The following is a 56,472-nucleotide window of genomic DNA, read 5'->3' on the forward strand; positions in this document are numbered from 1 at the left end:
CCTGGCGGGCGGCAAAATTTTCATCCCGGTCGCCCAGAACAACAACAGCGGCGGCCAGACGATCACGCTTGAAGAGAAGGAGTTCGGCGTCTCGGTGAAATTCACGCCGACGGTGCTGGACGGCGGCCGGATCAACCTGGCCGTCCGGCCGGAAGTTTCCGAGTTGAACCGCGAGGGAGTCGGCATCACCGCGCCCGGCGTGAGCGGCCTCGCAATCCTGCCGTCCTTCACGACGCGACGCGCGTTCACGACAGTCCAGCTCGAGGATGGCCAGAGCTTTGCAATCGGCGGCCTGATCAAGAACAACGCGACGACCAACATCAAGGCGTTCCCCGTCCTCGGCGAGTTGCCCATCATCGGCGCGCTGTTCCGCAGCACAGAATTCCAGACAGACAAGTCGGAACTTGTGTTCGTGATCACACCGCGCCTCGTCAAGCCCTTGCCGCCGAACTATGCCTTGCCGACCGACAACTATGTCGAGCCGAATCGGGCCGACGTGATCTGGCGCGGCAAACTCGAGGGCGACGCGCCTCCCCCCGCAGAGCGGATGGAAGCACTTCCCCCTGCAAGCGCCCCCGCTCGCGGCGGCTTCGAATCCAAGTAAGGAGGCGGACCATGGACAAGATCGCAAAACTGACCGGCGCCTTGGTGCTTGTGGGTCTGACCGGCTGCGTAGCCACTTCGCCTGACTGGGACGCGAGTTTCGGCGACGCAGTGAGAACCGCCACCGCTCAGCAAGTGATCGCCCCCGACGCATCGCGCAATGCCGACCCTGTCGCCGGCATTGACGGCAAGGCGGCGCAGGGGGCGATGGGCGAATATGCCAAGAGTTATGAGCATCCGCAGCAGCAGACGGGCGTTTTCACGATCGGGGTCGGTTCGCGCTAAGGGCGTGGTCCCCAGGAGAGCGGAAATGGCAAAGCTTCCGACCTTACGTTCTCGCCAGCGCGGTGTCACTGCCATCATGACCGGACTGATGGCGGTGGTGCTGTTCGCGTTCGGCGGTCTGGTGCTGGACCTGGGGCATCTCTACATTGCGAAATCGGAATTGCAGAACGCAGCCGATGCCGCGGCGCTGGCCGGGGCAAAGGAGCTCAACCACACGGCCGCGGGAGTGACTGCCGCCGTTAACAAGGCGATTGCGATCGCGGCCCAGCACCGTTACAACTTCTCAAGTACGCTCAATATCACGATCGCCAACATCCGCGTCGGCTCCTGCCCCAATGCCGGCAACGCGAATGCATTCGGCCGGCCCGGAACGCGCGCACCCACCTGTACTTTCGTTCCTGCGTCCAGCATCACAAGTAACGCGCTCGCGGCAGGCATGAGCTTTCTGGAGGTCGATAGCGGCACACAGAATCTCAATACCTATCTGATGCGCGTCGCTGGTGCTGCGTACAACACCACCGCAACGGCCGGCTATGCCGTCGCCGGCCGCTTCGAAACGATGGTCACGCCGATCGGCGTGTGCGCAGTCGATCCCGCGAACCGCACGAGCCAGTACACCCACTCGAACGGACAAACGGAGCTGGTCGAACTGGGTTTCCGCCGCGGCGTGACCTACAACCTATTCCAGCTCAATCCGCTGGCCAGCGGCCCGTCCGACCCCTACCTGATCAATCCGGTGGACGCATACCCGAACACTTGCGACCCCAACCATTCCAGCGCGAATTTCACCGCGCCCTTCATCTGCACCGGCAGCAGCGTCGTCCTGGGCAGTGGCACCGGCAAGGTCTATACGAATACCGGGATGACCGCTTCGCTCGACAGTTCGCTCAATTCACGCTTCGACGATTTTAAGTCGCCGTCCGTGTGCGACCCCACCAGCGCGCCGCCGGACACCAACATCCGCGAATATCGCTGCCACCCGAACTCCGCCTTGGATCCCGCGTGCACAAACAGCGCCACGGATACGACGCCCACCGACTGGATGGAACCGGGGGCCAGCACCCTGCCCAATCGCGAATTCGTCGAGACCGTCCTGAACAAGCCGACCTACGCGCTACCGCCGGGGCCGACTGGTATTACGTTCGACAAGTACGGCCCGTTGTGGTCCTACGGTCCGGCGTATCACACCGACGGCAGCTCTCCGCCCAAGGCCGGGACCCCGTATTCGACCAGCGACGCGAACGGCAGCAACATGTATCACAACGCGGCGGGCGTCAATTTCTTCGACACGAGCGGCGCGGGCTACCCGGGCTCCGTAGGGACCGGCTTTTCAGGCGGCACGCCGCCGCCCGCCCCCTACAACCAGACCAGCGGTAAGTATTTCAAGGCGCCCAGCGCCAGCCATCCCGGCGTGGTAAACCGCCGCATCCTCCACATCGTCATCGTCGATTGCCGGTCGGCGCCCGTTGGCCCGAATTCGTGCGCCACGATGGACGTGGTCGGCATCGGACGGTTCTTCATGCAGCTCAAGGCCGATTTTTCCGGTGGCCCCAACCGCTACCTCGACGCCGAATTTGCCGGCCTGATCGATCCGGTTCCGCCGTCGGACATCCGGCTTTATCGCTAACGGAAGAATGGGTGCTCAAATGAAACAGCCAGGCGCCTTCAATCACCAACGCGGGGTGGCAGCCGTGGAACTCGCGCTGGTCATCGTCTTCCTGCTGCTGCTGGTCGCGGGCATCGTCGAGTTCGGGCGCGCTTTCTGGTACTACGACGCACTGACCAAGGCGACCCGCGATGGCGCGCGCATGCTGAGTGTCGCCGACAGGGGAACGTTTTCCACGGGAACCTTCATCGACGACGCGAAGAACCGGGTGGTGCAGGCGGCCAACTCGGCGAACATCAAGCCGGCGCTGACCACCGCGCAAGTTTCGGTGACTTGCCTCAATGACACCTTCAGCTCCGTTGGTTGCGCGAGCGGTGTTGGCGCGCCGGCCAACGTACAAGTGGCGATCAGCGGGTACACCATCACCATCGGCGGAATGATTCCCTTCCTGTCACCGACGGGGGGCGCGTCGAAGGTGTACTCGGGCGTCGCACTGGCCCCCCAGACCACGATGCGCTACATGAACTGAGGCCAAGCCATGAGGACCATATCTCATTGCAGCAGCAGGGGCCGGCGCGAAAGGGGCGCCACAGCGGTCGAGTTCGCGATCGTCGCGATGCTCTTCTTCACGATCGTCCTTGGCATCATGGAGTTTGGCCGCATTCTGTACCTGTGGAATACCGTCCAGGAAGTAACGCGCCGCGCTGCACGAGAAGCGGTGGTCCGCAGCTTTGCCGATGCGGACAAGATCCAGCGGGCTGCCGTTTTCGGCTCGGAAAGCGGTACCGACACCGCCTATTTACCAGCCGGTCTGGAAATTAACAATCTCAACGTCAAGATCAACTACCTCAACGGCGCTTTGGCCGTAGCCAGTCCGATGCCCGCCGACCCGACGGACAACATCTCGGCCTGCAACGACGCCACCCGCACCGCCAGCTGCGTCCGTTTTGTCGAAGCCTGTGTGGCGATGAGCGGCAATTGCACCGGGTCGGTCCAATACGCGCCGATGGCGGGCCTCTTTCCTTTCCTGGCAATCAGCATCCCCGTTTCCAGCGTGATCATGCCGACCGAAAGCCTTGGCTACAGCTATTCGCCATAACCCCATTCGGCATACCAGTTCAGAGGTAACTGAAATGAGCAAGACCACAATTACCGTTGTTTCGTCGGACGCCTACCATCTGAATCAGATCACCCACATCCTCGAACAGGATTCCAACCTGGGAGAGGTCCGGGCGATCCAGGGGGGTACGCTCGAACTCGAAACGATGAAAGACGTGCCGGACGTGTTGATCGTCAACGGCGGCCTTCCCGAAAACGGCGGGCTGGATAGTCTGGAACGTCTGCGGCAGAGGCATCCGGACGCAGCCTTTATCATTGTCAGTGACAACCAGTCGCCCGATTTCCTGCTTCGTGCGATGCGCGCCGGGGTGCGCGAAGTGCTGCCGACTCCGACGGCCGGAATACAGCTGCATGCCGCGATCGGTCGAATTGCGCCAAAGCGCAAAGTGCAAGAGGGTGCCGCCGGCAAGATTCTCGCGATGACCTCGTGCAAGGGGGGCAGCGGCGCGACCTTTCTGGCGACTAACCTAGCGTGGGTATTGGCATCAGCGCATGGCAAGCGCGTTGCACTGATCGACCTGAACCTGCAATTTGGTGACGCCGCAATGTACGTCAGCAATCAGACACCGGCGAGCAATCTCGCGCAGGTATGCCAGCAGATTCATCGTCTGGATGCGCCTTTTCTCGACTCGGCGATGATCGAGGTCGCACCCGACTTCCGCCTGCTCGCGGCTCCGGACGATCCGGCCCACGCCGCCGACGTCAAGGCCGAGCATGTCGAGGCGATTCTAAAGGTGGCACGGGCGAACTACGACTTCGTCATCGTCGACGTCGGCCGCTCGCTCGACGGTGTGAGCCTGCAGCCTTTCGATATGGCCGACATGATATTCCCCGTGGTGCAACTGACCCTGCCCTTCATCCGCGAGGCAAAGCGCCTGGTCCAAGTATTTTTGTCGCTCGGCTATCCGATGTCGAAAGTCGGGCTCATCGTGAATCGCCATCAGAAGAACAGCGACATCGGACTGCAGGATCTGGAGCGCACGGTGAATGCGAAGGTATTCAAGGCGGTGCCGAATTGCTATGACGAGGTCGCCGCATCGGTCAATCAGGGCGAACCGATTGCACGGCTGGCCAAGAACAGTCCGGTGACAAAGGCCTTGCGGGAAATTGCTGCATCGCTCGACACCGTCCAGGAAAAGAACGGCAAGGGCTGGCTCTCACGCCTGTTCGCCAGCCATTGAGGCTCCCGGGCCACCACTTCCTGAGGGGAATATGAAATGAGTCTGCGCCAGCGCCTCGAATCGGTCTCGCCTGAAAACGCCCTGCGCCCGCAGGTCGCGCCCGAAACCGGTGCCACCAAGGCTTACCAGAGCTTGAAGATGCGCATCCATCAGCTGCTACTGTCGCGCATCGACCTGGAGGCGATGGAGAATCTCGCGCCCGAGCGTCTGCGCGAAGAATTGCGCCTGATGGTCGAGCGCTTGCTCGCCGAGGAAAACGTCGTCGTCAATGCCAACGAACGGCGCGATCTCGTCCGCGACATCCAGTACGAAATGCTCGGGCTCGGGCCGATCGAGCCACTTCTCGCCGACCCCACGGTCTCGGACATCCTGATCAACGGATCCCAGCAGATCTACGTCGAACGCCACGGCAAGATCGAGCTGACCAACGTCACGTTCAGTGACGACTCGCATCTGATGAAGATCATCGACAAGATCGTGTCGCGGGTCGGACGGCGTGTCGATGAGTCGAGTCCGATGGTCGATGCACGCCTGCCTGACGGCTCGCGCGTAAACGCAATCATTCCGCCGCTGGCGCTCGACGGTCCGGTGGTGTCGATCCGTCGCTTCGCCGCGATTCCGCTGACAATCGAGAAGCTGATCGAGTTCAAGGCCCTCACTCCGGGAATGGCCGAACTGCTGGCCGGCCTCGTGCGGTCGAAGATCAATATCCTGATTTCCGGGGGGACCGGCAGCGGCAAGACGACGCTGCTGAACATCCTGTCGCACAACATCCCCGGAGACGAACGCATCGTGACGATCGAGGATGCGGCTGAGCTGCAGCTCCAGCAGCCCCACGTGGTGCGACTCGAAACCCGTCCGCCGAACATCGAGGGCAAGGGCGAAGTGACCCAGCGTTCACTGGTTCGCAACGCGCTGCGCATGCGCCCTGACCGCATCATCCTCGGCGAGACGCGGGGCGCCGAGGCGTTCGACGTACTGCAGGCGATGAACACCGGCCACGAGGGCTCGATGACGACAGTGCACGCGAACACCCCGCGTGATGCCCTCGGCCGCATGGAGAACATGATCGGCATGTCGGGCGCGAACCTGCCGCCCAAGGTCGCCCGGGCCCAGATCGCCAGCGCGATCGGCGTCATCGTGCAGGCGAGCCGGCTCACCGACGGCAAGCGCAAGCTGGTGAGCATCCAGGAGATCACCGGCATGGAGGGCGACATGATCACGATGCAGGAGATCTTCACCTTCCGCCAGCAGGGCATCTCGGACACTGGCGCGGTACAGGGGCAATTCGCCGCAACCGGCGTTCGCCCCCATTTCGCCGACCGCTTGCGTTCTTTCGGCATCCGCTTGCCGGAGGACATGTTCGACCCGACCCGGCGCTTCGAGTGAGGCTGACATGGACATCCTGACCCTGCTCTTTGCCCTGGCGACTTTCATCGCCGTGGTGCTGTTCCTCGAAGGCGGCTACCTGTGGTGGGCGTCGACGCATAGCGCGGAAGTGAAGCGCCTCAACCGCCGCCTGGAAGAGGTGTCCACCGGCGCGCAGAGCGCACGCACCGCCTCTCTATACAAGGAGCTGAATACCACAGGCTCGGCGGCAGGCGACCGTCTGCTCGCGGCAATCACGCGCCTGGACGGCGTCAATCGGATGATCGTCCAGTCGCGCCTGCCGCTGACGCTCACACAGTTCCTCGCGTGGACTGTGGCACTCGCCGCTCTCGGTTTTGCGGTGCCGGTGGTCCTGAGCCGCCCCATGATCGTGGGCCTGATCTTCGGCGGCGTGTTGGCGGCATTACCGACGATTTATGTATTGCGGGCGCGCACCAAGCACATGCAACGCTTCGAGCAGCAATTGCCCGAAGCTCTCGACCTGATGGGGCGGGCGATGCGCGCGGGTCACGCCTTTCCGACCGCGATCAAGATGGTGGCGGAGGAAATGAAGGACCCGATTGGCGGGGAGTACCGCATCCTGTTCGACGAGATGAACTACGGCGTGCCGCAACAGACGGCGTTGCTGAATCTCGCCTCGCGCACCGACAGCACCGACCTGAGCTATTTCGTGATCGCGGTGCTGATCCAGCGCGACTCCGGCGGCAATCTCGCGGAGCTGCTCGACAACATCAGCGCGATCATCCGTGCCCGCCTCAAGCTGTATGGGGAGATCCGCACGTTGTCGGCCGAAGGACGGCTGTCGGCGTGGATTCTCGGCAGCCTGCCGTTCGCGACGGCGGCGATGATCAACATCGTGAATCCTGGCTTCATGAAGGTGCTGTGGGAGGACCCCGCGGGCATCAATTTCATATACGGCGCGCTCGGAATGATGGTGCTCGGCGTACTGTGGATGCGCAAGATCATCCACATCCGGGTCTAGCGACGATGGCGATGAGGAGAAAGCAGACATGAACTATACGCAAATGGCTTTTCTCGGCCTGTTGTTCGTCGCTGTTTCTGCCGGCGCGTTCTTCGTGATGAGCCTGTTCTCGCGCTCGCCGAGCGTCGAACGACTGAACGCGATAGGAGGGGGGAAGGGAACGGCGGCCCCCTCGGCCGATACCTGGATCGAACGCACCGTAAAGCTCACCCGCCCATTCGCGAAGCTTTCCACTCCCGAGGACAGCGAGGATGCCTCTGCGCTGCGCACGCGATTCATGCATGCGGGTATCCGACATGCGTCCGCCCCGCTCGCCTTCTTCGGTATCAAGACGGTGTTGGCGCTCGGGTTGCCGCTGCTGGCGTATTTCACGGTCCTTGTTTCGAAGCCCGAACTGCAATTTCAGGGCACCCTGCTCGTCGTGCTGTTTGCGGCGACCGTAGGCTATTACCTGCCGAACACGGTCCTGAATCGGATGATTTTCGTCCGCCAGCGCGAGATCTTCGAAACCTTTCCGGATGCGCTCGACCTGATGACCGTCTGTGTAGAGGCCGGCCTGGGCGTCGAGGCAGCGCTCGTTCGTGTCGCTGACGAGATGCAGCACAAGAGCGAGGCGCTCGCAGAGGAATTGCACCTCGTAACATTGGAGTTGAGGGCTGGGCTGGAACGCGCACGCGCGCTGCGCAACCTGGCCAACCGCACCGGCGTCGAGGAGGTCGAAGGTTTCGTCGCGATGATCATCCAGGCCGAGCGCTTCGGCACCAGCATTGCCGCGTCGCTGCGCGTGCACTCCGACATGCTCCGCACCCGCCGTCGCCAGCGCGCCGAGGAAGCCGCGGCGAAGATCGCGTTGAAGCTGCTGTTCCCACTGATCTTCTTCATCTTCCCGTCACTGATGCTGGTGCTGCTTGGACCGGCGATGATCCAGATCTACCGCATCCTGCTACCGACGATGGCGGGCAGCAGTGGCGGATGAAAATAGCGAGGAGAAACAGCAATGAAAAAGCTGGTACTCACACTGAAGCCCGTGCTCGCAGCGCTCGTACTGGGCGCCTGCAGCACCGGTCCGACGATGCCCGAGCGGGCGTGGAAGATTTCGCCCGTGCAGACCGTCAATCACAGCGGCTCCAACGCCGCAGGCTATTTCGCACTCGGGCGCGTCAAGGAAGGCCAGGGGATCACCGATCAGGCGCTCACCGCGTACCGCAAGGCGCTCGATGCCGACCCCGGCTACGCGGCGGCGTGGAACGCGCTCGGGGCGCTGCTGGTGCAGCAGGGCCAGTTCGACGAGGGGCTGGCGGCGCTGGAGCGCGCCATCAGTCTCTCGCCGACCGCGAGCTACCTGCATAACAACCTGGGCTATGCGCAGCTGCTTGCCGGTCGCGACGAAGCCGCCACGGCCTCGCTGCGCCGGGCCGTCGACCTCGACGCGAACAATCGCCGTGCGTGGAGTAACCTCGCGACGGCCTACCGGCGGCTCGGCGCGAACGAGCGGGCGGAGTTCGCCGAAGCTCGGGCGAGCAACACCTGGGCCGCGATGCAGCCCGCTGCCGCCCCCGCCCAGCCGACGGTCGAAACAGCCGCCGCGCAGCCCGTACCGCCCGCTGCCGTGCCCGTGCCGACACCCGCCGCGGCCCTCGCGGCAACCGTCTCAGCCAGTACCGCGACCGTCACAGCCCCAGTCACACAGACCGCTCCAGCCGTTGAGGTCGCGTCCGCGCCACGGACCACGCTCGTCAAGGTGGCCGAGAACGTCTTCGAACTGCGCAATGCGCCGCCGCCCCGCACCGTGGCGGTCGCCGAAGCCGCCGCGATCATCGCCGCAGCCACCCGACCCGCAGCGACGCCTGCGACGCCGGAACCGCTGCCCGCAGCCGCTCGGCCGGTTGCCCCCTTCGTCGCGACGCCGGCCGCAGCACCTGTCCCGACCGATGCGGCGCCGACACGCCCCGCCCGCTTTGAAATCACCAACGGCCACGGCGGCGAAGGGCTCGCGCGACGGCTTGCCGCGCTGCTCGGCCAGCAGGGCGTCGCGCGCCCGCGGCTGACGAACGAGCGCCCCTTCACCCAGCCCGCGACCTTCGTCGAATATCGCGACGGCTACCGTGACGCGGCCGAGGCGTTCGCCGCACAGCTGCCGTTCCGGCCTGCGGTTCAGCCTGCCGCCGCGGGCAAGCTGTTGGTCGACGTCCGACTGATGCTCGGCCATGACCTGACGACCAGCGACGCCTGTTCCGTGCTCGGTGTCTGCACCCATGTCGCACGCTCGGCGCCGGCACGCGCCGAACCAGCGCGCGTCGCGGTTGCACCGGTACGTGCCCCGTCCGGCGACTGACTCCCGACCAATAAACGACAACCCCCGCCTGGCCTGCGCCGGGCGGGGGTTGTTGCGTGCCGCAACCGTTGGTGCGGCACCTGTTACCTCAAGACTTAGTGCGACGCGGCCGTCGCTGCACCGACACCGGTCTGGGCGCGCACGTACTGATCGTCGAAGGCTTCGACTTCCTTCTGCGCCGCGTGGCTCGTGTCGAGCTTCGACACGATGATCGCGAGCAGGAAGGCGATCGGCATCGAGAACAACGCGGGCTGGGTGTAGGGGAAGATCGCCGCGGCGTTGTGCAGCACGTCGACCCACACCGACTTCGACAGCACGACGAAGGTCACCGCGCTCGCCAGACCCGAGTAGCCGCCGAAGAGCGCGCCGCGGGTCGTCAGGCCCTTCCAGTACATCGACAGGATCAGCACCGGGAAGTTGGCCGAAGCGGCGACACCGAAGGCGAGTGCCACCATGAACGCGATGTTCATCTTCTCGAAGGCCATGCCGAGCAGCACGGCGACGATGCCGAGGCCGATGGTCGCGATCTTCGAGACCTTCAGCTCGGTGGTCTCCGACGCCTTGCCCTTCATGATGACGCGCGAGTAGATGTCATGGGAGATCGCCGACGCGCCGGCCAGTGCCAGGCCCGCCACCACCGCGAGGATGGTCGCGAACGCCACCGCCGACAGGAAGCCCAGCAGCAGGTTGCCGCCGACCGCCTTGGCGAGGTGCATCGCAATCATGTTGCCGCCACCGATCACCTTGCCGCCGAGCACGCCACCTTCGAAGAACTCGGTGTTCTGGCCGACGATCAGGATCGCGCACAGGCCCATGATGGCGATGACGTTGAAGAAGTACGCGACGATACCCGAAGCGAACAGCACCGACTTGCGCGCTTCCTTCGCGTCGGTCACGGTGAAGAAGCGCATCAGGATGTGCGGCAGACCGGCCGTACCGAACATCAGGCCGAGGCCCAGCGAGATCGCGGTGACCGGATCGGCCAGCAGACTGCCCGGGGCGAGCAGCTTGCCGCCGAGCTTATGCACTTCCATCGCGCGGGTCGTCAACTCGTCGAAGCTGAAGCCGAACTGGCTGAAGGCGAGCAGCATCACGGTGGTACCGCCGATCAGCAGCATGCCCGCCTTGATGATCTGCACCCAGGTCGTCGCGACCATGCCGCCGAAGGTCACATACACCATCATCAGCGCACCCACCACGAACAGCGCGATGTTGTAGTCGAGACCGAACAACAGTTTGATCAGCTGGCCGGCGCCGACCATCTGCGCGACGAGGTAGAAGCACACCACGGTCAGCGAGCTGACGGCGGCCATCGTGCGCACCTTGCCCTGGTCGAGGCGATAGGCGGTGATGTCGGCGAAGGTGAACTTGCCGAGGTTGCGCAGGCGCTCCGCCATCAGGAACAAGATGATCGGCCAGCCGACGAAGAACGCGATCATATAGATGTAGGCATCGACGCCCTGGGTGTACATCATCGCCGTCAGACCGAGCAGCGTCGCGGCCGACATGTAGTCGCCGGCGATCGCGAGGCCGTTCTGCCAGCCGGTGATGCCGCCACCCGCGGTGTAGAAGTCGGACGTCGACTTCGTGCGGCTCGCGGCCCAGTAGGTGATGCCGAGCGTCATCAGCACGAAGACGAAGAACATGCCGATGGCGTGGAGATTGAGACCCTGCTTTTCAGTCTGGGAAATGGCGTCACCGGCGACCGCCGAGGCGGCAACCGACAGCGCGAACAGGCCCGAGGCAAGGCGCGACAGGAAAGACTTGTTCATTATTTTTCGTCCTTCCATGCGGCATGCACGATTTCGTTGTTGATGTTGTCGAATTCGCCGTTGGCGCGACGCACGTAGAGCAGCGTGAGCACCCAGAAGAACACGAACTGGAACAATCCGGCGGCGACACCGAAGGTCAGATTGCTGCCTTCGGACAGGCGTTTCGCGATCAGCTCGGGCGCGAAGGCCACCAGCATCACGAAACCGTAGAACAGCGTGAGCACGACGACCGACAGGATCATCGCGAACCGCGTCCGCTTGGCGACCAACTCCGCGAAACGCGGATTGCGCCGGATATGGGCGTACATCGAACTAGACATTTTTCCTTCCTCCTCGAGAAAACAACGTGAAAACACGCCGTCGCCTCCACACTCCCAACGGAACCGGCCCGACCGTCTATGCAGCGGTGCCGACTGATATATCATCTATATGAGTCCATACCGCACAGTATGGAGTGGTTTTTTGCGCAGTGCAACATATTGGTGCAAAACCAAAAGCCCGAAAAATTCAAACACTTGGGAAGAGCAGCCATGACAGGCCAGATCACCGTTTCGACCGATGGGGGCATCTCCACGCTGACCCTTTCGAACCCCGACAAGCTCAACGCGATCGACTCGGCGATGTGGGTCGCACTGCACGCGGCGATGGACGAAATCGCCGCGCGCGACGACCTGCGTTGCGTGATCCTGCGCGGCGCGGGCGACAAGGCTTTCGCCGCCGGCGGCGACATCGAGGAATTCCTGACGGTGAGGGCGACGGTCGATGACGCGCTGCACTACCACGACACCCTGGTCGCGACCGCGCTCGACGCGATCCGCGCGTGCCCGATCCCGACCGTCGCCGCAATCCAGGGCGCCTGCGTCGGCGGAGGGCTGGAAATCGCCGGCTGCTGCGACCTGCGCATCGCGGGCGAATCGGCCCGCTTCGGCGCACCGATCAACCGCCTGGGATTTTCGATGTATCCGGGGGAGATGGCGGGACTGCTCGAGCTCGTCGGCCCCGCCGCGCTGCTGGAGATCCTGCTGGAAGGGCGCATCCTCGATGCGCGCGAAGCCTTGCAGAAGGGGTTGCTGACACGGGTCGTCGACGACGAGAAGGTGATCGACGAAGCGCTCGCGGCGGCGAACCGCATCGCCGCCGGCGCCCCGCTCGTCGCCCGCTGGCACAAGCAGTGGGTACATCGGCTGATGGACGGCCGGCCGCTGAGCGTCGAGGAAAAACGCGCCGCGTTCGATTTCCTCGCGACGGACGACTACCGCGAAGGGCTGGACGCCTTCTTCGCAAAGCGCAAGCCGCGCTTCAGCGGCAGGTGAGACTCAGGCGAGCCACGCCTCCGGCAACACCGTGGACAGGTCGAGATGCTCTGCGATGCTGTCCGCGAGCCGGTCGAGATCGGCTTCGCGCCGCGCCGCAAGGTCGACCGCATCGAGGCCCTCCGCACCCGCCCAGGCGAGCAGTGCCGACAAGGCCGCGGGATGGTCGAAGAGGCCGTGCAGGTAGGTGCCGAGGATCTGACCGTCCTCGGACATTGCGCCGTCGGTCTTCCCATCCGCGAAGCGCACCGCAGGATTCGCGAGCGCCGCGCCGCGGCTCACGCCCATGTGGATCTCGTAGCCGGCAACGGCGGGAGCGCCCGGCAGGCACAATGCACCGGCGGCGTTCTCGAGGCGCTTCTCGGCTTCGAGTACGGTCTCCATCTCCAACAGGCCGAGACCCGGAACCGTCGTCGGCGCCCCCTCGATGCCGAGCGGGTCCGCGAGGGTCGCTCCGAGCATCTGAAAGCCGCCGCAGATCCCGACGACTTTGCCGCCGTAACGCAGATGGCGCCGGATCGGTTCCTCCCAGCCCTGCGCACGCAGCCACGCGAGGTCGGACTGCACGCTCTTCGAACCCGGCAGCACGATCAGGTCCGCGGGCGGCATCGCCTGGCCGGGACCGACCCAGCTGAAGTCGATCTGCGGATGCAGGCGCAGCACGTCGAGGTCGGTGTGATTCGAGATGCGGGGATAGACCGGGGCGACGACCCGCAGCCGGGTCTCGCGTTTGTCGACGCTCGCCTTGCCAAGCGCATCTTCGGCGTCGAGGAAGAGGCCGTGGAGATAAGGCAGCACACCGAGCACCGGCTTGCCGGTGCGTTCCTCAAGCCAGTCCAGTCCCGACTGCAGCAGGCCGATGTCGCCGCGGAAGCGGTTGATCACGAAGCCCTTCACGCGCGCCCGCTCGGACGGCGACAGCAGTTCCAGCGTCCCGACGAGATGCGCGAAGACGCCGCCGCGGTCGATGTCGGCGACGAGGATCACCGGCACATCGGCCGCCTCGGCGAATCCCATGTTGGCGATGTCGCGATCGCGCAGGTTGATCTCGGCGGGGCTGCCGGCCCCCTCGACCAGCACGCATTCGTAGGCGCTCGTCAGGCGATCCCAGGACTGCATGACGGCTGCCATCGCGCGCGGTTTGTACGCGTGGTAGTCGCGTGCAGACAGGTTGGCAACGGCACGACCGTGGATAATGACCTGCGCACCGACGTCCGTTGAAGGCTTCAGCAGGATCGGGTTGAAGTCGGTGTGCGGAGGCACACCGGCCGCAAGCGCCTGCAAGGCCTGCGCGCGGCCGATCTCGCCGCCGTCGACGGTCACCGCCGAATTGAGTGCCATGTTCTGCGGCTTGAACGGCGCGATGTGCACGCCGCGGCGCGCGAGCATGCGGGCAAGTCCCGCGACGACAGTGCTCTTACCCGCATCGGAGGTCGTTCCCTGCACCATCAGGGTGATTGCTTGTGGCATCGCGTAAAATCCCGACTCTTTTCAACAGCGGCGGATTATCGCCGAAACCCCGTCAACGATGATTTCCCTGTGCGTCAAACTCGTATCCGGCATCGTCATCGACCGGCTGCTCGGCGAACCGCGCCGCTACCATCCCCTGATCGGTTTCGGGCGCTGGGCAATCTGGCTTGAAGGCCAGCTGCATGGGCGCGTGCCCGGTCGCGTGGGCGGCGTGCTCGCGTGGTCGCTTGCGGTGCTGCCCTGGGTCGGACTCGTGCTCGCGGCGCGCGCTGTGCATCCGGCCATCCAGTGGATCGCCGACGTCGTGCTGCTCTATTTCGCACTCGGCGCGCAAAGCCTCGCGCAACACGCCGAAGCGATCGCGAAGCCGCTCGCGGCCGGTGATCTCGACGCGGCACGGACGCGGGTCGGCTGGATCGTCAGCCGCGACACGCGCGCGCTCGATGCGACGGGCGTCGCCCGCGCCGGCACCGAGTCCGTGCTGGAGAATGGCAACGACGCGGTCTTCGGCGCGCTGTTCTGGTTCTGCATTGGCGGAGGCGCCGGCGTACTGCTCTTCCGTCTCGCGAACACCCTCGACGCGATGTGGGGCTACCGCAACGAGCGCTATCTAGACTTCGGCTGGGCCGCGGCGCGCATCGACGACGTGCTCAACTGGCTGCCCGCACGGCTCACGGCGCTGACCTACGCGCTCCTCGGACGCACCCGCCATGCGCTCGCCTGTTGGCGCGCTCAGGCGCCCGCGTGGGACAGCCCCAACGCCGGCCCTGTGATGGCCGCAGGCGCCGGCGCGCTGGGCGTGAGCCTCGGCGGCCCGGCGATCTACCACGGGCGCGAAGAGCATCGTCCCCCGCTCGGAGGCGGTGCGGCACCGGACGCAACGAGCCTGCGCTCGGCGATCGCGCTGGTCCGCCGCGGCATGCTGCTCTGGCTCGCCGTCGTCGCCCTCGCCGCGATCGCCGTCACCTTCCTCGGAGCGGCGCAGCGCTGACGCCCTGATCATGCAGCTCGACCACTACGTCAACACGATCGGCCGCCACCTGCGCGGCCGCTTCGGCGAGCGCGTGCACAAGCTGCCGCTGCACGCGCGCTTCACCTGCCCGAACCGCGACGGCACGCTCGGCCGCGGCGGCTGCACCTTCTGCAACGTGCGCTCCTTCAGCGACGCCTCCGACGCCCCGATCGCGCAGCAACTCGCCGAGGGCCGCACGAAGATGGACCGTGCGCGTCGCTATCTCGCCTATTTCCAGGCCTACACGAGCACCTACGCAGAGGTCGAAACGCTGCAGCGCCTCTACGCCGAGGCGCTGGAAGCCGCCGACATTGTCGGCCTGTGCGTGGGCACGCGGCCCGACTGCGTGCCCGATGCGGTGCTCGATCTGCTCGCCGGCTACCGTGACCAGGGCTACGAGGTGTGGCTCGAACTCGGCCTGCAGAGCGCCTTCGACGAGACCCTCGCCCGCGTGAACCGCGGCCACGGCTTCGCCGCCTACGCCGACGCCGTCTCCCGTGCCCATGCGCGCGGCGTGCCGGTGTGTACCCACCTCATTGTCGGCCTGCCGGGCGAGCCCCTCGAACGCAGTCTCGACACGCTGGAGCGCGTGCTCGAACTCGGCGTCACGGGGCTCAAGCTGCACCCGTTGATGATCGTCAAAGGCAGTCGCATGGCTGCGGCCTGGCGCCGCGGCGAGATCGCACCGGCGGAGCTCGACGCCTATGCCGATGTCGCCGCCGAGATGATCCGTCGCACCCCGGCGTCCGTCGTCTATCACCGCGTATCGGCCACGGCGAACGCCCCGACGCTGCTCGCGCCGGCATGGTGCGCGAGCCGCTTCGAAGGCATCCAGGCAATCGCCCGTCGCCTGGCGGAATCCGGCGCCCAAGGCAGCCTGACGGACGCCCCGCTCGCCCCGCCCGCGGCGCCGGGCACATCGGCGCACTACCTCCCCCACGCTACGCCCGTTACTCCCGATCCCCCATGCGCCCCCACCTGCTGAACCGTCTTGCCGCCGCCCTCGCCGCCTCAATGTGCCTCGCCCCGTCCGCGTACGCCGACGTCGAGCTGCAGGACGACGCGGGACAGCGCATCCGCCTCGCGCAACCGGCGCGGCGCATCGTCAGCCTCGCCCCGCACGTGACCGAACTGCTGTTCGCGGCCGGGGCTGGAGATCGCGTCGTCGGCGCCGTCGACTACAGCGACTACCCGCCCGCCGCGCGCAAGCTGCCGCGCGTCGGGGGCTACAGCAACATCGACATGGAGGCGGTCGCCGCCCTGAAACCCGACCTTGTGATCGCGTGGAAGAGCGGCAACCGCGATGCGCACCTCGATCGCCTCTCAGCGCTCGGCATTCCCGTCTTCATCAGCGAGCCGCACAGCCTCGACGACGTCGCCCGCAGCCTCGAAAACCTCGGGAAGGCGGCCGGCAGCGATCGGGAGGGGCGCGCCGCGGCGGATGCCTTCCGGCAACGCAAGAGGGAGCTCGCGCGACGCTACGCCGACCGCCCACCCGTGAGGATGTTCTACGAAATCTGGGACAAGCCGCTGATGACCGTAAACGACGAGCACTTGATCTCGGACGTGATGCGGCTGTGCGGCGGCGTGAACGTGTTCGGCAAACTCGATCAGCTGGCGCCGACGATCGGCGTGGAAGGCGTGCTCGCGGCGAATCCGGAAGTGATCGTCGCGAGCGGCATGGGCGAAGCCCGGCCGGATTGGCTCGATATGTGGAAGCGCTGGCCCAGGCTCGCCGCAGTCACGAGCGACAATCTCTATTTCGTGCCGCCCGAACTGATCCAGCGGCACACGCCGCGCATTCTGGAGGGTGCGTCGATGCTGTGCGAACAGCTCGACACGGCACGGCGCAAGCGTCGCAGTGGCGGCTGATCAGGCGCAGCGCGCGCTGCGGTAGCGCTGACGCCAGTCGCGGCGCGAATCCTCCCACCAGGCACGGTCGAAGATCCACGACAGCGTCGGCAGCAAGGGGCCGAGGCAGACGTTGGCGAGCGTGTTGGCGCCGGCGCGCGGCACGACCGCCGCGACCCGGAGCGCACGCAGGCGCTCGTTGAGCGTCGGATGGAAGTCGGAAGCCGAGGCCTGCTGGCCGTAGACGTGGCGGATATCGACGCTGCCCGGCATCGGTCGGCGGAACCCGGCCATCACGCCGAGCCCCATCTCGCGGAAGGGCCGGATCACCGGCCGCGGCTCGAAACTGCTCTGCTCCATGATCTTGCGCCAGTAATCCTCGCTGAGGAAACGCTCCTTCAACGCGACCTCGACCAGAGCCTCGCCGACCAGCGGTGCGCCGACAACCTGTGCGGCGAGCGCATCGGCTTCGAACTCCTCCAGCCGCGACAGGCGCATCGCGTCGCGCAGATCGTTGGCCGACCAGCGCTCCAGCATGCCGCCCAGCCATGTTGCGTCCTCGACGCAGCGGTCGAGCGCGCGGAACCACCAAGCGCGCAGATGCCCCCACCACGCCTGCACGCCGTGCCGCTGCAACACCAGATGCGCGAACTCGTGCGCGAGAATCGCGCTGAACTGGCGCCGCGAAACGCTGTGCGCGAGCGACAGACCGATCAGCAGGTGGGTTTCCATCGGACCGCCCCAGCCCCAGCGGGGCCGCTGCAGGATGGCCGCGTTCATGTCGTCGACGATCCAGACCGCGTCAATGCGCGCGCCGCCGAAACGGCGACTCATGCGCTCGATCAGACGGTGCAGCGGTTCCGCGGCTTCCCGCGGCAAGCGTACGCCGTCGGGGCGGGCGGCGGGAGCAAACAACCATCCGGCCGCCACGGCCCCCATTGCGACCGCCACCATGAACGTGGCCGCGGCGAGAAGCGCATCGACGACATGCCCCGCAACCAACGCCTCCCAGGTTCCGGCCACCAGCGACGCGGCGATCGCGAAGAATCCCAGGGCGATCGACGCCAGCAGGAACAGCCCTCCGGCGGCGCGAAGGCCGAGGCGCCGGGCGAGTCGCGAGCGGATGCGGGACAGGTGGTTCGATTGTGTTGCCATGGGTAACACTCCGTAAAACCATGATGGCGACACGGACTATAGCGGCCCCGATTTTGGGTGAAAATTGGACTTTAGTAATAGGGCACCCAACAATTTGCATGAAAATCAAGGCATAAGGCCCGCCGGCAGTGGAAAGTCGCGCCGGAAAACTTTTTTTGCAACGCGAAAAAAAAACGTACAATGGGCGCACGCCGCGTGCCTGGCCAATCGGTCGCGGCCTTTTCCTTCAGGACTATACCGGTCCCTTTCCCCGCCTGCCTCGATTGGTGGCGCTCCGCGAGAGCGTCAGGCCGTCGCTGGAGCATCTTTTTGAACACACCCGAAGTTTCTTTCGCCAGTCTTGGACTGGCAGAACCGCTGCTGCGCGCCATTTCCGAATCCGGCTACACCCGCCCGACGCCGATCCAGGCCCAAGCGATTCCCCTCGTGCTCGCCGGCGGCGACCTGCTCGCCGCAGCGCAGACCGGCACCGGCAAGACCGCCGGCTTCACGCTGCCGCTACTGCACCTCCTTTCCGCCAAGCCCGCCGCCGTCCCGAAAGCCGGACGCCCGCGCTGCCTGATCCTGACCCCGACGCGCGAACTCGCCGCGCAGGTCGAGGAATCGGTGCAGACCTATGGCAAGCACCTGCCGCTAACCTCGATGGTCATGTTCGGCGGCGTCAACATCAATCCGCAGATCGCCGCGCTGAAGAAGCGCGTCGATATCCTCGTCGCGACCCCCGGCCGTCTGCTGGACCATGCTGGCCAGAAGACGGTCGATCTGTCGGGCGTCGAGATCCTCGTCCTTGACGAAGCCGACCGCATGCTGGACATGGGCTTCATCCGCGACATCCGCAAGGTGCTCGCGATGCTGCCGAAGCAGCGCCAGAACCTGTTGTTCTCGGCGACCTTCTCGGACGAGATCCGGTCGCTCGCCAACGGCCTGCTGAACAACCCGGGCTGCGTCGAAGTGGCTCGCCGCAATACGACCACCGAACTGGTCGAGCAGTCCGTGTATTTCGTGCCGCAGAAGCAGAAGCGCGACCTGCTGGTGCATCTGGTCAAGGAGCACGACTGGCACCAGGTGCTGGTCTTCACCCGCACCAAGCACGGCGCGAACCGGCTGGCCGAATACCTCGGCAAACACGGCATCCCGGCCGCGGCGATCCACGGCAACAAGAGCCAGTCGGCGCGCACCAAGGCGTTGTCGCAATTCAAGGACAACTCGCTGCCGGTGCTCGTCGCGACCGACATCGCGGCGCGCGGGCTGGACATCGACCAACTACCGCAGGTCGTGAACTTCGAGCTGCCGAACGTGCCGGAAGACTACGTGCACCGCATCGGCCGCACCGGTCGTGCCGGTTCCAGCGGCAAGGCGATCTCCTTCGTCGACAGCGAGGAGAAGTCCTATCTGACGTCGATCGAGCGCCTGATCAAGCGCAGCATCGAGCGCACGCCAGTGCCGGAATTCGTGACGCACGCGCCCGATCCGGGCGACGACGCCTCGCGCCCGGCACGCGATCCGCGCCAATCGGGTCGTCGCAACGACAGCCGCACGCCGCGCCAGCCGCAGACGGAACGTCCGGCCCCGCGCGCGCAAAGCCACGGCGCGAACCGCCAGCCGGCACGGCAGGGCGGACAGGCCGAGGGTGGCAATGCTGCGAACCGTCCGGCCCGCAATGGCGAAGCCCAAGGTAATCGCAATGCGCGCAACGGCCAGACGAACGGCAACCACGCGCCGCGCCAGCAGGAAGCCGGCGCCAACCGGGCCCCGCGTTCGGCCGAGGCACCGCGTCAGCAGCAGCCCCGCTCGGACGCCGGACGCCGTCCGGCACCCCGCCCAGCGCTCTTCAACGCGAAGCCGGGTTCGCGCAGCGAATAAGCCTTCGTGTCACGGTGCGGCTCAACCGCGCCGCACCCCCACGAGCTTCTGATAAAGACCACCGAACAAGGTGGTCTTTTTCCATTCGAAGTCGCCCGAATGCGCAGACAGTGCCGGGATGTCCGTGTCGAGCAAGGAATCGGCGAAAGGCTCGAGCCAGCGGAACACCTGGGCCATGATCGGCCGCAGCGGATGCCAGGGATGCGTGCGGTGGTAGTCCACAAAGACGATCTTGCCGCCCGGCCGCACCGCGCCCAGCAGGTTGTGCACGATGCATGCACGCTCGATGGGAGGCACTTCGTGCAGCAGGAAGAAGCAGCACACGGCATCGTAGGCCGCGGCGTCGACGGTATCGGGCGCGGCGAGATCGCCTTGCCGCGCCTGCGCCTGAGGCAGGCCGTCGAGCTTGCGGCGCACATTGGCAACCTGAATCGGCGCGACGTCGATGACTTCGAGGTCGCCTTCACCGCCGACTTGTTCGGCCAGCATGCGCGAGAACGGCCCGTAGACGCAGGCCGCCTGCAGCAGCCGCTGGCCGGCCTGGAACTCCTCCGCTGCCGCCTGCATCAGGCGCCCCGCATTGCCCCACAGGATCGCCGAAACGACGAGCGAACGGTCTAGCCAGGGCAGCGTCCGGCGGTCAAGATAGGCCCAATGATAGGTGCGCGACAGATAAAGAGGTACTGCACTGACTCGAGGCACTGTTGGCATTAATGACATCCCGGTATGAGCAGTCTTCATCGTTGCCAGCATAACCGTAGATTCGGCGCCATGGAACGCCTTCTGCATACGCCACCCAGTGTGCACTGCAGCAATCTGTCCGAGGCGAAGTAAGACCTTGAAGACCTTCCGTAAGGGCAGCTTGCGTTGCGGAAAGGTGATCGCTATGCTCACAGCTGTTTCGATCCGGGTTCCCCGCCATGCGACCGCGTGGAGGGGTGAAACGGGAAGTCCGGTGACGTTCGGGGACACGCTCCCCCGACCAGTCCGGCGCAGCCCCCGCTGCTGTAAGCCTGACGGATCCACCACACGCCACTGAGCCTTGCGCTCGGGAAGGCGGCGGAGTCCGGGAGAAGGCAAGCCAGAAGACCGGCCCGATCGAGTATGCAGTTTCGTGTGCCCCGGGGTGTGGGCTTGCCGACTGGAATCCGATCGCGTCCGCCACGGGCTCAGGCCCGCCCGCTTCGCCTCATCGACCCAGCCACAAGTTTCCGACCGGACCGTGTCGCTCGCGACCCGTCCGTCGTCTCCACTCTCCGGAGCGCGTTTGTCACGCACTCGTGGGGAGTCGTTATGCATTCCGAACGTGCGCCCGGAACCGTCTGGTTCGTCGGCGCCGGTCCGGGCGATCCGGACCTCATCACCGTTAAAGGCCGCCGCCTGCTCGAACAGGCGGGCGGCATCCTGTTCGCGGGCTCGCTCGTCGACCAGGCGGCGACCCTCTACGCGCCGGAAGGCTGCGCGATCCGCGACTCGAAGGACATGACGCTCGAGGAAATGAGCGCTTGGCTGATCGATGCCGCATCGCGCTGCGAGACCGTCGTGCGCCTGCAGACCGGCGATCCGGGCCTCTATGGGGCTCTGGTCGAGATGACGCGGCTGCTCGATGCGGCGGGCGTGCCGTGGAAGGTCGTGCCGGGCGTGTCCTCCGCACTGGCCTCGGCCGCGGCGGCCGGTGAAACGCTGACGCTTCCCGAAGTGACGCAAACCGTGATCCTGACCCGCGTCGCCGGCCGCACGCCGATGCCCGCGGGCGAAGAGCTCGACGCGCTCGCGGCGCACCGCACGACGCTGTGCATCTTCCTGTCGATCACGCTGCTGCACGAGGTGCAGGACGCGCTGCGCCGCGCCGGCTGGCCGGAGGATGCGCCGCTCCTCGTCGTGCAGAAGGCGAGCTGGCCGGGCGAGGAGAAGATCGTCCGCGGCACGCTCGCCGACATCAAGAAGAAGTGCCAGGCGGAGAAGATCGCCTCGCAGGCCATGATCATCGCGAGCCCGGCGCTGGGCGCGCGCGACTGGCCCGAGATCGCCCGTTCCAAACTCTACGACCCGAGCTTCAGCCACCGCTTCCGCCGGGCCACCGTCACGGAAAACGCATCATGAAGAACGACACCACGATCCTGCTGGTCGGCCACGGCTCGCGCAACCGCGCGGGCAACGACGAGATCGAGCGCTTTGCCGCCGAGTGGCGCGCGCGCCGCCCGCAGTGGCGCATCGAGGCCTGCTTCATCGAGTACGCCGACGTGCTGCTCGACGGCGGGCTCGATCGCGCGGCCGCGGGGGCGAAGCGCGTGATCGTGATCCCCTTCATTCTGAATGCGGCAGGCCACGTGAAGATGGAGATCCCGGCCGCGATCGAGCACGCGCGCGAACGTCATCCCGCCGTCGCGTTCGAATGCACTCGCCACCTCGGCATGGGACGCGAGATCTTCGACGTGCTGATGGGCCGACTCGACGGCCTGATGCACGAGCTGCATGTGCCCGATCCCTGCACGACGGGCGTGATCCTGCTGGGCCGCGGGTCGTCGGATGCCGGCGCGAACGGCGAGCTTGCGAAGATGGCGCGCTGGGTGTTCGAGGCCACGGACCACGAGCTGGTCGACCTCGCCTTCACCGGCGTGACCTGGCCGCGGATCGAGACGGCCGTGCAACGGCAGGTGCGCCTCGGCATGACACAGATCGCGGTCGTTCCGGTGTATCTCTTCACCGGCGTGCTGATCGAGCGGATCGACGCACAGCTCGCGCGGCTGCGTGCGCAGTATCCGCAGATCGCCTTCGCGCTCGGCACGCATTTCGGCTTCGACAAAGGCATTTTCGAATTGGTGGAAGCACGCGTCGCCGATGCGGAAGCGGGTGATGCGCCACTGCTCGAATGCGACGGCTGCAAGTACCGCCTCGCCGCCGAAGCCGAGCATCTGCACGACCACAGTCATACCGCAGGCCATCATGACCACGACCACCACCACGCTCACAGCCATGAGCATCACGGTCACGACCTTGGCCACGGCTGCTCCCACAACCACGCGCCCCACGCCGGCTGCGCTCACCACACTCACGCCTGAATCATGAACAGCAACGTCGTCACCGAACAGCTCACCGCCGCCGGACGCGCGATCGAGCACGATTCCTTCGCGATCATCGACGCCGAGGTCGGCAGTCACGATTACCGGCCGGAACAGTGGCCGGTCGTGCGCCGCATGATCCACGCGAATGCCGATTTCGAATTCAATGGTCTGACCGACTTTCATCCGCTCGCGGTCGCAGCGGGGCTCGAATCGATCCTCTCCGGCGGCACGCGCATCGTCGCCGACGTCGAGATGATCTGCGTCGGCCTGTCGGCGTCGCGCCTCGCGCACTTCGGCATGAGCACGCACCAGTTCATCTCGGACGCCGACGTGATCGAGCAGGCGAAGGCCGAGGAGACCACGCGCGCCGTGCAGGCGATGCGCAAGGCGCACCGCAAGGGGCTGCTCGATGGCGCGATCGTCGGGATCGGCAACGCCCCGACGGCGCTGATCGAGGTCGTGCGCCTGATCCGCGAGGAAGGCGCACGGCCGGCGCTCGTGATCGGCATGCCGGTCGGCTTTGTGTCGGCGGCCGAATCGAAGGACCTGATGGCCGACGTGCTGGCGGTGCCGTGGATCGTGATCCGCGGCCGCAAGGGCGGCTCGACGCTGGTTGTCGCAGCGATCCATGCGCTGCTGGGGCTGGCTGAAGCGCGCCAGCGCGAACAACAGGCGCTGACGGCCTAAGCGGAGACGCGATCGATGGCAGCAGGGCACGTCTTGCCGGAGAAGGTGCGCAAGGGCGACGCGAAACGCGAGCGCGGCAACCGCACGGGCTTCACGACCGGCGCGAACTCGGCCGCCGCAGCGACTGCGGCGACGCTCGGCCTCGTGCACGGTGAAGTCCCGGCCGAGATCGAGTGCGTGCTGCCGAACACCCAGCACGTCGTCTTCCGCATCACCGGGGGCCGCATCGACGGCGACTGTGCGCACGCGGTGAGCATCAAGGATGCGGGCGACGACCCGGACGCGACCGACAAGGCGCATCTGACCGCCGACGTGCGGCGCATCCGCGACGGCGGCGGCGAGGTGATCCTGAAGGGAGGCCCCGGCGTCGGCGTCGTCACGAAGCCCGGACTCGGGCTCGAAGTCGGCGGCCCGGCGATCAACCCGGTGCCGCGCAAGAACATCTGCGAGAACGTCGCGCGCGCGGGCGCCGCGATCCTTGCCGCGGGCGACACCCTCGAAGTGACGATCTCGGTGCCAGGTGGCGAGGAGATGGCGAAGAAGACGCTCAATGCGCGCCTGGGCATCCTCGGCGGCATCTCGATCCTCGGCACGACGGGCATCGTGCGCCCCTACTCGACCGCGGCTTTCCGCGCGAGCGTGATCCAGGCGGTCGACGTCGCGGCGAACCAGGGCCAGACGGCGGTCGTGTTCACGACCGGCGGGCGCACCGAGAAATGCGCGATGCGCGAGTTCCCGGAGCTCGACGAGGCCTGCTTCGTGCAGATGGGCGACTTCGTCAAGGCGGCGTTCTCGACGGCGGTGAAGCATGGGATGCAGCGCATCATCGTCGGCGCGATGGTCGGCAAGCTGACGAAGATCGCGCAGGGCCTGTCGGTGACGCATGCGTGGCGCGAAGAGATCGACCGCCAGCTGATCGCCGACGCCGCGACCGAGGTCGGCGCGCCGGCCGAGGTCGTCGAGCAGATCCGCGCCGCGGAGACCGCACGCTTCGCCGCCGAAAGCCTCGCCGAACTGGGACTCACCGTGCCCTTCCATCGCGCGCTCGCGATGCGGGCGATCCGCAGCCTGCGCGAACGCTATCCGGGCCCGCACCGACTCAGCGTGCTCGCCTGCAATTTCGAGGGCGTGCCCATCGTCACCGTGGAGGAATCCGAATGTCTGACCATCGCTGCCTGATCCTGGGCATCCTCGACGACGGCTGGGACGGCCTCTCGGCCGCGGGCCGCGAGCGGCTCGCGGCAAGTCGCGTCGTGATCGGCGCGCGCCGCACGCTGGACCTCGTCGCGCCGCATCTCGGCGCCGAGGTCGAACTGCGCGATATGGACGGCGCGCTCGGCAAGACGCCCGAATGGGTGCGTACCGCGCTCGGCGACCACCTGCCCGTCACCGTGCTCGCGACCGGGGACCCGCTGTGCCACGGGATCGCGCGCCTCCTGATCGAAAAGATCGGCGCGGCGAGCGTGGAAGTGCTGCCGGCGCCGTCGACGATCGCGCTCGCGTGCTCGCGGCTCAACAAGACTTGGCAGGACGCCGCGATCCGCTCCTGCCACGGCGCCGACGCCGGCGAATGGTTCGACGGCGCGACGCCCGGCCACGGCCTGTACGGCATCGTGCGCGCAGTCGCGGAACACGCCCGCGTTGCCGCCTTCACGAGCCCGGCGAACAGCCCGGACCGCGTCGCGCGCGCCTTGCTTGCCGCGGGCTACGGCGACGACGTACGCATCTCGGTCGCGGCGAGGTTGTGCCTGCCCGACGAAGCCGTTTTCGCCGACCTGATGCTCGCGGAAGCCGCCGCACGTGAATTCCCCGATCCCAATATCGTCGTCATCGACCGCGTCGCCGCACCGGCGCCGCGTGCCGTGTTCGGCTTCGAGGACGGCGACTTCGTGCAGCGCCAGCCCGAGAAGGGGCTCATCACCAAGCTCGAAGCGCGTGCAGTGTCGCTCGCGAAGCTGGGCCTGCGCGCCGACAGCCTCGTCTGGGACATCGGCGCAGGCTCCGGCTCGGTCGGTCTGGAGGCCTCGCGCATCGCCCGCCTCGGCCACGTCTGGGCGATCGAGAAGAACACCGGCGACGCCGCGAACGCGCGCGAGAACGCCAAGCGCCTGCAGGCGACGAACTACACGCTGGTCGAAGGTAAGGCGCCGGAGGGCCTCGACGCGTGGCCCGATCCGGACGCGGTCTTCATTGGCGGCTCGGGCGGCGAGCTCGCCCAGCTGATCGAGCTGAGCCTCGCGCGGCTGCGTCCCGCCGGACGACTCGTGATGAACTTCGTCACGCTCGAAAACCTCGCGACGGCGACTGGAGCGCTCGCGGCCGCTGGCGCCGACTGGGAGGTGACGATGCTGTCGGCCGCGCGCAGCCAGCCGATCCTCGACATGCACCGCCTCGCCGCGCAGAACCCGGTGTGGATCATCACCGCCCGCAAGGGCTCCCCCGCAGAAACAGAGAACAACAATGAATGACAAACTCCCCACCCCCCGCTACGGCCGCCTGATCGGCGTGTCGCTCGGGCCCGGTGATCCCGACCTGATCACGCGTCGCGGCTGGACCGCGTTGCAGTCGGACGCCCGCTGGACCTACCCCGTGAAGAAGGCCGAGGAACGCTCCTACGCGCTCGACATCGTCGTGCGTGGCGGCCTAGCCGTGCCGGCCGACGCGGTCGAACTGGTGTTCCCGATGACGCGCGACGCCGTCGCGCTCGCGAAAGCCTGGGCGCGCGCTGCCGCCCGCACGGCCGAACTCCTCGCCGAAGGGCGCGACGTCGCCTTCCTCGTCGAGGGCGATGCCTCGACCTACTCGACTTTCCGCCACCTCGCCCGCGCCGTGCGCGAGCTCGCGCCCGAGATCGAGGTCGAGACGATTCCCGGCGTCAGCTCCTTCGCAGCGGCAGCCGCCTGCGCCGACGTTGCACTCGCCGAGGAAGACGAAACCGTCGCGGTGATCCCGGCGGCCTATGGCGTGTCGGTGATCGATCACCTGCTCGACGAATTCGACACGCTGGTGCTGATGAAGGTGAAGCCGTTGATGGACGAGATCCTCGACCTCCTCGAAGCGCGCGACCTCCTCGCGACGAGCTGCTTCATCGAAAAGGTCGGCTCGCCCGAGGAGCGCGTCGTCAAGGACGTCGCGAGCCTGCGCGGCGAGAAGGTCAATTACCTGTCGCTGCTGCTGGTGCAGAACCCCAAGCGTGCGCGCGGCGAGCTGCGTCGCGGCTGCCGCAAGCGTGCCGCGGCGGCGGACATTGGAACGATCGTGACGATCGCGGAGGACGCGGCATGAGCGTGCATCTGCCCTTCCCCAACGAGCGCGTCGCGGTCGTGTCGATCACCAAGCACGGCATCGCCCTCGCCGGTAAGGTCGTTTCCGCGATCCCCGGCGCACAGCTCTTCGCGCCCGAGAAATTCCGCGCCGAAGCCGAAGCCGCCGCGCCCGGCGCCGCGGCCTGCTACACCGGCAAGACCGGCGACCAGATCCCGGCGCTCTTCGCGGGCTTCGACGGCATCGTCGCGATCGTCTCGCTCGGCGCCCTCGTACGCCTGATCGCGCCGCACCTGAAGGCCAAGGAGCAGGACCCGGGCATCGTCGTGCTCGACGAAGGCGGCCGCTACGCGATCCCGATGCTCTCCGGGCACCTCGGCGGCGCCAATGCGCTCGCCGGCGTGCTGGCCGCGGCGCTCGGCGCGCAACCGGTGCTGACCACTGCGTCGGATGCGCGCGAGACGCTCGCCGTCGACCTGCTCGGTCGCGAACTCGGCTGGACCTTCGATGCGAGCCACGACGAGATCGTGCGCGCGAGCGCCGCGGTCGTGAACGACGAACCGGTGGCGCTTGTGCAGGAAGCCGGCAGCCGCGACTGGTGGGCCCGCCACGCGAACGGCCGCAGCGGTCCGCTGCCGGCGAACCTAAAGCGCTTCGACCGCTTGGAGGACATCGACCCGCAGGCTTTCGGCGCGGTGTTGTGGATCAGCGACCGCGAACTGCCTGCCGGCTGGGCCGAACGCCTCGCCGGCCGCCGCGTGATCTACCGTCCGCCGCAGGAGGCGGCGTGAGCGCCTCAGTTAACTCCTCCCCCGGCCCCGTGGCACTCGGCCTCGGCTGCGACCGCGGCACGCCCGCGGAGACGATCGCCCGCGCGATCGACGAAGCGCTCGCCCAGGCCGGCGCAAGCCTCGCCGACGTGCGCGCGGTCGCGAGCATCGACCTCAAGGCCGACGAGGCGGGGCTGCTCGAACTCGCCGCGCGCCACGGGTGGGTGCTGACCTTCCACCCGCCCGCCGAGCTCGCGGCGGTCGAAGTACCCAACCCGTCCGAAACAGTGCGCCGCTACACCGGCACGCCGTCCGTATCGGAGGCCGCCGCGCTGCTCGCTGCCGGCACGGATCTGACGCAACTCGTCGTCGAGAAGCACAAGCTGCGCGGCCCTGACGGCCGCAATGCCACGGTGTCGGTCGCCCGCATGCCGGCACCGAACTGATTTTCAAACGCTGTCACACCATCAAAGAAGGAGAACCACCATGCAACAGCAAGCCGTCCTGCAAATCGCCCGCCCGAAGAGCGCCCTGCTGGCGATCGCGATGCCCGTCCTGACCGCCGCGCTGCTCGGCGCCGTGATCGTCTACGGCGTCGGCTTCAGCCACATCGCCGCGGCTCACAACGCCGCGCACGACACGCGCCACTCCAACGTCTTCCCCTGCCACTGAGCACGGAGCCGGACATGCTGTTCCGCCGTATCGTCCTCTGCGCCCTGCTGGTCGGGGCGCTGTCCGGCCTGCTCGTGAGTGCCGTCCAGCACTGGCAGGTCATCCCGATCATCGCCGCCGCGGAAATCTTCGAAGGCGCAGCCGAAGCTGCCGAAGCCCCCGAACCCGCTGCCGCGATGGCCCATGATCACGACGACGCCCATGGCGCCACCCACGTTCATGAGGAAGCCGCCTGGGAGCCCAAAGACGGCACCGAACGACATGTCTGGACCGTGATTGCCAACGTGATGACCGCGATCGGCTTCAGCCTGGTGCTGATCGCCGCGATCACGGCTTGGGAACACCTGCACGGACACCGCGTGGCCTCGGCCCCCAGCGGTCTGCTGTGGGGCGCCGCCGGGTGGCTGTGCGTCTTCGCCGCCCCCTCGCTCGGCCTGCCGCCGGAGATCCCCGGCACCGCCGCCGCGGCGCTCGAAGCGCGCCAGACGTGGTGGCTGCTCGCCGTCGCCTGCTCCGCGACCGGCCTCGGACTGCTCGCCTTCGTCCCGAGCCGCATGCGCTGGCTGGGCCTCGCGCTGCTGGCCCTGCCCTATGCGATCGGCGCTCCGCACATCGATGGCGCCTTCGCCGCCTACAGCGACGAGGTCGCGCGCCAGATGGAAGCGCTGACCGGCCAGTTCGCCATCGCGACGGCGATCTCCAGCGCAATCGAATGGCTCGCGCTCGGCGGTCTCGCCGGCTGGGCGGTCGCCCGCTGGGTGCGTCCGGCGCTGGCGACGCTCGAATCCCCGGCAATCGCCCGCGCGTAACGCGGAAGAACGAAGTCCCACACCGTCGAAACAGAGAGAACAGCACCATGAGCACAGGCAAGATCATGCTGGTCGGCCTCGGGCCCGGCAGCGTCGAGCACATGAGCGGCCGCGCGCGCGCCGCGATCGCCGAAGCCGACACCATCATCGGCTACGTCACCTACATCCGGCTCGTCGCCGACCTCGTCGAAGGCAAGGAGGTCGTCAAGAAGTCGATGACCGAGGAGCTCGATCGCGCGATCGAAGCGCTCGACCGTGCCAAGCAGGGCAAGAAGGTCGCGCTGATCTCGTCGGGCGACGCCGGCGTCTACGGCATGGCCGGGCCGACCTTCGAGGTGCTGTTCCAGGCCGGCTGGACGCCCCCCACGGGTCAACCCGGCGACATCGAGGTCGAGATCATCCCCGGCGCCTCGGCGCTCAACACCTGCGCGGCACTGGTCGGCGCGCCGCTAACGCACGACTTCTGCGCGATCTCGCTGTCCGACCTGCTGACGCCCTGGCCGACGATCGCCCGCCGCCTGAACGCCGCGGCCGCTGCGGACTTCGTCGTCGCGCTCTACAACCCCAAAAGCGGCCGCCGTGCGCGCCAGATCGTCGAAGCGCAGCGCCTCTTCCTCGCGCACCGCCGCCCCGACACGCCGGTCGCGATCGTGAAGTCCGCCTACCGGCCGAAGCAACGCATCGAATTCACGAGGCTCGACAAGATGACCGACTGCGACATCGGCATGCTCAGCACCGTGCTGATCGGCAACTCGAACACCTTCGTGCGCGACGGCCTGATGGTCACGCCGCGCGGCTATGCGAACAAGTACGACGTCGAATCCGGCGAAACGCGCGACGGCGAAAAGGCGGGCCGCTCGCTGTCGACCGGCCTGCTCGGCTGGCTCGAAGACCTGCGCGAGAGCGGCGACAGCGCGGAAACACTCGCACGCCGCTACGCACTGCCGGTCGACTACATCGCCGCCGCGCTCGTCGACGAAGCGGTCGAGGACGACGCGCCCGCGGAAGGAGAGGCGGTGGCATGAGCGCCGCCGAAAAGCCGAAGCTCGGAACCTACCGTCGCCACCTGCTGGTGTGCACCGGCCCGCGCTGCACGCAGAACGGCGAATCGCAGGCCCTCTTCGACAGCCTCGGCGACACCTTCAAGACCGCCGGGCTTGACAAGGGCGAGCTGCGCGTCAAGCGCACGCGCGTGTCCTGCTTCGCCGCCTGCAAGGGCGGCCCGGTCGTGTGTGTGCAGCCTGACGGCGTCTGGTACTACAACGCCACGCTCGAGAACATGCAGCGCATCGTCGACCAGCACCTCGTCGGCGGCGAACCGGTCGAGGACCTGATCTTCCACCGCGGGCCGTCCACGGCCTGCTGACCGCGCCAGCGCACTCCCTTCCGCCTTACTCCGCAGGCCTCCGCTCCCCAAACCGGGGAACGGAGGCCGTCCCCATACGCAAGCGTATGTTTACCATACGCATAAGTATGGTTATGGGTATAATCGCGCCGCAAGAAATTGGCAAAGACAGGCAAGGAAACGGAGAGAGAGACACCATGAACGCACACACCCTGTACCAGCAAAAGCGCATGAGCGCCGCCGATGCCGCAGCCCTCGTGAAATCGGGCGATACGATCGTCGTTCCGACGGGCGTGGGCGAACCGCCGAGCCTGCTTGAAGCGCTGTCTGAACGGCGTCATGGCCTCGAGAACGTCACCGTCAGCCAAATCCTGCCGCTGCGCAAATACGGCTACTTCGACCCCGAAACCGTCCGCAACATCCGCCACAGCGCCTACTTCTTCGGCGGCGCTTCACGCCCGGGCGGCCAGGCGGGCTGGGTCGACTTCGTGCCGAACTACTTCTCGGAACTGCCGCAACTCATCGACCGCGGCCTCACGCCGGCGGACGTCGTCTTCTCGATGGCGTCCCCGATGGACGAGCACGGCTACTTCTCGCTCTCGCTCGCCCCGGATTACACGATGGCCGCGGTCAAGAAAGCGCGCGCGATCATCCTCGAAGTAAACCCGAACGTCCCCTTTGCCTACGGCGACTGCCACGTGCATGTGTCCCAAGTCGCAGCGATCGTCACCAGCGACGGACCGCTGACCGAAGTCGGCCTCCCGGCGATCGGCCCCGTGCAGGAAGCGATCGGCAAGTACGTCGCCGACCTGATCGACGACGGCTCCACGCTGCAGATCGGCTACGGCGGCATCCCCGACGCCGTCGTGATGCAGCTGAAGCATAAGCACGACCTCGGCATCCACACCGAGATGATCGGCGACGGCATCCTCACCCTGATCGAATCGGGCGCCGTCACCAACCGCAAGAAGACCCACAAGCCCGGCAAGATGCTGGCGACCTTCGCGCTCGGCTCGAACAAGCTCTACCAGTACATGCACCGCAATCCGTCGCTCGAAATGCACCCGGTCGACGTCACCAACGACCCCTACCTGGCCGCCCAGAACGACAAGCTGATCGCGATCAACGCGACCATGCAGGTCGACTTCCTCGGCCAGTGCGGCTCGGAAAGCCTCGGCTTCGCGCCCTACTCCGGCACCGGCGGCCAGGCCGACTTCGTGCGCGCCGCGAACCGTTCCAAGGACGGCAAGGCCTTCATCGTGCTGCCCTCCACCGCCAAGGACGGCAGCATCTCGCGCATCGTGCCGACACTTACTCCGGGCACCCACGTCACCACGAGCAAGAACGACATCAACTACGTCGTCACCGAATACGGCGTCGCCCAGCTGCGCGGCAAGAGCGCCAAGCAGCGCTGCGAAGCCCTGATCGGAATCGCCCACCCCGACTTCCGCGGCGAACTGCGCGAAGCCGCGAAGCGGATAAACCTGCTGTAAGGCTCGCACAAGCGGTCCCGGCGGAGAGGCGGGTTCGTCCGTGGGGCTGTCGTGAGCGCCGACGTGTTCAGGGGCACGGGGGAAACAAGGCGACGCATGTCTGAGCCCGAAGGGCGAGTTTGCGTCGCCGCCCCCGGGCACCTGAACACGTCGGGCAGCCGAAGGCCGCGAGCGTCTGCCCCACGGACGAATCCGCCTCTCTGCCCCCCATGCGCGTCCAGATGGCCCAAAATAAGGCCTGGACTCCCATGATGCCCACGCCGAGTAAGCCCCTCCCGATGACGCCCGCGACACGCCTGCTATGGCTGCTCGCGGGCCTCGTCCTGCTCGTCTGCAATGCGCACGCAGCCCCCTTCGAGCATGGCCTGCTGTGGGAAATCAGCCGTCCCGGCATCGCGCCGAGCTACCTCTTCGGCACCATGCACATCGCCGATCCCCGCGTGCTGAAGCTGCCGCCCGCAGTCTCCAAGGCCTTCTCCAACTCGCGCACCTTCGCGCTCGAGCTCTACCCGGACGAAGCCGTCGCACAACGCTTCAACGAAGCCAGCCAGCTCGAAAACGGCGCCCGCCTGTCGCGACTGCTCTCGCCATCCGCCTACGCCGCGCTCGAATCCCGGCTCGTCCAGCGCGGACTCAGCCAAGAGCGCCTCGACCGCCTCAAGCCTTGGGCGGCCCTGCTGCTTGCCACCGCCGCCGCGATCGACGGCGGCGAAAGCCTCGACATCTCGCTCTACGTCCGCGCCCGTTACGCCAACATGCGCATCGAAGAACTCGACAGCGTCGAAGAACAGATCGCCGTCTTCGACGACCTGCCCGAAGACACCCAACTCGCACTGCTCACAGTCGCCCTCGAACGCTACGACGCGCTGCACGACGAACTCGAAGACAGCATCCGCGCCTACCTCCGCCGCAATCTCGCCGAACTGACGACGCTCGCGCGCCGCAACGCTGGCACAAGCACCGAAGAACGGCGCCACTTCGCCGTCTTCGAAAAAAAGATCATCGAGGACCGCAGCGTCACAATGGCCTACCGCCTGCAGGCCCACCTGCGCCGCGGCCACACCTTCGCCGCTGTGGGCGCCCTGCACCTCTATGGCGAAAAAGGCATGCTCAAGCTACTGCAGGACGACGGCTGGCAGGTCCGCCGCCTCTACTGACCCGCCCCATGCAACGCCGCATCGCCCACCTCGACATGGACGCCTTCTACGCGTCCGTCGAACTGCTGCGCTACCCGCAACTCACCGGCCAGCCCGTCGTCGTCGGCGGCCGGCGCGGAATGCTGTCGCCGGAAGAAGGCTTCCCCCACCTGCGCGACTACGTCGGCCGCGGCGTCGCGACGACCGCGAGCTACGCCGCACGGGCGCTCGGCGTGCATTCCGGCATGGGCCTGATGAAGGCTGCCGCGCTCGCCCCCGACGCGATCCTGCTACCGGCGAACTTCGACGACTACATCCGCTACTCCCGCCTCTTCAAGGCCGCCGTCGCCGAGATCGCGCCCCACATCGAAGACCGCGGCATCGACGAGATCTACATCGATCTGACCGAAGTCGCCGGCGAAACCGTCGAGCTCGCACAACGCATCAAGGACGCGGTGCGCACCGCGACCGGGCTCTCCTGCTCGATCGGCATCACGCCGAACAAACTGCTGTCGAAGATCGCCTCCGACCTGCAGAAGCCCGACGGCCTCACCGTCATCGATGAGGCCGACATCCCCACCCGCATCTGGCCGCTGCCCGCGCGCAAGATCAACGGCATCGGCCCGCGTGCAAACGAACGCCTCGAGGCGCTCGGCATCCACACCATTGGCGAACTCGCCGCGGCCGCGCCCGACTTCCTGGTCGGCGAATTCGGTCAGCACTACGGCCGCTGGCTGCACGAGGCCGCGCATGGGCGCGACGAGCGCCCGGTCGTCACCGAACGCGAACCGAAGTCCATCAGCCGCGAAACGACTTTCGAGCGCGACCTCGATGTGCGCGCCAACCGCGATGAATTGACGGCGATCCTCGTCAAGCTGTGCGAGCGCGTCGCGGGCGACCTCACGCGCAAGGGCTACGCCGGCCGCACGATCGGGGTCAAGTTGCGCTATGCGGACTTCCGCACAGTCACCCGCGACGTGACGCTCGATGCGGCCACCGACGATGCGGCCGCGATCCTCGCCGCGGTGCGAAGCTGCCTCAAGCGCATCCGCTTCGAGCAACGCCTGCGGCTGCTGGGCGTACGCGTCGGCTCGCTGTTGCGTCCGGGAGAGCCCGGCTCGGCGGACGGCAACTCCCCCGACGTGGGCGTCAATCTCCGTCTCTTCGACTGAACCCGCCCTCCCGTTTCATTAAAAAGAATTAATTTGACGGGTATCAAACTGAAACGGATTCCTCGTTGAATGCCATGCTGCAGGGCAACATAATACGAACGCTTCGTATTTATGCTAAAGGAGTGTTCACATGCAGTCTGCCAAGCGTCTTGCCTTGCTTCTATCCCTATCCGCCGCATCGTGCGCGTTCGCCGGCGACGCCGGTCATGCCGGCCATGCCTCCCACTGGACCTACGAGGGTCATTCGGGTCCCGAACACTGGGGCGAACTCGAACCTCATTTCGCGATGTGCGCCGACGGCAAGAACCAGTCGCCGATCAATGTGGATTCGACGATCAAGGCCGAACTCGCTCCGATCGCCTTCTCCTACACGCTCGAAAGCCGCGAAATCCTCAACAACGGCCACACGGTGCAGGTCAATTTCGCGCCGGGGAGCAGCATCGACGTGGCCGGACGCCATTACGAACTGAAGCAGGTGCATTTCCACACACCGAGCGAAAACCTGATCGCCGGCCGCAGCTTTGCCGCCGAAGCGCACTTCGTGCACGCGGACAGCAACGGCAACCTGGCCGTGGTGGCGGTGATGCTCGAGGAAGGCGCGAAGAACGATGCCATCGCCTTGCTGCAGGACAAGGCACCGAGGGCCGCGGGCGAGCACACCGCATTCGGCGACGGCCCGGCGCTCAAGTCGCTGCTGCCGCAGAATCGCGACTACTTCACCTACAGCGGCTCGCTGACCACGCCGCCCTGCAGCGAAGGCGTCACCTGGCTCGTGATGAAGCAACCGCTGACGATCGCCCGCAGCCAGGTCGAAGCGCTGACCCAGGCGATGAACGGTCCGAACAACCGCCCCGTCCAGCAGCTGAACGCGCGTCTCGTCCTGAAATAAGTCCGGGATGAGCCCGGGTGGCCTCGCGGACCGCCCGGGCTATCGGCGCATCAGCGCGCCGGAGCCAGGCTGCCGGACTGCGCGTGCGCCGCGCCGTCGCTTCCAGCCGCCGCACCGAGTGCGAAGGGATTGACCGGCTTGCCGTTGATCTTCAGCTCGCCGCCGCGGAATTCCAGTGCCGTCTTGACGAAGCCCTGCTCGCGCTGCACCAGGCCCTGCGCGGCATAGCCGGCGAGCTGCAGGTCAACGCGGCGCGCGGCTTCCTCGGCCGATACGGCCTCATCCTTCTGCATGTCGGCAATCAGACCCTCGGGCAGCGAAGCGTTGCCGCTCACATCGAGTTTGCCGATCAGCACGAAGGGATTCTGCAGGTCGTCCGGCGAAAGCTGGTTCGTGCGCACGCGCAAGGCCATCGTCGCGTCGCCGTGCGGACTGCGGAAGCTGATGCGGTCGATGCTGATCTCCGGGTCGTGCGCGAGCAACTCGCGCGCGGGCTCGGCGAGCGCGGCCAGCGCGAACGCGGTCTGGCCTTGCCGCGCCTGCCGCAGCGCCTCGTCCGAATACATGCTCATCACCGCGCGCGACAGCTTGGCGACGGTGCGGGCATGCAGGTGGTTCAGGCTCAGGTCATAGTGCGCCGGTCCGTAGTCCTGCGCGCCGACCTGCACGGTCTCGGCACCAAGCTTGGCGCTGATGTCGACGAACTCGCCCTTCGCGGGGGAGCTCACGTCATACGCCACCTGCTTCAGCAGCAGCGCTTCCGGCTTCTCGCCTCCTTCGCCGGCCGCGGCCGCCGCGCGCGGCGTCATGCGGACTTCATCGATCACGATCTTCTGGCTGCCGGCGTAGAGCAAGGGCTCGTCCTCGAAGACCCGCGACTGATCGCCACTCATGCGAATGCCGGTCACGACGAGATGCGAAGCGCCATCCTCGATCTCGAGGCCGGGCGCCTCGCCCTGCATCGAGTAGCGCTGCATGTGGCGCGTGAAATCGACCGTAAACTTCAGGCCCTGCCAGCTGACATGGCGCTCGCCGCCATCCTTCGCGGGCACCGAGGTCTTGAAGGCCGGACTCGTCAGCGTCGTGCTGCCGCCTCCCGAGAATCCATACACCGTCTTGAGTTGCACCGGCGCAGCATCGCCGAACATCTTCGCCATCTGCGCCTTCGCGGCCTCGTCGAGCACGAGACCGGCTTCCGCGGTCGCCGCCCCGATCGTCCGCAGCCCGGGCAGCGGACCATGCGCGATCTCCGAGCGCACCGTGAAGCGTACCGGCTCCAGCGGAGCCTCCGTGGCCGCCGCCCCGTCCTCACCCGCGCGGGCAAGCGCGCTCAACAGCTCGCCATTGAGTTCGAAGGTCACGACTTCGGTCGAATGGAAGACGCCGCGCTCGAAGGTGCGCTCCACGACCTTGACGTAGGGCTGCTCGGTCAGCTGCTGGTATTGGGCATCGAGGGCGCTTTCGACCTGCTTGCCCAGCAGCCAGGCGCTTGCCGGATACGCGATACCGAGCGCCACGGCGACGGCGGTGGCGATCTTGGCGGGTTTGTTCATGTCGGGAGGGTTCCTGATATCGGGAGGTGCGCGGAAGTGACCATGGTATATGCAATCGGCAGGCGCGCGAAAGCCCGCCGCTTCACGCCACTTGGCTTTCCGCGCCCCGGTCCTTACATCGGCTCGCCGCGCAGTGCGCGCAGATGCCAGTCAAACACTTCCTCGAGCAGGTGGGGCGTCTGCCGTCCGGGCGAGCGCTCGAGCGCCCGCTTGTAGTAGTCGCGCAGCGCAGGGCGGAAGTCGGGATGCGCGCAGTTCTCGATCACGACGCGCGCACGCTGCTTCGGCGACAGGCCACGCAGGTCGGCGAGGCCTTGCTCGGTGACGATGACCTGCACGTCGTGCTCGGTGTGATCCACATGCGAGGCCATCGGCACAATGCACGACACGGCGCCGTTCTTTGCCTGCGAGGGCGTCATGAAGATCGACAGGTAGGCGTTGCGCGCAAAGTCGCCCGAGCCGCCGATGCCGTTCATGATCTTGCTGCCCATCACGTGCGTCGAATTGACGTTGCCGTAGATGTCGGCTTCGATCATGCCGTTCATCGCGATCACGCCGAGGCGGCGGATCACTTCGGGGTGATTGCTGATCTCCTGCGGGCGCAGGATGATGCGCTCGCGGTAACGACCGAGGTCGGCATTGAGCCGCGCGAGCGCGTCGTTGCTGAGCGAGAACGCGGTCGCCGACGCGCAGGCGAGCTTGCCCGAGCGGACCATGTCGAGCATGCCGTCCTGCAGCACCTCGGTGTAGGCCGTCATGTTCTCGAACGGACCGTCGTTGAGGCCGGCCATCACCGCGTTCGCGATATTGCCGACGCCGGACTGCAGCGGCAGCAGGTCCTTCGGCAGGCGGCCCTTGCGAACTTCGTGCTGGAAGAATTCGAGGATGTGGCCGGCGATCAGGCGCGAGTTCTCGTCGGGCGCCGAGAACGCCGAATTGCGGTCCGGGCTATGGGTCTCGACGATCGCGATGACCTTGTCGAGATCGCAGCGCAGGTATGGCTCGCCGATGCGGTCGGCCGGCGTCACGATCGGGATCGGCTTGCGGTGCGGCGGCAGCTGCGTGCCGTAATAGATGTCGTGCATCCCTTCGAGGTGGGCGCTCTGCCAGGAATTCACCTCGAGGATGATGCGGTCGGCCTGATCCAGCCAGGTCTTGTTGTTGCCGACCGATGACGAGGGTATCAGCCGCCCGTCCTCCAGGATGCCGGCGACCTCGACCACTGCGATGTCGAGCTTGCCCAGGAAGCCAGACCACACGAACTGCGCGACATGCGACAGGTGGATGTCGATGTACTCCATCTCGCCGGCGTTGATGCGCTTGCGGCAGGTCGGGTCGGACTGGTAGGGCAGCCGCATCTCGATGCCATCGACCATCGCAAGCGCGCCGTCGAGCTCGGGAGCGGTCGATGCGCCCGTCCATACGCCGATCTTGAAATGCTTGCCATTCACGTTGGCGTCCATGATGCGCTTGGCGAGCGCGGACGGCACGGCCTTCGGGTAGCCCGCGCCGGTGAAGCCGCTCATGCCGACATTGACGCCGGAGGGGATCAGAGCCGCGGCCTCCTCGGCCGACATGACCCGGTTGCGAAGCGCGGCGCAATGGATGCGGTTTTCTCTGCTCATGGAAAGCACGACCTCACGACAAAAAGACGCCCGCTGGCGCGGGCGCAATAGCACGACACCAACGTGCAGGAGACATGGATGCTGCATCCGGGAAATCGGAAACTGCGCGCCACCGGCAGGCCGATGACGCGCACTCCGATCGATCGAAGACCCCGGCGGCGACAGGAGGGAGGAGGCCGCCGGCACCCGTATCGGATGCGCTGCGCAGTCTATTCGGGGCTTTACGGAGCGACAAACGACGATTTATGATCCAACGAATTAGCCCTGCTTAATCATGAGGCCATGCGTTACCGCCTCCCCCACCTTCCGCTGCTGCGCACCTTCGAGGCCGCCGCACGCCACCTGAGCTTCAAGAAAGCCGCCGCCGAACTGTGCGTGACGCCGGCTGCCGTCAGCCAGCAGATCAAGGCGCTCGAAGTCGAGCTGGGCGTCCCCCTCTTCCACCGCATGACGCGCGCGCTGGCGCTGACCGAGCAGGGCCGAAACATGCTGCCGAAGATCCGCGAAGGCTTCGACTGCCTCGCCGCGGCAATCGAAGGTGCACGGCAGGCACCGGCAGACCGCCAGCTCACCGTCACCGCGCCCCCATCCTTCGCCGGGCACTGGCTGCTGCCGCGCCTGCCCGATTTCACGCATCGGCATCCGGAAGTGGCGCTACGCCTGTCGAGCACGCCGGATACCGTCGACCGCCGCGGCGAGGCCGCGATGCTCAAGCGCCTCGATGCCGACCTGCGCGCCGGCCGCAGCGAAGTCGCGATTCTCTATGGTCGCGGCGACTACGCCGGCTACGTCGTCGACCGGCTGTTCTCGCCCGACTACGTGCCGGTCTGCGCTCCCGCGCTGATCACCGACGGGACGCCCTTGCGGCGGCCGGCCGATCTCGCCCGCCACGTGCTGATCCACGACGAGACGCTCGACGAGGGCAGCCGCGGACAGGTCAATGCGGGCTGGACGCAGTGGCTGGCGCGAGCCGGAACCGTCGGCGTCGACCCGCAGCGCGGCCTGCGCTTCGCGAACGCGGCGCTGTCGCTGGAAGCCGCGCTGGCGGGGCACGGCGTCGCCCTCGCGCCGCGGCCGCTGGTCGAAACGCGGGTCGCCGCGGGCAGCCTCGTGATCCCCTTCGACGTATCGTTGCCCTCGCCCTTCGCCTATTATCTCGTCATGCACGAGGCGATCGCGCGGCAGGCGGCCGTCACGGCCTTCCGCTCCTGGCTCGCCGCCGAAGCCGCCGCCCCGCCCCACCCCTCCGGAGAATCCGATCGATGAAGGCCATCGTCACCGGCCACAGCCGCGGCCTCGGCGCAGCCATCGCCGACGAACTGCTCGCGCGCGACATTCCTGTCCTTGCCCTGGCGCGCAGCGCAAACCCCGTCCTCGCACAACGCTACGGCGCCCGATGCGTCCAGGTGGAAGTCGACCTCGCCGACAGCACGGCCTTCGCCGCCTGGCTCGCCACCGGACGGCTGCGCGAATTTCTCACCGACAGCGACGAGGTCCTGCTCGTCAACAACGCCGGCACGCTGCGGCCGACCGGCGCGCTCGCGGCACACGACGTCGCCGACATCGCCCGCGCGGTGTCGCTGAACGTCGCAGCCCCCCTGATGCTCGCCGCGGCGGTCGTCGCCGCCAGCCCGGCCGCCATCGAACGGCGCATCATGCACATCTCGAGCGGCGCCGCGCGCAGCGCCTACGCGGGCTGGAGCGTGTATTGCGCATCGAAAGCCGCACTCGACCAACACGCCCGCGCGGTCGCGCTCGACCGCAGCCCCGGCATACGGATCTGCAGTCTCGCGCCGGGCGTCATCGACACCGCGATGCAGGCGGAAATCCGAGCGATACCCCAAGACGACTTCCCGCTGCGTGCCCGCTTCGAGGCCCTGAAACGCGACGGCGCGCTACAGAGGCCCGAAGACTGCGCGCGCCGCGTCGTCGACTACCTGCTCGGCATCCAGTTCGGCGAGCATCCCGTCGCCGACCTGCGCGAACTGGGCACCTAGACTTCCGATCAAGACCACGGAGACTCGCCATGCTGATGACCACCACCCCGACCGTCGAAGGCCGACGAATCCGCAGCTACCACGGCGTCGTCACCGGCGAAGCGATCATCGGGGCGAACTTCCTCAAGGACATGTTCGCCGCGGTGCGCGATTTCGTCGGCGGACGCGCGGGTGCCTACGAGAAGACGCTGCGCTCCGCGCGCGAGACCGCCTTTGCCGAACTCGCGGATGCCGCGGGCAAGCTCGGCGCCAACGCGGTCGTTGCGATCGACATCGACTACGAGGTGCTGGGCGAGACCAACGGGATGCTGATGGTCGCCGTCAGCGGCACCGCTGTGACGCTGGAGTGAACGTCCATGTCGCATTTGTGGTCTTGACGCATCTGTCGTCAGCCACGACAATCGCCATCGAAGCAGCAATGACGATCGCCTTACCTGCGATCGTCGGAACACGGTGAGAGCTCTGCTCGATTCCGTGGCGGGCCCGCCGCTGTAACCGGGGACGGCTGTCGCAGGGATGACGCGAATTCGCGCATCCGGCCACTGACGGGGACCACTCTGTCGGGAAGGCGCGACGGACCGGCTGATCCGGGAGCCAGAAGACCTGCTGCCTCGAACGAAAAATGTGCCGGACCCATGGCAAGGGTTCCGCTGTCCATGCTGGAAGCATGGCGGCGGAGCCCTTTTTGTTTTTCTGCGATTGCAAACGAGGAGATTCACATGAGCAAGACCATCGCCCCCCAAGCCGTCCCCGCCGCCGCCCAGGCCGCCCAATCCGCCGCCGACACCGCCAAGCCCGCGATCATCGCCACCCGCCGCCGCTGCGAAGCCGACGGCGTGGGCCTGTCGCACTACATCCTGATGGATCGCAAGGCAAAGTGATGAGCGCCGCAGTCATCGAGAAACCCCTGGCGCCCTCCGCGGGCCGCTACGCGAACTCGGGCTGCGGCCCGAGTCTCGTGCCGCTGGACATCGGTCACGCCGACTATATGGCGGTGACCGATCCGGCGACCGCCTTCTGGGCGCTCGTGCGCAAGGATCAGCTCGCCGCGAGCCTCGGCGACGGCGAGCTGCTTCGCAGCTACCGCGAACGCGCCAACGACTTCGCACGCGAACTGCACGCGCTGCGCTTCGAGCTGAAGCCTTCGGCCGTGTACGTAAATCCGACCGAGCGCTGCAACCTCAACTGCACCTACTGCTACATCCCCGAAGGCATGCGCCGCTCGGGCCAGCATATGGCCACCGACCGCCTCGTCGATGCGCTCGCGCGCCTGAAGGACTACTTCGCGACCGTGATGCCCGCGGATCGCAAGCCGCGCATCATCTTCCACGGCGCCGAGCCGCTGATGAACCAGTCGGCGCTTTTCGAGGCGATCGACCAGTTCAAGGACGATTACGTCTTCGGCGTGCAGACCAACGCGACGCTGCTCGACGACAAGGCGATCCGCTTCCTCGCCGAGCGCAACGTCAGCATCGGCCTGTCGCTCGACGGCCCGCTCGCGCAGACGACCGACGCGACACGGCTGACCTTCAGCGGCAGCAGCGTGCACGACAAGGTGCTGCGCGCGATGGACGCGCTGCAGGGCTATGCGTCGTGGAGCGTGATCGCGACCTGTACCGAGAAGAATCTCGACCAGCTCGTGCCGCTCGTGGAGCTTTTCCACGCCCGCGGCGTGCCGACCTGCATGTTGAATGCCGTGCGCTGCACGCTGCCCGGTGCGCGCACGGTGCGACCGGACGACGACGCGCTGGCGAAGAGCTTCATCGCGGCGATCGAGCGCACGCACGAGCTCTACCGGGAAACCGGCCGCAAGATGGTGGTCGCGAACTTCGCCAACATCCTGCTCGCGATCCTCGCGCCGACCGCGCGCCGGCTGATGTGCGACATCTCGCCCTGCGGCGGCGGTCGGGCCTTCTTCGCGCTGGCGCCGGACGGCGGGCTCTTCCCGTGCAGCGAGTTCATCGGCCTGGATCACTTCCGTGGCGGCAACCTCTTCACCGACCGCATCGAGGACGTGCTGCAGACGCCGGCCTTCCGCACCGTCACCGAACGCAACGTGGACCGCTTCGCGCCGTGCGACACCTGCACGATCCGCCATTTCTGCGGTTCGCCCTGTCCGGCCGAGGCGCACGAGATGAACGGCGGCATGGACAAGGTCGGCGCCTTCTGCGGCTTCTATGAGGAACAGACGCGCTACGCCTTCCGCCTCATCGCGGACGGCAAGGCGAACGACTTCCTGTGGGACGGCTGGGACGACGGCGTCGAGACGGTGTTCGATCTGGCGCTGTAGCCGGGCGCAATCAGCCGAAGACCGCCTGCAGCTCCTTGGTGCAGGCGGTCACTTCGTCCTGCATCGAAGCGTAGGGCTCGCCGAGTTCGGCCTTCTTGACGTCAGCGGCGTCGAAGTCCTTGTTGAGCCATTCGAAATGGCCGCCGGCCATCAGGTTGCCGACGAAGACGACATCGGCCAGCGTGCGGGGCGCTTCCGGAATCGGCCGCGGATGGTCGTGGTCGCGGGACGCGGCCGCGATCTCCTCCGGCAGACCGAGCGCATGCAGCAGCGACTCGCCGATGCTCTCGTGCCACTTCCAGATCAGGTAGCGCGCGGTTTCCGGACGCGCGCGCAACTCGTCGTACTGCGAGGCGCGATAGAGCATATAGCTCGCGCCGAGGTCGTGGACGAGCCCCGCCAGCATCGCCTCATCTTCCTTGAAGCGCTTGAAATGACGCGCGATGACGGTGCAGGCCGCAGCGCTGCCGATCGAATGCTGCCATAGCCGTTGGCTGAGGTCGCCGAAGTCGGCGACCTCCTTGGCGAGCAGCAACTGCTTCATCGCGACGCCAAACGCGGTGGAGCGCACGACCCTCATGCCGAGCCGCTGAATCGCGCCCTTCACGTCGCGCACCGGAGGACCACCGCGGTCATAGAGGGCGGAGTTGGCGACGCTGATCAACTTGCTCGAAATGAGCGGTTCGACGCTGACGGCGGCGGAAATCTGCTGGACCGAGGCGTCGCTGTCGCGCAACAGGTCGCGCAGGCGCAGCGTGATGTCGAAGTGGGTCGGGAAGATCAGGTCCCCGGACAGTTCCTTCGCAATGTCCTCCAGCATCTGGAAACGCTGGGTGTTCAGTGCCTGTCCGGTCTTGTCGTCACTCAGTGCGGCATTCATGTCGGTATCTGCGAGGCATCGGGTAAAGCGTCCGGCATTCTATGCCGGTTTGGCGTTTCGCGTTCGAAGGGATCGCAACCGGTCAGCAATACCGCTCGATCGCCTGCAACGAAAGTGTGTAGGTGTGGCGAAGCTGGTCTTCATCATAACGGTGACGGGCGCCGACCGGACAGGCGACACGCGCCAGACAGGTCTCCCGGCATGCCGAGGACGGCTGGCGGCGATAGGCGACGCACTTGTCGAGCGAGAATCCGTCGGGTGACACGGCGCCGGCCGGGCAGGCCGAGACGCAGGCGCGGTCGGAGCAGCTTGCACAGGGCGATGGGGCCGTCAGCGCGGGCGACGGGGCGAGGTCGGTATCGGCGAGCATCACGACGCGGTAGGCGAACCAGGTGCCCCAGTCCTGCTGGATGCCGATCATGAAGGGCGACGGGTGGTGCCAGCCGGCGAGCCGGCCCAGCGCCAGCAGGTCGATCACAGTGTCGCCGGGATAGATCAGGCGCTTGTCGCGGCCAGGGCAGGCCTCGGCGAACCATCGCTCGACGGCGGCGACGCTGTAGTCGTCGACCGGATCGAGGGAGTCGCCGCGGGTCGCCCTGACGTGCTCCCACATCCTGCGGCCGGCGTGGCCGACAAGGATCAGTTGGGGGTAGCGCGCCTCGGGGTCGAAGCGGCTGCGTAGCTTGTCGCGGATGTCGGCGGGGAGCTCAGCCACGTCGAAGACCGCCTGCAGAGTGAGTCCGGCATCGTCCAGGACGCGGAAATCGGTCCGCGTCATGCCGCCGCTTCCAGGCGTGCGAGCGCCGCGGCGACGTCGGAGCGTCCGCCCGGTCGTACGACGCGTTCGATCTCTCGGCCTTGCCGCAGGAAGATCAGCGTCGGCCAAAGCTTGACGCGGAACGAGCGGCCAAGCGCCCGCCCCGGACCGTCCTCGACGCGGATGTGGCGCACCTCCGGATGATCCGCGAGCGCGTCCTCGATCGCCGGCCGCGCACCGCGGCAGATGCCGCACCAGTCGGTGCCAAAGTCGATCACCGCCAGCCCGTCGAGCGCATCGATCTCGGCGCGCGAGGGCTGGGTTCCCGCATATCCGCGCGGGCTCTTCGATTCAATCACTTTCCTGCCTCGTTTCCTTGGGTTCGCCCCCGAATCTGCCATCGGTCAGTGTGCGGACGCAATGACTTTGCGGCTTCCGTGCGGACGACATCACGTGCATCCGGTGCGACAAGGCGTATTGTGTGCACTTGTGACGACATGCGTTCCGCCTGACGTGACATCGGCCTATTCACGGGATGACCGGATCGGCCGGCCCCGGGTTCCCCGTCCGCCAACCGAAACGCAGCGCCTTTCCGCACGAGGAGACGGCCATGAAGATCGGTGTGCCCAAGGAAATCAAGGTTCATGAATACCGCGTCGGCCTGACGCCCTCGTCGGTGCGCGAGGTCGTGGCGCACGGACACGCGGTGGTCGTTCAGAGCGGCGCCGGTACCGGGATCGGGGTGAGCGACGCGGATTACCGCGCGGTCGGCGCGACCGTCGTCGACACCGCGGCGGAGATCTTCGCGAGCGCCGACATGATCGTGAAGGTCAAGGAGCCGCAGGCCGCCGAGCGCGCGATGCTGCGCGACGGGCAGATCCTCTTCACCTATCTCCATCTCGCGCCGGATCCGGCGCAGTGCGCGGACCTCGTCGCGAGCGGCGCGGTGTGCATCGCCTACGAGACCGTGACGCAGCCGGGCGGCGGCCTGCCTTTGCTCGCGCCGATGTCCGAGGTCGCCGGACGCATGGCGGTGCAGGCCGGCGCGCATTGCCTGGAGAAGGAACAGGGCGGGCTGGGCATCCTGCTTGGCGGCGTGGCGGGCGTCGAACCGGCGCGGATCGTGATCCTCGGCGCCGGCGTGGTCGGCTCGAACGCGGCGCAGATCGCGGTGGGCACGGGCGCCCAGGTCGTCGTCATCGACCGCAAGCTCGACGCGCTGCGACGCCTCGACGCCCAGCTCGGGGCCCGCGTGATGACCGTCTTCTCGAACCGCGACAACATCGAGCGCCACGTGCTCGGGGCGGATCTCGTGATCGGCGGCATCCTGATCCCGGGGGCAGCGGCGCCGAAGCTCGTGACCGCTGCGATGGTGAAGGCGATGAAGCCCGGAGCGGTGATCGTCGACGTCGCGATCGACCAGGGCGGCTGCTGCGAGACGGCGCGACCAACGACGCATGCGGAGCCGACCTACTTGGTCGGGCACGTGCTGCACTACTGCGTCGCGAACATGCCGGGAGCCGTCCCCAGGACATCGACGCACGCGCTGAACAACGCGACCCTGCCCTTCGTGTTGCAGCTCGCGAACAAGGGCTGGAAGGAGGCACTCGCCGCCAACCCGCATCTCGCGAACGGCCTCAATGTCGCGTTCGGAAAAGTCACTTGCAAGGAAGTGGCCGAGACACTGGGCTACGAGCACCACGACCCCGCGACCCTGCTCGAATGACGATGATTGTTGCGGGGCGTTACCGCGCTGCAACTCGAAAGCGCGGGCGACTATGATTAATCATAAGAAAATGTCGATGCTGTGCCCCGGCAGGAGCAGGAGGCCGAGCAAAATCCATGACGAACGAACACGCTCACCAGTCGCTTGAGAAGGCTGAGGAAGAGTCCAGCCTTCATCGCTTGATGCTCGAAATCCTCGATGCGGCGGGCATCCATCTGAATGGCAACAGGCCGTGGGACCTGCGCCTGCTCGACGACCGGGTGCCGGAACGCGTTTTCACGCTCGGCAGCCTCGGACTCGGCGAAGCCTATCTCGACGGCCACTGGGAGGCCGAGCGGCTCGACCAGTTCTTCGAGCGCCTGCTGCGCGCGCATATCGACCAGCGCGTAAGACCGCTGCGGCTGGCCTTCCATGCCTTGCGCACGCGCCTGTTGAACCGGCAGAGCCTGCGGCGGGCGTGGAAGGTCGGAGAAGCGCATTACGATCTCGGCAACGATTTCTACGAAGCCATGCTCGACCCGCGCATGACCTATACCTGCGGTTATTGGTCGGGCGGCGCACAGACCCTCGCCGAAGCGCAAGAAGCGAAACTCGACATGATCTGCCGCAAGATCGGCCTGGAGCGCGGCATGCGCGTGCTCGACATCGGCTGCGGCTGGGGCAGTTTCATGGGCTTCGCCGCCGAGCGCTATGGCGTGAGCTGCGTCGGCGTGACGATCTCGCGCGAGCAGGTCGAGTGGGCGCAGCAGCGCTACGCCGGGCTGCCGCTGGAGTTCCGCCTGCAGGACTATCGCACCGTCGACGAGCGCTTCGACCGCGTGGTCAGCGTCGGCATGTTCGAGCACGTCGGCCGCAAGAACCACCGCGTTTTCATGGAGGTGGCACACCGCTGCCTCGCGAATGGCGGCCTATTACTGCTGCACACGATCGGCAAGAACCGCCGCGACATGACTCCTGACCCGTGGGTCGACAAGTACATCTTCCCGAACGGCGACCTGCCCTCGGTCGGCCAGATCGGCGACGCCGCCGATGGGCTCTTCGTCATCGAGGATCTGCACAATTTCGGCGTCGATTACGACAAGACGCTGATGGCCTGGCACGCGAACTTCGAGGCCGCGTGGCCGCGCTTCCGCGAACGGCTGGGCGAACGCTTCCACCGCATGTGGCGCTACTACCTGCTGTCCTGCGCAGGCGCATTCAGGGCGCGCGACATCCAGCTGTGGCAATGGGTGATGTCGCGCGAAGGGCTGCCCGGGGGGTATCGTCGGCCGCTCTGATTCCAGACGCGCCGGCTGAAATGCGAAAAAGGCCAGATCCCGGTACCGCTCGGGCTTCTGGCCTTTTTCAGAATTCTGGTGCCTTGGGCGAGACTCGAACTCGCACGTCTTTCGACACTACCCCCTCAAGATAGCGTGTCTACCAATTTCACCACCAAGGCTTCGTCGCATTCGCGCCCTTGAGCGCAGCAGGCGAAGGGCGCGAATACTAGCTGGCAGACCGCAGCCCGTCAAGCGGGGGACGTCAAGCCGGGCACGGAGTCGACGCCGGCCGCGGGTGCGGGCTGCATCGACGGACGGCCGGGGCGCGAGGCGCGGCTGAGCCACAGTGCCGCGCAGTGCGGCAGCGCCATGACGACGAGCGCCGTAGCCCAGCACAGCGGCTCGGGTCCGCCGAAGCCGTTCTGGATCAGCGTGGCGACGGCGGCGGCGAGCAGCGCGACGGCCCATTTGGTTTCGGGCGGCAGCGGCTGGCGGCCGGTGCGCGTGCCAGCCTTCGCGGTAACAATGAAGCGCGCGTGACGGCCGAGGAGGCCCGCCCAGACGCCGGAGGCGACGGCGTAGTTGAGCGCCATCGCGGCGATGGCCGCTTCGAAGGATTCGCGCCAGGTGCAGCGCACGCGGGTGGCGTAGACGGCCGCGCCGATGGCGGCGCGCGCGAGGACGATGGCGAGCATCAGCGCCAGCGTGCCGGGGATCGGCGGCTCGACGTAGCGCGGCGCGATGAGCATGCCGGCCGTCCAGGCGACGCACATCAGCACCACGCCGACCTGCAGCGCTTCCTGCAGCCAGGGCAGCCAGCCGGCGATGAAGTGGTAGCGCTGGCCCCAGCTGAGCGGGCTGCGGCCGAACAAGGCGCCGACGTGGCCCTTGAGGATCTGCATCGCGCCGAGCGCCCAGCGGCGGCGCTGGCTGCGCAGCGCGGCGAAGTTCTCCGGCGTCAGGCCGCGGCCGTAGACGCGGTCGACGTAGCGCAGCTCGCAGCCGCGCGTCATCAGGCGCAGGCCGAGCTCGGCGTCCTCGCAGATCGTCCATTGCGCCCATCCGCCCGCTTCGCGCAAGGCGGCGGCACGCACGAGGCACATCGTGCCGTGCTGGATGATGGCGTTGCGCTCGTTGCGGTGGTGCATGCCGGCGCGGAAGAAGCCTTCGAATTCCCAATTGGCGCTGCGCGCGAGGAGATCGGCTTCGAAATCGCGGTGCGCCTGTGGCGCCTGCACGACGGCGACCTGCGGCGCCGTGAAGTGGCCCATCAGGTCACGCAGCCAATCGGGCTCGACCCGGTAGTCGGCGTCGATGACGCCGAGCACCTCGGCACGCGGGTCCGTCTGCGACAGCGCGAAATTGAGCGCGCCGGCCTTGAAGCCTTCGCACACGGGCAGGCTCCAGAAGCGGAAACGCTCCGGACGTTCGGCAATCCAGGCCGCGACGGGGCGCCACAGGCGGTCGTCGCGGGTGTTGTTGTCGACGACGAGCACTTCGAGCGCTGGCCAGTCGAGGCGTTCGAGGCTCTCCAGCGTCGCGATGACCATCTCGGGCGGCTCGTTGCAGATCGCGACGTGCAGGCTCACGAGCGGCAGGGGCTTCTCCGCGGGCCATGGGCTCGCGCCAAAGGCGCGCCGCCAGCGATGAGTGCCGAGCACGTCGAGCGCCTCGACGAGCTGCACCGTGAAGACCAGCAGCGACACGCCGAGCAGACCGTTCAGCACCAGCTCGATGAAGGGGGACTGGATCGGCGCATAGCTGCCGGCATCGGCGAGGCTGCGCCAGACGACGAAGCTCGCGCCGGCTGCCAGCGCAAGGACCGCGAGCAGGCGCGCCCACCAGCGCCAATGCGCGAAGACCCAGTTCCACAGCGTGCCGAGGAGCAGCGCGACGACGAGCGCCGGCACGACGCGGTCCTGCCAGCCCTGGTCGACCCACAGCGTGCCTTCCAGCGGGATCTTCCAATCGCGGAAGGCGTCGAAGAGGCCCCAGTACGGGCCCGGCCGCCCTTCCTCGTCCCGCTTCCACTGGCCGTCGAAGGCTTCGATGACGTAGTAGTCGATGCCGAGCGCGCGTGCCCGCGGGATGAATTCGCGCAGGTAGCGGGCCTGCGCCTGCGGCGTCGGACGGGCTTCGCTCTGGACGTTCCCGCGGCTCGGCCAGCCGGTTTCGGTGATCACGATCGGCTTGTTCGGGTAGGCCGCCTGCACGCGCTGCAGTTGCGCCAACGTATAGGCGACGGCCTCTTCGATCGCCACGCCTTCCCAGTAAGGCAGGACGTGGATGGCGATGAAATCGACGTGGGCGGCGAGCTTCGGATGCTCCAGCCAGATGCCCCAGGGGTCGGCTGTCGACACCGGCTGGCGGGTCTGGCGGCGCACGCGGTCGAGGTAGGCGATCATCTGCGCCTCGGTCAGCTCCTCGCGCAGCATCACCTCGTTGCCGACGATCAGGCGCGAGACGTTGGCGTTCTCGCGCGCCTGCCTGATCAGCGCCTTCACTTCGCGTTCGTTGGCTGCCTTGTCCTTGCCGAGCCAGGCGCCGGCCATCACGTCCAGCCCGTAGCGCGCGGCGAGTGCGGGCACGTCCGGGCCTTCCGTCGCAGTGTAGGTGCGGATGCGGTGGGTGTGCGGCGCGAGGAGCGCCATGTCCTGCGCGATTTCGTCCGGGCTCGGGTAGCGGTGCTGCGCGGGCCCCTGGCCGGGGCGGTAGCCGCTGTAGGTGAGGCCGGAGAGCTGTCCGTCCCACTCTGGCGGGGTGAAGGGACGCTCGAGCACGTGCCAGGCGCCCCACACCGCGGCGCACGCGACAAGAGCCAGGACGAAGGCCGACAGCAGCCGTTCGAATGCGATGAAGCCGGTCCCAGTGCGCAAGACGTCCTCGCTGCAAATTGACGATCGGACAATATGCGACGCGAAGATGACAGCGGTAAGACGCTTCGATGACATCGCGCGCGGACGCCGCCGGAGCGCCCGGGGAATCCTGCGATGCGCTCAGCGCCGGTCGAGCCAGTCGCGGATGCGGCCTGCGACCCACGGCCCGTCGTCGAGCGGCAGGTCGTGGCCGGCGGTCGGATGCCGGACCAATGGAAGGTCCCAGCGCTCGGCCAGGTCGGCCGAACAGCTCGGCGAGACGAGTGCGTCGGCCGCCCCGGACAGGAGCAGTGTCGGCACCGTGGGCCGGCGATCCGGCGGCCGAAAGCGGGCCGCGGCCACGAGCTGGCGCAGGGCGTTCATCCGGGAGACGTGATGACACCGGCGCAGGGCGACCCAGTCGTCGAGTACCGCGACGGGAGCGCTGCGGCTCGTCAGTCGCAGGATGCCCGCCTCGACCTGGCGGGCATCGCCACTCGACAGCACCGCGAGGAGCGTCGGATAACTCGACGGCCGGAGCCGGCGGTAGAACGGACTGACACCGCGCACGCTGGTGTTGATCAGCACGCACCCGGCGACCTCCGCCGGATGGGCCTCGGCCCATGCCAGCGCGACCATTGCACCGAGCGACATCGCCACCATCAGATATGGCGACGTCACACCGAGTTCCCGTAACTCTTTGCGACAGGGTTCGACCATGTCCGGCACGCGCGAAGGGCTGCGCTCGCGGTGTCGCCCGCCATTGCCGGGCAAGTCGAGGGTGACGATGCGGGCCGACGGCAGCTGCGCCGCGAGCTGCTGCGGAAAGGCGCCCCAGTGGCCGCCTTCGCGCGTCAGGCCGCGCAGCAGCACGCAGGTGTTCATGAGGCGCCGTACCAGCGTTGCATCGCGAGCTGGCGATGGCGTTCGCGCTCGGCACCCACCGGCCGCCAGCCCTGATGGCCGCAGGCGGCGCGCCCGACGAAATCGAGCCACGTGACGTGGCGGCGCAGCACGCGCGCCTGGCGGTGGGCGATCAGCGGATTGAAAAGCCCCTGCGGCGACAGCATCTGGCGCGGATTCTTCTTCACCCACAGCCACGAGCCCATCTCCAGGGTCAGCGGCAGGTGGGTGCACTCCGGATCGCTGCAGGCGCGCTGGTAGAGGTGGTCCCACAGATCGCCGTGCGTGAGGTACTGGCGGCTCTGCGGCTCGAAGACGTAGCGGTGGTGCAGCTGCGTCTGGTCGAGGATTTCGGACAGCGCGTGCATCTCGGGCAGATGCGCGATCGGCGCGCGCGTGAAGGCGTACGGGAACCAGATGCGGTCGTTCAGGCCGAAGCCGGAATGGCAATCGACGGTGATGCTGAATTGATGGCTGAGGAGTTCGCCCTCGACGACACGGCACAGCGCCTCGCTCTCGGCCTGCATCGGTGCGTTGGGCTTGCCCCGATACCAGGGCAGGTGCGAACTCAGGCGCTGCCCGCCGACGAGGAAGGGGACGTGCTCGACGGCCTCGACCGGCGCATTGCGCATCAGGTCCACGCCCTGCGGGTTGGAGCGCGTGCCGCGCCACAGCCCGCCGGGGTTGACGACCGGCATGAAGACCATGCGCATCAGCTCGAGCTGGCGCTGCAGCGCCGCGTCCCAGCGCAGCCGCATCAGCACGCTCCGCAGGTAGGCGAGCACGACCGCGGCGCCGATGCGCTCCAGCCCGTGCACACCGCCGAAATAGCCGACCGCGGGCGCCGTCGGCGAGGGGTTGCCGATCGCCATCGCGTAGACCGGCAGGCGGCGGGCGCCGACTTCGACCTGGCACAGCACGCGCGTTTCCACCCCGCTGCCAAGGCGATCGACCAGGCGTTCGAGTTCGACGAGTTCGGTCGGTTCTGCGGACTGTGCCATGCGAGCCTCCCTTCGACGGACAGCGGAAAATCAACCGTATCACGTAGGAACGGCGCCGCCGGCGTGAGTTCCGCCATATCGGGGCGCAAAAAGTCGGCACGGGAGTCGCCGCGGTCTATATAGATAATCATGGAGCGTGGCGACGCACTTTCTGAGGTCGATGTACCGGCGGGGAGACGTGGCTTGGACAAGATGCGCGAACAGCTCGCGGCAGACAGCAGCGTTCTGGTGGTCGACGACCAGCCGCAATACCAGATGGTCCTGAAACGCCTGCTCGGTCGGCAGGGCTACCGAGTGCATGTGGCCGGCGACGGCGAGACGGCCCTTGCGGTCGCGCGCAGCGAACGCCCGGATCTCGTGCTGCTCGACGTGATGATGCCGGGCATGAGCGGCTATGAGACCTGCCTCCGCCTCAAGGCGGAGGCGGCCGACCGCTACATCCCTGTGATCTTCATCAGCGGCGAAGGCGACGTCGGCGCGAAGGTCCAGGCCTTCGAATGCGGCGGCGTCGACTACATCACCAAGCCGTTCTACGACGGCGAGGTGTTGATGCGGGTGGCGACCCATCTCACGGTGCATGCATTGCAGCGCAGCCTCGAAAAGCGCGTGGCCTCGCGCACGGCCGAGTTGGCGGTCGCCAATGCGCAGTTGCAGCGCGAGATCACCGAGCGCCGGCAGGCCGAGGACAAGTTCCGCGGCGTGCTCGAATCGGCGCCCGAGGCGATGGTGATCGTGAACGCGCAGCGCGAGATCGCGCTCGTCAATTCGCGCGCCGAGGAGATGTTCGGCTACGCGCGCGAGGAACTTCTCGGGCAAGCGGTCGAGGTGCTGGTGCCCGAGCGCGCGCGCGACGGGCACGCGCGGGACGGCGCCGCCTACATCGCCGCGCCGAGAACGCGCGCGATGGGCGAGGATCTGGCCCTCTTCGGCCGGCGGCGGGACGGCCGGGAATTTCCTGTCGCGGTGTCGTTGAGCCCGCTGCAGACGCCCGAAGGCCTGCTCGTGATCAGCACGATCCGCGACATCAGCGCGCGCAAGGAGGCGGAAGCCGCGCTGCGCGAGCTCGCGGCGCACCGTGACGCCGTGCGCGAGGACGAGCGCAAGCGCATCGCGGGCGAGATCCACGACGAGCTCGGCTCGCTGCTGACGGCGCTGAAAATGGACGTCTCGCTGCTGCGCATGGAGCTGCCGACGGATAGCCCGGCGCAGGAGCGGATCGGCGAGATGCGCGAGTTGATCGAGCGCACGATCCGCATGGTGCGCCAGGTCGCGACCCAGCTCAGGCCGGCGGCGCTGAACCTGGGACTGGTACCGGCGCTCGAGTGGCTGGTCGACGACTTCGGCCGGCGCACCGGCCTCGACTGCAGCTTCGAGGCCGAAACCGAGGTCGCGATGGACGATGCGCAGGCGACGGCCGCCTTCCGCATCGTGCAGGAATCGCTCACCAACGTCGCGCGGCACGCCGAGGCGCGCAACGTGCACGTGACGCTGAACAGCAGCGGCGACGCGATGGAGCTCACGGTCGCCGACGACGGGCGCGGCTTCGACACGGCGGAGGTCGGCGGCGGGGCCTTCGGGCTGTTCGGCATCCGCGAGCGGGCGCGCAATCTCGGGGGGCGGGCGAGCGTGGTCTCAGGGCCGGGGCGCGGCACGCAGGTGCGCATCTGGCTGCCGCTCGCGGGAGGCGGACGATGATCCGGCTCCTCATCGCCGACGACCACGCGATCGTGCGCAGCGGTCTGCGGCAGATCATCGCGACCACCTCCGACCTGCAGGTGGTCGCCGAGGCGGGCGACGGCGCGGCGGTGCTCACGGCGGTGCGCGGGGGCGGCTGCGACCTGCTGGTGATGGACATGACGATGCCGGGCCTGTCGGGCGTCGATCTGATCCGCCGCGTCCGCACCGAGCGCCCGACGCTGCCGATCCTGGTGCTGTCGATGCACAACGAGGGACAGGTCGTGTCGCGCGCGCTGAAGGCGGGCGCCGCGGGCTACGTCGCGAAGGATTGCGACCCGGACGTCCTGCTCTCGGCGATGCGCAAGGTCGCCGGCGGCGGCCGCTTCCTCGACCCGGCACTGGTCGACGCGATGGTCTTCGACAGCGGCCCCGCCGACATCGACACGCCGCCGCTCGACATCCTCTCCGACCGGGAATACCAGGTGCTGCAGTTGGTGGCGAGCGGGCAGAGCCTCAACGACATCGGCGAGCGGCTCAATGTCAGCGCGAAGACGGTGAGCACGCACAAGGCGCGGCTGATGCAGAAGCTCGGTATCGACAACAACGCCGAGCTCGTCCGCTACGCGATGCGCCACGGCCTGCTCGATCAGTAGCGCCCGCTTTTGCTTCCGTTGTAGGGATTTCCTGACCCCGTAAACAGCCTTCCCCTACGCGCTTATCCGCCTTTCCCGACGGCGGCCCGGACGCGCGTGAGGCTTAATGCCATCCAGCGCCGCTTCGCCGGCAGGCATCGATGGGGAAGGCAAAATCCATGCACAGGCTACAGAATCGCCGCATCCTGGTGATCGACGACACACCCGCGATCCATGAGGATTTCCGCAAGATCCTCGCGGATACGCCGGGCGACTCGGAACTGGACGAAGTCGAAGCGGCGCTGTTCGGCGCGCCGGTGCGCAAGCCCGAGCTGGCCTTCGAGCTCGACTCCGCCTATCAGGGCCACGAAGGCTTCGCGAAGGTCAGCCAGGCGCTGGGTGCCGGCCGGCCCTACGCGATGGCCTTCGTCGACATGCGCATGCCGCCGGGGTGGGACGGCGTCGAGACCATCGAGCGGCTGTGGCAGGCCGACCCAAGGCTGCAGATCGTGATCTGCACCGCCTATTCCGACTACGCGTGGGACGAGGTGCTGAACCGGCTCGACGTGGGCGACCGGCTGCTGATCCTGAAGAAGCCCTTCGACACGATCGAGGTGCGCCAGCTCGCCGACGCGCTGACCGCGAAGTGGCAGATGACCGAGCGGGCGGCGCTCAAGATGGCCGATCTCGATGCCGTGATCCAGCGCCGCACCGACGACCTGAAGCGCGCCAACGACGCCCTGAAGGCCGAGATCGACGAGCACGCCCGCGCCGAGGCGGCGCTCAAGCTCGCCGCCAGCGTCTTCGACAACACGATGGACGGCGTGCTGATCACCGACACGGCCGGCACCATCCTGTCCGTGAATCCGGCCTTCACCGCGATCACCGGCTATGTGGCCGAGGAAGCGATCGGCCGCAGCCCGAGCCTGTTGCGCTCGGATCGCCACGATCCGGAGTTCTACCGCGAGCTGTGGGAGACGCTGCTGCGCGAGGGCCGCTGGGAAGGCGAGATCTGGAACCGCAGAAAGAGCGGCGAGGCCTACCTCGAATGGCTCAGCATCGGCATGGTGGCCGGCGAGGACGGCCGGCCGCTGCGCTACGTCGGCGTCTTCAACGACATCACCGAGCTGCGCAGGAAGGACGAGCACATCCGCCACCTGGCCTTCCACGATCCGCTGACCGGCCTGCCCAACCGCGCGCTGCTGCTCGACCGCCTTGAACACAGCCTCGCCGGCGCGCGGCGGACGGGGGAGCGCCTCGGCCTGATGTTCATCGACCTGGACCGCTTCAAGCACATCAACGACTCGCTCGGCCACGACACCGGCGACGCGCTGTTGCAGGAGGTCGCGCGGCGCCTGCGCGAGAGCGTGCGCCAGTCGGACACCGTCGCGCGGATGGGCGGGGACGAGTTCGTCATCCTGCTGGAACAGGTCGGCGAACCGGAAGTCTGCGCCGGACTCGCGAAGAAGCTCCTCACGCGGCTCAATGCGCCGATGGAGCTCGACGGCCACACCTTGCAGGTCTGCGCCTCGATCGGCATCGCGTGCTTTCCGGACGACGGCGCCGATACGGTGACGCTGATGAAGCACGCCGATGCGGCCATGTACGCGGCGAAGTCGGCCGGCCGGGGCACCTTCCGCTTCTTCCAGGTGGAGATGACCGAGAAGGCCGGGCAGCGCCTGCAGCTGGAAATGGAATTGCGCAGCGCCGTCCGCAAGGGGGAGCTGGAAGTCTTCTACCAGCCCGGCGTCTCGCTCTCGACCGGCAACGCGTGCAGCGTCGAGGCCCTCGTGCGCTGGCGCCATCCGGAACGCGGCCTGGTGCCGCCGAACGACTTCATTCCGCTCGCGGAAGAGACCGGCATCATCCACGAGCTCGGCAACTGGGTGCTCGAGGAGGCTTGCCGCCAGTCGCGCGCCTGGCGGGAACAAGGGCTCGGCCGGATCCGGATCGCGGTCAACATCTCGGCCAAGCAGTTGCAGGAAGGCGACCTCGCTGAACGCATCGCCGGGCTGACGCGGAAATACGGACTGACGCCGGGGGATCTCGCCGTCGAGCTGACCGAGAGCGTGATCATGG

At 67.1% G+C, this 56,472-nt stretch carries 54 protein-coding genes, 1 tRNA gene and 2 riboswitches (2 of these 57 only partly in view); of the genes, 41 read left to right on the forward strand and 14 right to left on the reverse strand.

The window, feature by feature from the left end; genetic code table 11:
• The 10 genes in view from AZKH_RS20510 to AZKH_RS20555 are tightly spaced (at most 36 nt apart) and all read left to right on the forward strand, a layout consistent with a single transcriptional unit that may run on beyond the window.
• A protein-coding gene (locus AZKH_RS20510; RefSeq protein WP_041656453.1) for a type II and III secretion system protein family protein crosses the window boundary here: on the forward strand, positions 1-604 show its 3' portion. 1,121 nt of this gene lie to the left of the window's left edge; 604 of the gene's 1,725 nt are visible here — the last part of the coding sequence; its start codon lies beyond the left edge, outside the window; it ends in the stop codon at positions 602-604.
• A gap of 11 nt (positions 605-615) precedes the next feature.
• Complete coding sequence (locus AZKH_RS20515; protein WP_015437716.1) at positions 616-888, forward strand: hypothetical protein; 273 nt, start codon at positions 616-618, stop codon at positions 886-888.
• A 25-nt stretch (positions 889-913) separates the two neighbouring features.
• Positions 914-2,515, forward strand: a complete 1,602-nt coding sequence (locus AZKH_RS20520; RefSeq protein ID WP_015437717.1) for a pilus assembly protein TadG-related protein — start codon at positions 914-916, stop codon at positions 2,513-2,515.
• A gap of 19 nt (positions 2,516-2,534) precedes the next feature.
• Positions 2,535-3,023, forward strand: coding sequence for a TadE/TadG family type IV pilus assembly protein (locus AZKH_RS20525; RefSeq protein ID WP_015437718.1), 489 nt, complete (start codon positions 2,535-2,537; stop codon positions 3,021-3,023).
• 9 nt (positions 3,024-3,032) lie between these two features.
• Complete coding sequence (locus tag AZKH_RS20530; protein WP_083903109.1) at positions 3,033-3,593, forward strand: TadE/TadG family type IV pilus assembly protein; 561 nt, start codon at positions 3,033-3,035, stop codon at positions 3,591-3,593.
• Positions 3,594-3,627: 34 nt separating this feature from the next.
• Positions 3,628-4,794, forward strand: a complete 1,167-nt coding sequence (locus AZKH_RS20535; RefSeq protein ID WP_015437720.1) for an AAA family ATPase — start codon at positions 3,628-3,630, stop codon at positions 4,792-4,794.
• A 36-nt stretch (positions 4,795-4,830) separates the two neighbouring features.
• Positions 4,831-6,183 (forward strand): CpaF family protein, encoded by a 1,353-nt coding sequence (locus AZKH_RS20540; protein ID WP_015437721.1) that lies wholly within the window; start codon positions 4,831-4,833, stop codon positions 6,181-6,183.
• A 7-nt stretch (positions 6,184-6,190) separates the two neighbouring features.
• Complete coding sequence (locus tag AZKH_RS20545) at positions 6,191-7,165, forward strand: type II secretion system F family protein (protein WP_015437722.1); 975 nt, start codon at positions 6,191-6,193, stop codon at positions 7,163-7,165.
• Positions 7,166-7,193: 28 nt separating this feature from the next.
• Complete coding sequence (locus AZKH_RS20550; protein ID WP_015437723.1) at positions 7,194-8,141, forward strand: type II secretion system F family protein; 948 nt, start codon at positions 7,194-7,196, stop codon at positions 8,139-8,141.
• Between the two features lie 21 nt (positions 8,142-8,162).
• Positions 8,163-9,500, forward strand: coding sequence for a LytR C-terminal domain-containing protein (locus AZKH_RS20555; RefSeq protein WP_015437724.1), 1,338 nt, complete (start codon positions 8,163-8,165; stop codon positions 9,498-9,500).
• A 95-nt stretch (positions 9,501-9,595) separates the two neighbouring features.
• On the opposite strand, the gene AZKH_RS20560 is transcribed toward AZKH_RS20555, so the two are convergent.
• Together AZKH_RS20560 and AZKH_RS20565 are read right to left on the reverse strand one after the other, a co-directional pair.
• Positions 9,596-11,272 (reverse strand): cation acetate symporter, encoded by a 1,677-nt coding sequence (locus tag AZKH_RS20560; RefSeq protein WP_015437725.1) that lies wholly within the window; start codon positions 11,270-11,272, stop codon positions 9,596-9,598.
• The gene (locus AZKH_RS20565; RefSeq protein ID WP_015437726.1) at positions 11,272-11,592 is read right to left on the reverse strand and encodes a DUF485 domain-containing protein; all 321 of its coding nucleotides are present in this window, start codon (positions 11,590-11,592) and stop codon (positions 11,272-11,274) included. The genes AZKH_RS20560 and AZKH_RS20565 overlap by 1 nt, the downstream gene beginning before the upstream one ends.
• 210 nt (positions 11,593-11,802) lie before the next feature.
• On the opposite strand from AZKH_RS20565, the gene AZKH_RS20570 reads away from it, so the two are divergent.
• Complete coding sequence (locus AZKH_RS20570) at positions 11,803-12,585, forward strand: enoyl-CoA hydratase/isomerase family protein (RefSeq protein WP_015437727.1); 783 nt, start codon at positions 11,803-11,805, stop codon at positions 12,583-12,585.
• A gap of 3 nt (positions 12,586-12,588) precedes the next feature.
• Here AZKH_RS20570 and AZKH_RS20575 read toward each other — a convergent pair whose 3' ends face one another.
• Positions 12,589-14,055: a cobyric acid synthase gene (locus AZKH_RS20575; protein WP_015437728.1), complete on the reverse strand. Its 1,467-nt coding sequence runs from the start codon at positions 14,053-14,055 to the stop codon at positions 12,589-12,591.
• A 58-nt stretch (positions 14,056-14,113) separates the two neighbouring features.
• Here AZKH_RS20575 and cbiB point away from each other — a divergent pair, with 58 nt between their 5' ends.
• Genes cbiB through AZKH_RS20590 form a run of 3 tightly spaced genes read left to right on the forward strand, consistent with a single transcriptional unit; the run spans position 14,114 to position 16,939 of the window.
• Complete coding sequence (gene cbiB, locus AZKH_RS20580) at positions 14,114-15,046, forward strand: adenosylcobinamide-phosphate synthase CbiB (protein WP_015437729.1); 933 nt, start codon at positions 14,114-14,116, stop codon at positions 15,044-15,046.
• A gap of 10 nt (positions 15,047-15,056) precedes the next feature.
• Entirely contained in the window at positions 15,057-16,052 is a 996-nt protein-coding gene (locus AZKH_RS20585; RefSeq protein WP_015437730.1) for a TIGR01212 family radical SAM protein, read from the forward strand.
• Positions 16,034-16,939 (forward strand): cobalamin-binding protein, encoded by a 906-nt coding sequence (locus AZKH_RS20590; protein ID WP_015437731.1) that lies wholly within the window; start codon positions 16,034-16,036, stop codon positions 16,937-16,939. The genes AZKH_RS20585 and AZKH_RS20590 overlap by 19 nt, the downstream gene beginning before the upstream one ends.
• Here AZKH_RS20590 and AZKH_RS20595 read toward each other — a convergent pair whose 3' ends face one another.
• The gene (locus AZKH_RS20595; RefSeq protein WP_015437732.1) at positions 16,940-18,073 is read right to left on the reverse strand and encodes a M48 family metallopeptidase; all 1,134 of its coding nucleotides are present in this window, start codon (positions 18,071-18,073) and stop codon (positions 16,940-16,942) included.
• Between the two features lie 309 nt (positions 18,074-18,382).
• Between AZKH_RS20595 and AZKH_RS20600 the strand changes: the two genes are divergently transcribed.
• Positions 18,383-19,936, forward strand: a complete 1,554-nt coding sequence (locus AZKH_RS20600) for a DEAD/DEAH box helicase (protein WP_015437733.1) — start codon at positions 18,383-18,385, stop codon at positions 19,934-19,936.
• A 21-nt stretch (positions 19,937-19,957) separates the two neighbouring features.
• Here AZKH_RS20600 and rquA read toward each other — a convergent pair whose 3' ends face one another.
• The gene (rquA, locus tag AZKH_RS20605) at positions 19,958-20,647 is read right to left on the reverse strand and encodes a rhodoquinone biosynthesis methyltransferase RquA (protein ID WP_015437734.1); all 690 of its coding nucleotides are present in this window, start codon (positions 20,645-20,647) and stop codon (positions 19,958-19,960) included.
• 180 nt (positions 20,648-20,827) lie between these two features.
• A riboswitch (cobalamin riboswitch) is annotated at positions 20,828-21,049 on the forward strand.
• A 180-nt stretch (positions 21,050-21,229) separates the two neighbouring features.
• Here rquA and cobM point away from each other — a divergent pair.
• From cobM to AZKH_RS20685, 16 genes are all read left to right on the forward strand, one after another.
• Positions 21,230-22,039 carry a precorrin-4 C(11)-methyltransferase gene (gene cobM, locus AZKH_RS20610; protein WP_015437735.1) on the forward strand — a complete coding sequence of 270 codons (810 nt, stop codon included), beginning with the start codon at positions 21,230-21,232 and terminating at the stop codon, positions 22,037-22,039.
• On the forward strand, positions 22,036-22,998 hold the full coding sequence (locus AZKH_RS20615; RefSeq protein WP_015437736.1) for a sirohydrochlorin chelatase: 963 nt from the start codon (positions 22,036-22,038) through the stop codon (positions 22,996-22,998). Before cobM ends, AZKH_RS20615 begins: the two co-directional genes overlap by 4 nt.
• A 3-nt stretch (positions 22,999-23,001) precedes the next feature.
• Complete coding sequence (locus tag AZKH_RS20620) at positions 23,002-23,688, forward strand: precorrin-8X methylmutase (RefSeq protein ID WP_015437737.1); 687 nt, start codon at positions 23,002-23,004, stop codon at positions 23,686-23,688.
• A 15-nt stretch (positions 23,689-23,703) separates the two neighbouring features.
• Entirely contained in the window at positions 23,704-24,867 is a 1,164-nt protein-coding gene (locus AZKH_RS20625; RefSeq protein WP_015437738.1) for a cobalt-precorrin-5B (C(1))-methyltransferase, read from the forward strand.
• Complete coding sequence (locus AZKH_RS20630; RefSeq protein WP_015437739.1) at positions 24,846-26,156, forward strand: bifunctional cobalt-precorrin-7 (C(5))-methyltransferase/cobalt-precorrin-6B (C(15))-methyltransferase; 1,311 nt, start codon at positions 24,846-24,848, stop codon at positions 26,154-26,156. The genes AZKH_RS20625 and AZKH_RS20630 overlap by 22 nt, the downstream gene beginning before the upstream one ends.
• Positions 26,149-26,973: a precorrin-2 C(20)-methyltransferase gene (gene cobI / locus AZKH_RS20635; RefSeq protein WP_015437740.1), complete on the forward strand. Its 825-nt coding sequence runs from the start codon at positions 26,149-26,151 to the stop codon at positions 26,971-26,973. Before AZKH_RS20630 ends, cobI begins: the two co-directional genes overlap by 8 nt.
• On the forward strand, positions 26,970-27,743 hold the full coding sequence (locus AZKH_RS20640; protein WP_015437741.1) for a cobalamin biosynthesis central domain-containing protein: 774 nt from the start codon (positions 26,970-26,972) through the stop codon (positions 27,741-27,743). The genes cobI and AZKH_RS20640 overlap by 4 nt, the downstream gene beginning before the upstream one ends.
• Positions 27,740-28,168 carry a cobalamin biosynthesis protein gene (locus AZKH_RS20645; protein WP_015437742.1) on the forward strand — a complete coding sequence of 143 codons (429 nt, stop codon included), beginning with the start codon at positions 27,740-27,742 and terminating at the stop codon, positions 28,166-28,168. The genes AZKH_RS20640 and AZKH_RS20645 overlap by 4 nt, the downstream gene beginning before the upstream one ends.
• A 40-nt stretch (positions 28,169-28,208) precedes the next feature.
• A complete protein-coding gene (locus AZKH_RS20650; protein ID WP_015437743.1) occupies positions 28,209-28,394 on the forward strand; it encodes a CbtB-domain containing protein in 186 nt (61 codons plus the stop codon).
• 14 nt (positions 28,395-28,408) lie between these two features.
• Positions 28,409-29,203, forward strand: coding sequence for a CbtA family protein (locus AZKH_RS20655; protein ID WP_015437744.1), 795 nt, complete (start codon positions 28,409-28,411; stop codon positions 29,201-29,203).
• Positions 29,204-29,250: 47 nt separating this feature from the next.
• Positions 29,251-30,228, forward strand: coding sequence for a precorrin-3B C(17)-methyltransferase (gene cobJ / locus AZKH_RS20660; RefSeq protein WP_015437745.1), 978 nt, complete (start codon positions 29,251-29,253; stop codon positions 30,226-30,228).
• On the forward strand, positions 30,225-30,569 hold the full coding sequence (locus AZKH_RS20665) for a ferredoxin (RefSeq protein ID WP_015437746.1): 345 nt from the start codon (positions 30,225-30,227) through the stop codon (positions 30,567-30,569). The genes cobJ and AZKH_RS20665 overlap by 4 nt, the downstream gene beginning before the upstream one ends.
• 176 nt (positions 30,570-30,745) lie before the next feature.
• The gene (locus tag AZKH_RS20670; RefSeq protein ID WP_015437747.1) at positions 30,746-32,041 is read left to right on the forward strand and encodes an acetyl-CoA hydrolase/transferase family protein; all 1,296 of its coding nucleotides are present in this window, start codon (positions 30,746-30,748) and stop codon (positions 32,039-32,041) included.
• Between the two features lie 251 nt (positions 32,042-32,292).
• Positions 32,293-33,198 (forward strand): TraB/GumN family protein, encoded by a 906-nt coding sequence (locus tag AZKH_RS20675; RefSeq protein ID WP_231874435.1) that lies wholly within the window; start codon positions 32,293-32,295, stop codon positions 33,196-33,198.
• Between the two features lie 8 nt (positions 33,199-33,206).
• Positions 33,207-34,349: a DNA polymerase IV gene (dinB, locus tag AZKH_RS20680; RefSeq protein ID WP_015437749.1), complete on the forward strand. Its 1,143-nt coding sequence runs from the start codon at positions 33,207-33,209 to the stop codon at positions 34,347-34,349.
• 130 nt (positions 34,350-34,479) lie between these two features.
• Entirely contained in the window at positions 34,480-35,238 is a 759-nt protein-coding gene (locus AZKH_RS20685) for a carbonic anhydrase (protein ID WP_015437750.1), read from the forward strand.
• Between the two features lie 50 nt (positions 35,239-35,288).
• Here AZKH_RS20685 and AZKH_RS20690 read toward each other — a convergent pair whose 3' ends face one another.
• Together AZKH_RS20690 and AZKH_RS20695 are read right to left on the reverse strand one after the other, a co-directional pair.
• Positions 35,289-36,791, reverse strand: a complete 1,503-nt coding sequence (locus AZKH_RS20690) for a YdgA family protein (RefSeq protein WP_015437751.1) — start codon at positions 36,789-36,791, stop codon at positions 35,289-35,291.
• Positions 36,792-36,904: 113 nt separating this feature from the next.
• Positions 36,905-38,416 (reverse strand): acetyl-CoA hydrolase/transferase family protein, encoded by a 1,512-nt coding sequence (locus AZKH_RS20695; RefSeq protein WP_015437752.1) that lies wholly within the window; start codon positions 38,414-38,416, stop codon positions 36,905-36,907.
• A gap of 282 nt (positions 38,417-38,698) precedes the next feature.
• On the opposite strand from AZKH_RS20695, the gene gcvA reads away from it, so the two are divergent.
• The 5 genes from gcvA to cbpB all read left to right on the forward strand — a co-directional run bounded on the left by gcvA (position 38,699) and on the right by cbpB (position 42,703).
• Complete coding sequence (gene gcvA / locus AZKH_RS20700) at positions 38,699-39,682, forward strand: transcriptional regulator GcvA (RefSeq protein WP_015437753.1); 984 nt, start codon at positions 38,699-38,701, stop codon at positions 39,680-39,682.
• A complete protein-coding gene (locus AZKH_RS20705) occupies positions 39,679-40,413 on the forward strand; it encodes an SDR family oxidoreductase (RefSeq protein WP_015437754.1) in 735 nt (244 codons plus the stop codon). Before gcvA ends, AZKH_RS20705 begins: the two co-directional genes overlap by 4 nt.
• Before the next feature lie 29 nt (positions 40,414-40,442).
• Positions 40,443-40,763 (forward strand): heavy metal-binding domain-containing protein, encoded by a 321-nt coding sequence (locus tag AZKH_RS20710; RefSeq protein ID WP_015437755.1) that lies wholly within the window; start codon positions 40,443-40,445, stop codon positions 40,761-40,763.
• 46 nt (positions 40,764-40,809) lie between these two features.
• A riboswitch (cobalamin riboswitch) is annotated at positions 40,810-41,039 on the forward strand.
• 93 nt (positions 41,040-41,132) lie between these two features.
• Complete coding sequence (gene cbpA, locus AZKH_RS26600) at positions 41,133-41,294, forward strand: modified peptide precursor CbpA (RefSeq protein ID WP_070099077.1); 162 nt, start codon at positions 41,133-41,135, stop codon at positions 41,292-41,294.
• Positions 41,294-42,703: a peptide-modifying radical SAM enzyme CbpB gene (gene cbpB / locus AZKH_RS20715; RefSeq protein ID WP_015437756.1), complete on the forward strand. Its 1,410-nt coding sequence runs from the start codon at positions 41,294-41,296 to the stop codon at positions 42,701-42,703. Before cbpA ends, cbpB begins: the two co-directional genes overlap by 1 nt.
• A gap of 10 nt (positions 42,704-42,713) precedes the next feature.
• Here the strand turns inward: cbpB and AZKH_RS20720 are convergent, their stop codons facing one another.
• From AZKH_RS20720 to AZKH_RS20730, 3 genes are all read right to left on the reverse strand, one after another.
• Complete coding sequence (locus tag AZKH_RS20720; RefSeq protein ID WP_015437757.1) at positions 42,714-43,583, reverse strand: HDOD domain-containing protein; 870 nt, start codon at positions 43,581-43,583, stop codon at positions 42,714-42,716.
• 82 nt (positions 43,584-43,665) lie between these two features.
• Entirely contained in the window at positions 43,666-44,361 is a 696-nt protein-coding gene (locus AZKH_RS20725; RefSeq protein WP_015437758.1) for a hypothetical protein, read from the reverse strand.
• Complete coding sequence (locus AZKH_RS20730; protein ID WP_015437759.1) at positions 44,358-44,699, reverse strand: thioredoxin family protein; 342 nt, start codon at positions 44,697-44,699, stop codon at positions 44,358-44,360. Before AZKH_RS20730 ends, AZKH_RS20725 begins: the two co-directional genes overlap by 4 nt.
• A gap of 251 nt (positions 44,700-44,950) precedes the next feature.
• Here AZKH_RS20730 and ald point away from each other — a divergent pair, with 251 nt between their 5' ends.
• Both ald and cfa read left to right on the forward strand, forming a co-directional pair.
• On the forward strand, positions 44,951-46,066 hold the full coding sequence (gene ald, locus AZKH_RS20735) for an alanine dehydrogenase (RefSeq protein ID WP_015437760.1): 1,116 nt from the start codon (positions 44,951-44,953) through the stop codon (positions 46,064-46,066).
• 116 nt (positions 46,067-46,182) lie between these two features.
• Positions 46,183-47,343 (forward strand): cyclopropane fatty acyl phospholipid synthase, encoded by a 1,161-nt coding sequence (gene cfa, locus AZKH_RS20740; protein WP_015437761.1) that lies wholly within the window; start codon positions 46,183-46,185, stop codon positions 47,341-47,343.
• Between the two features lie 76 nt (positions 47,344-47,419).
• Here the strand turns inward: cfa and AZKH_RS20745 are convergent.
• The 4 genes from AZKH_RS20745 to AZKH_RS20760 form a co-directional block, all read right to left on the reverse strand.
• Positions 47,420-47,504 (reverse strand) — tRNA-Leu (locus AZKH_RS20745).
• Between the two features lie 69 nt (positions 47,505-47,573).
• On the reverse strand, positions 47,574-50,201 hold the full coding sequence (locus tag AZKH_RS20750) for a glycosyltransferase (RefSeq protein ID WP_015437762.1): 2,628 nt from the start codon (positions 50,199-50,201) through the stop codon (positions 47,574-47,576).
• Between the two features lie 120 nt (positions 50,202-50,321).
• Positions 50,322-51,065, reverse strand: coding sequence for an alpha/beta fold hydrolase (locus tag AZKH_RS20755; RefSeq protein ID WP_015437763.1), 744 nt, complete (start codon positions 51,063-51,065; stop codon positions 50,322-50,324).
• Complete coding sequence (locus AZKH_RS20760) at positions 51,062-52,084, reverse strand: M14 family zinc carboxypeptidase (RefSeq protein WP_015437764.1); 1,023 nt, start codon at positions 52,082-52,084, stop codon at positions 51,062-51,064. Before AZKH_RS20760 ends, AZKH_RS20755 begins: the two co-directional genes overlap by 4 nt.
• 192 nt (positions 52,085-52,276) lie before the next feature.
• Between AZKH_RS20760 and AZKH_RS20765 the strand changes: the two genes are divergently transcribed.
• The 3 genes from AZKH_RS20765 to AZKH_RS20775 form a co-directional block, all read left to right on the forward strand.
• Positions 52,277-53,779 (forward strand): response regulator, encoded by a 1,503-nt coding sequence (locus AZKH_RS20765; RefSeq protein WP_041657640.1) that lies wholly within the window; start codon positions 52,277-52,279, stop codon positions 53,777-53,779.
• Positions 53,776-54,414 (forward strand): response regulator transcription factor, encoded by a 639-nt coding sequence (locus AZKH_RS20770; protein ID WP_015437766.1) that lies wholly within the window; start codon positions 53,776-53,778, stop codon positions 54,412-54,414. The genes AZKH_RS20765 and AZKH_RS20770 overlap by 4 nt, the downstream gene beginning before the upstream one ends.
• Before the next feature lie 158 nt (positions 54,415-54,572).
• On the forward strand, positions 54,573-56,472 hold the 5' portion of the coding sequence (locus tag AZKH_RS20775; protein ID WP_015437767.1) for an EAL domain-containing protein. 416 nt of this gene lie beyond the right edge of the window; only the first 1,900 of its 2,316 coding nucleotides appear in the window; its start codon is at positions 54,573-54,575; its stop codon lies beyond the right edge, outside the window.

The sequence above is a fragment of the Azoarcus sp. KH32C genome (assembly GCF_000349945.1).
In the GTDB taxonomy this organism is placed as follows: domain Bacteria; phylum Pseudomonadota; class Gammaproteobacteria; order Burkholderiales; family Rhodocyclaceae; genus Aromatoleum.

Bases quoted from the DNA above. Each gene is read 5' to 3' on its own strand.
- AZKH_RS20515 (WP_015437716.1), top strand. From the start codon at position 616: ATGGACAAGATCGCAAAACTGACCGGCGCCTTGGTGCTTGTGGGTCTG.
- AZKH_RS20520 (WP_015437717.1), top strand. From the start codon at position 914: ATGGCAAAGCTTCCGACCTTACGTTCTCGCCAGCGCGGTGTCACTGCC.
- AZKH_RS20525 (WP_015437718.1), top strand. From the start codon at position 2,535: ATGAAACAGCCAGGCGCCTTCAATCACCAACGCGGGGTGGCAGCCGTG.
- AZKH_RS20530 (WP_083903109.1), top strand. From the start codon at position 3,033: ATGAGGACCATATCTCATTGCAGCAGCAGGGGCCGGCGCGAAAGGGGC.
- AZKH_RS20535 (WP_015437720.1), top strand. From the start codon at position 3,628: ATGAGCAAGACCACAATTACCGTTGTTTCGTCGGACGCCTACCATCTG.
- AZKH_RS20540 (WP_015437721.1), top strand. From the start codon at position 4,831: ATGAGTCTGCGCCAGCGCCTCGAATCGGTCTCGCCTGAAAACGCCCTG.
- AZKH_RS20545 (WP_015437722.1), top strand. From the start codon at position 6,191: ATGGACATCCTGACCCTGCTCTTTGCCCTGGCGACTTTCATCGCCGTG.
- AZKH_RS20550 (WP_015437723.1), top strand. From the start codon at position 7,194: ATGAACTATACGCAAATGGCTTTTCTCGGCCTGTTGTTCGTCGCTGTT.
- AZKH_RS20555 (WP_015437724.1), top strand. From the start codon at position 8,163: ATGAAAAAGCTGGTACTCACACTGAAGCCCGTGCTCGCAGCGCTCGTA.
- AZKH_RS20560 (WP_015437725.1), bottom strand. From the start codon at position 11,272: ATGAACAAGTCTTTCCTGTCGCGCCTTGCCTCGGGCCTGTTCGCGCTG.
- AZKH_RS20565 (WP_015437726.1), bottom strand. From the start codon at position 11,592: ATGTCTAGTTCGATGTACGCCCATATCCGGCGCAATCCGCGTTTCGCG.
- AZKH_RS20570 (WP_015437727.1), top strand. From the start codon at position 11,803: ATGACAGGCCAGATCACCGTTTCGACCGATGGGGGCATCTCCACGCTG.
- AZKH_RS20575 (WP_015437728.1), bottom strand. From the start codon at position 14,055: ATGCCACAAGCAATCACCCTGATGGTGCAGGGAACGACCTCCGATGCG.
- cbiB (WP_015437729.1), top strand. From the start codon at position 14,114: ATGATTTCCCTGTGCGTCAAACTCGTATCCGGCATCGTCATCGACCGG.
- AZKH_RS20585 (WP_015437730.1), top strand. From the start codon at position 15,057: ATGCAGCTCGACCACTACGTCAACACGATCGGCCGCCACCTGCGCGGC.
- AZKH_RS20590 (WP_015437731.1), top strand. From the start codon at position 16,034: ATGCGCCCCCACCTGCTGAACCGTCTTGCCGCCGCCCTCGCCGCCTCA.
- AZKH_RS20595 (WP_015437732.1), bottom strand. From the start codon at position 18,073: ATGGCAACACAATCGAACCACCTGTCCCGCATCCGCTCGCGACTCGCC.
- rquA (WP_015437734.1), bottom strand. From the start codon at position 20,647: ATGCCAACAGTGCCTCGAGTCAGTGCAGTACCTCTTTATCTGTCGCGC.
- cobM (WP_015437735.1), top strand. From the start codon at position 21,230: ATGCATTCCGAACGTGCGCCCGGAACCGTCTGGTTCGTCGGCGCCGGT.
- AZKH_RS20615 (WP_015437736.1), top strand. From the start codon at position 22,036: ATGAAGAACGACACCACGATCCTGCTGGTCGGCCACGGCTCGCGCAAC.
- AZKH_RS20620 (WP_015437737.1), top strand. From the start codon at position 23,002: ATGAACAGCAACGTCGTCACCGAACAGCTCACCGCCGCCGGACGCGCG.
- AZKH_RS20625 (WP_015437738.1), top strand. From the start codon at position 23,704: ATGGCAGCAGGGCACGTCTTGCCGGAGAAGGTGCGCAAGGGCGACGCG.
- AZKH_RS20630 (WP_015437739.1), top strand. From the start codon at position 24,846: ATGTCTGACCATCGCTGCCTGATCCTGGGCATCCTCGACGACGGCTGG.
- cobI (WP_015437740.1), top strand. From the start codon at position 26,149: ATGAATGACAAACTCCCCACCCCCCGCTACGGCCGCCTGATCGGCGTG.
- AZKH_RS20640 (WP_015437741.1), top strand. From the start codon at position 26,970: ATGAGCGTGCATCTGCCCTTCCCCAACGAGCGCGTCGCGGTCGTGTCG.
- AZKH_RS20650 (WP_015437743.1), top strand. From the start codon at position 28,209: ATGCAACAGCAAGCCGTCCTGCAAATCGCCCGCCCGAAGAGCGCCCTG.
- AZKH_RS20655 (WP_015437744.1), top strand. From the start codon at position 28,409: ATGCTGTTCCGCCGTATCGTCCTCTGCGCCCTGCTGGTCGGGGCGCTG.
- cobJ (WP_015437745.1), top strand. From the start codon at position 29,251: ATGAGCACAGGCAAGATCATGCTGGTCGGCCTCGGGCCCGGCAGCGTC.
- AZKH_RS20665 (WP_015437746.1), top strand. From the start codon at position 30,225: ATGAGCGCCGCCGAAAAGCCGAAGCTCGGAACCTACCGTCGCCACCTG.
- AZKH_RS20670 (WP_015437747.1), top strand. From the start codon at position 30,746: ATGAACGCACACACCCTGTACCAGCAAAAGCGCATGAGCGCCGCCGAT.
- AZKH_RS20675 (WP_231874435.1), top strand. From the start codon at position 32,293: ATGCCCACGCCGAGTAAGCCCCTCCCGATGACGCCCGCGACACGCCTG.
- dinB (WP_015437749.1), top strand. From the start codon at position 33,207: ATGCAACGCCGCATCGCCCACCTCGACATGGACGCCTTCTACGCGTCC.
- AZKH_RS20685 (WP_015437750.1), top strand. From the start codon at position 34,480: ATGCAGTCTGCCAAGCGTCTTGCCTTGCTTCTATCCCTATCCGCCGCA.
- AZKH_RS20690 (WP_015437751.1), bottom strand. From the start codon at position 36,791: ATGAACAAACCCGCCAAGATCGCCACCGCCGTCGCCGTGGCGCTCGGT.
- AZKH_RS20695 (WP_015437752.1), bottom strand. From the start codon at position 38,416: ATGAGCAGAGAAAACCGCATCCATTGCGCCGCGCTTCGCAACCGGGTC.
- gcvA (WP_015437753.1), top strand. From the start codon at position 38,699: ATGCGTTACCGCCTCCCCCACCTTCCGCTGCTGCGCACCTTCGAGGCC.
- AZKH_RS20705 (WP_015437754.1), top strand. From the start codon at position 39,679: ATGAAGGCCATCGTCACCGGCCACAGCCGCGGCCTCGGCGCAGCCATC.
- AZKH_RS20710 (WP_015437755.1), top strand. From the start codon at position 40,443: ATGCTGATGACCACCACCCCGACCGTCGAAGGCCGACGAATCCGCAGC.
- cbpA (WP_070099077.1), top strand. From the start codon at position 41,133: ATGAGCAAGACCATCGCCCCCCAAGCCGTCCCCGCCGCCGCCCAGGCC.
- cbpB (WP_015437756.1), top strand. From the start codon at position 41,294: ATGAGCGCCGCAGTCATCGAGAAACCCCTGGCGCCCTCCGCGGGCCGC.
- AZKH_RS20720 (WP_015437757.1), bottom strand. From the start codon at position 43,583: ATGAATGCCGCACTGAGTGACGACAAGACCGGACAGGCACTGAACACC.
- AZKH_RS20725 (WP_015437758.1), bottom strand. From the start codon at position 44,361: ATGACGCGGACCGATTTCCGCGTCCTGGACGATGCCGGACTCACTCTG.
- ald (WP_015437760.1), top strand. From the start codon at position 44,951: ATGAAGATCGGTGTGCCCAAGGAAATCAAGGTTCATGAATACCGCGTC.
- cfa (WP_015437761.1), top strand. From the start codon at position 46,183: ATGACGAACGAACACGCTCACCAGTCGCTTGAGAAGGCTGAGGAAGAG.
- AZKH_RS20755 (WP_015437763.1), bottom strand. From the start codon at position 51,065: ATGAACACCTGCGTGCTGCTGCGCGGCCTGACGCGCGAAGGCGGCCAC.
- AZKH_RS20760 (WP_015437764.1), bottom strand. From the start codon at position 52,084: ATGGCACAGTCCGCAGAACCGACCGAACTCGTCGAACTCGAACGCCTG.
- AZKH_RS20765 (WP_041657640.1), top strand. From the start codon at position 52,277: ATGCGCGAACAGCTCGCGGCAGACAGCAGCGTTCTGGTGGTCGACGAC.
- AZKH_RS20770 (WP_015437766.1), top strand. From the start codon at position 53,776: ATGATCCGGCTCCTCATCGCCGACGACCACGCGATCGTGCGCAGCGGT.